Here is a 57,671-nt window from a genome sequence, read left to right as displayed (position 1 = left end):
CAGGGTGATTAAAAGTCGGCAGCGGATGAGTGCCGGTGACGCTATGCGTTGGGGGAGCGGTCGTTCGGAGTGGCGGCCAATCACCTGTACAGGGACTGTACGGTTTTCGGCCTGTCCCGCAACCGGTGTCGGCGCTAATTGATCTTCAAGGCGGCGGGACGCGATGGCGCAGGAGTTTCGCAAGTGCATGACCCACAGCGCCTGTATGGGCAGCTCGCGCGGCCTTGCCGGGGAGAACGGCGCGTAGATCGCCCTCGGCCAAGGCGTACCCGTCAGCGGCCATAAGCGTTCACATGTCTCAACACCGATAGGGAATGTAGCGCGAACGGGATATGACAGATCGATTAAATCGTTAACCTAAGCATGCACTGGATGTTTTGCGTTACATACGGCGTCTTAGGTGCCGAACGTCATGCTCCAGCGCGCCTTTGACCAGATGCCGGCGACGATGCTCCGTCACGACGAATCGACGGCAACGCGGGCATGACGGGCGGAACGTTGACGCGGAACCTTGACATGGAAAGGGACCGCATGCTCGGCCGCGACATCTGCCAGGTCACCTTCCGTCCATGAAGGGCACGGGTAGGACGATCACGCTCGTAGAGGTGGCCACCTCCGGACGGTTCGCCCGTCGGGGACAGATGTTCCATCGCATGGAACGGGTTGTCACGCCATAGGGACAGGCGTGACGACGGCGAGGGGGTCGTAGATGGCCGCGGGAGTGGATGGGGTCGTGGCGTGTACTGGGGACGCCGCGATCGAGGGGGCACACGCGGCGTTTCAGCACCGTGACTGGGCCGCGGTGATCGAGCGGTTCGCGGTGGTGGAGCACGATCGCCTGTCCGCGGACGACTTTCGCGTGCTGGGTGAGGCGGCCTGGTGGACGGGCGCGGGCGATGACTCGTCCCACGCCCTCATCGAGGCCTACCAGCGGTACCGCGACGAAGCACGGCCGCGCCGCGCCGCGATGATGGCGATGTTGCTCGCGGCCCAGCACCGGATACGCGGGGCCGGGGCGGTCGGCTCGGGTTGGCTGAGCCGCGCACGCCACCTGCTGCGCGATGAGCCCGAATGCAAGGAAGCCGGTTACCTCCTCCACCATGAGACGCTCGCCGCGACGGCGCGTGGCGAGTTCGACGACGCGGTCGAGCGTGCCGAGCGGCTTCAGGAGATCGGCCGGCGGTTGGACAGTCCGAATCTGCTCGCACTGGGCTTGGCCGCCGAGGGACGAGCACTGGTCAAGCGCGGGGACGCGGAAACCGGGCTGCCTTTGCTGGATGAGGCGATGCTCACCGCGATTTTCGACGATCTCCATCTCATCTGGATGGGCGAGGTCTACCGGCAGTTGATGGATACCTGTCATGAGCTTTTTGATCTGGGTCGGGCGGCCGAATGGACGCGGGTGGTCTGCCGGCGGTTCGCGAACAGCCTTGACGCGGTCTCGGGCCGGGGGATCTGTGGCGTGCGCCGGGCGCACCTGTTGCGGATGCAGGGCCGGTGGCAGGAGGCCGAGGACCAGGCAGCCCTGGTGGTCGGGGAATCCGCCCATCTCTCGTCGGACGTGGTCGGCGAGGCGTACTACGAGCTCGGCGAGATCCGCCGGCTCCGCGGCGACCTCGGCGGCGCGGAGGACCTCTTCCGGCGAGCTCGCGCACTCGGCCGGGACGCGCAGCCCGGGCTCGCCCTGCTCCGCCTCGACCAGGGCCGCCCGGGCGCCGCGGTCATGTCGATCCGGTCGGCGCTCGTCGCGAAGGACGGGAACCGGCTCGCCCGCGCACGGCTGTGCGGGGCCCAGATCGAGATCGCGATCGCGGTCGGTGACACGGAGACCATGGGGAAGGCGGGCCAGGAGCTGTGGTCTGCTTCGGAGGTGTACGGGACATCAGGGTTACGGGCCGAGGCCGCGTGCGGGTACGGAGCCATCTCGCTGGCCTCGGGAAAGGCCGAGGAGGCGCTGGGTTTTCTACATGACGCGTGCCGGCTGTGGCAGAAGATCGGCGCGCCGTACCGCGTGGCGCGGACCCGGCTGTTGATCGCTCTGGCGTACCGGGAGCTCGATGACCAGGACGCGGCGGCGCTGGAGTTCGACGCGGCCCGCGACGGGTTCGATCGGCTGGGCGCCGCACTCGATGCTCGCCGGTTGCTCGCGCTCCGGCGAGGGACGCGGCTGCCGGCCGGACTGACCGAACGCGAGGCGGAAGTGCTGCGGTATGTCGCCGCCGGTGACAGCAACCGAAGGATCGCGACCGTCTTGCGGCTGAGCGAGAAGACGGTGGCCCGGCATCTGTCGAACATCTTCACCAAGCTCGGCCTGTCCTCACGCACCGCCGCGGCCGGGTACGCGTTCGAGAACGGCCTGGCGTCCCGACCTTAGGCCGGGCGTGAGTGGTCACGTGCGGCCGAGCTAGGACGGGTGGCCGACGCCGCCCGAGCAGGGGGCGCCGCGTTCCGGGGTCTGCGGGCCTCCCCGGTAGACGCCGATGAACTGTTTCAATCGCGGGTCGAAGGCGCCGCTGAGACGTAGCTGACGTCCCCAGGCGCTGGCCACCACCGGTGCGGGCAGGCCCGGAAAGGGGCTGAGCAGGAGGTGGCTTCTTCCCCGTATCACCGAGCGCAGGGCCGTCACCTGGTCGCCGGGCAGGTCGGGCCGGTAGGTGACCCAGACCGCGCCGTGTTCCATCGAGTGCACGGCGTTCTCCTCGTGGACGGGCGTGGTGTAGATGCCACAGTTGAGCGGCAGCGGGGCGTGGGGACCGCCGACCGGAGGGACCTGGGGGTACACCACGTGCCCGGTCGTGTGCCGGCGGGACAGGTCGTGATACTTGACCACGCCGGGGATGTGCCGCTCGTGGTCGCGGGTGACGGCGGCGTACGCGGCGGCGTTGCCGCCGAGGATCACGACACCGCCGGCGGCGAGTGCCGAGATCCTAAGTGACCGTTTCGACATGGGAACCCTTCCAGTGGCCGGCGAGCTCGCGGTAGCGCGGGCTGGTACTGAGCAGTTCGTCGTGGGTGCCGGTGGCGACACGACCGCCGTCAACGAGGAGTACCCGGTCGGCGCGCATGGCACTGCTGATCCGGTGCGCGATCACGATGAGGGTGCCTGGCCGCCGGGCGAACATCAGCTCCGCGTCGCGTTCGGCGGGCGGGTCCAGGTGGCAGGTGGCCTCGTCCAGGACGATGATCGGGCCGGGGGACAGGTACGTACGGACGAGCGCGACGAGCTGTCGTTCTCCAGCGGACAGGCCGGCGCCCCCGGGCGGCAGGACCGCGTCGAGGCCGCCGAGCCGGGAGACGATGGCGTCCAGGCCGAACGCCGCGGCGGTGTCGAGGAGTACGTGGTCCGTCGTCTCCGGTGCCAGGTAGGCGAGGTTCTCCCGCAGCGTCCCGGCGAAGACGTAGGCCTCCTGCGGGATGAGCGACACGAGCCGGTGCCGCTGTCTCTCCAGGACGCCGGCGATGTCGAAGCCCGCCACCTCCACGCGGCCGTGGCCCGGGGGGCGCAGGCCGCACAGGAGGGTGGCGAGCGTCGACTTGCCGGATCCGCTCGGACCGACCACGGCCAGGTGGAGACCGTACGGGATCTCGGCGCTCACACCCTCGAGCACCGGCGCGGCCTCGGGGGAGTAGGCGAAAGTGACATCGTCGACCGTCACATCGGGTCGTGGTGGCGGTGCGGGCGTGCCTGACGGCTTCGAGCCCGGGTCGTACGTGTCCGGCAGGACCTCCTCGAGCCGGCCGAACAGTCCTAGCAGGGAGACGAACCAGCCGCCGCCGCCGATGACGAAGAACCGCAGCGCCGGGCCGAGAGCCATCGTCACGTAGAACGCCGCGCCGACGATCTCGCCGCCGGAGAGCCGGCCGGTGGCGATGAGCCATGGGGCCAGGAAGAGCAGCGACAGCAGGCCCGCCTCGACGCCGATGCTGATCGTGAGCGATCGCAGGATTCCCATCCGGGCGTTGACGACGCTCGTGTCGCTCGCCGTACGCACGGCGGCGGCGACCGTGTCGATGGCGGCCTCCTCGGCGGTGCAGGCGAGGATGTCGCGCCGCGCGCCGAATACCAGGGAGACGCGTTCGGCGAGTTCCTCCTCGGCGAGGATCTGCCGGCGTTGCCGGTCGAGGGCCGGGCGGACCAATGCCCAGTTGGCGGCGAGAGCGGCGAGCATGCACGGCGCGACGATCAGGGCGGCGAGGGGATCGAGCGTGGCCAGGCCGGCGAGCGCGCCGATCGCCATCGAGACCGTCAGGTGGAGGTTGCGCAAGATCGCCCCGACCGTACGGCGGATCGTCTCGGCCCATTCGGTCGCGTGGAGGGTGTCGGTGGCGGGGGTCGCGGAGTCCTCATCCAGGCCGCGGCCGAGTCCCGCGGTGACCGTCGCCGTGACGAGCTGGTCGCGTAGTGGCTCCACGATTCGCGTGAGCGGGCGGAACAGTGCCCTGGACAGGATCGCCGAGACGAGGCCGACCTCGGCGAGAACGGTGAGCCAGAACATGCCCGCGTCCGGCCGGTGGGTGAGGAAGCCGTCGTCGAGGGCACGGCCGATGAGGTAGCCGGACGAGGCGGTGGGCACGGCCAGCAGCAGCGACAGCCCGCACAGCGCGGCGAACGGCCGGCGATGGGGACGCAGCTGCGCTACGAGCAGGCGCAGGCCCGGCCGGGTCACCGGCCTTCTCCTTGCCCTTGGAAGATCGCGCGGTACTGCGGGTCCTGCCAGAGTTCGGCGTGGGGGCGCAGGGCGCGGAGCCGTCCCTCATAGAGCCAGGCGACGAGGTCGGCCGCGTCCGCGGTGCCGGGCCGGTGCGCCACGATGAGGGCGGTCCGGCCGTCCCACGCGTGCCGGATCGCGTGCCTGATCTCGGCCTCGGTGGCGGTGTCGAGGCTGCTGGTCGCGTCGTCGAGTACGAGGACGCGGGCGGGCCGGGCCAGGGCGCGGGCCAGACCGAGCCGTTGGAGCTCCCCGCCGGACAACGGTGCGCGGGCGAGCGGCGTGTCGTACCCGCCCGGAAGCATCCGGATGAAGCCGTCGGCCCGCGCCTGCCGTGCGGCGGCCTCCGCGTCCGCGTCCGTGCCCGACGAGATCGCCGCCCGGACGCTGTCACCGAACAGCCGGGGTAGCTCGAAGGCGTAGGTGACCTCCCGGCGCAGCAGCCGCGGTGCGACGTCGGCCACATCGACGCCGTCGAGCAGAACCCGCCCGGTCTCGGCCTCCGCCAGCCGCCCGACGAGGCCGGCCAGCAGCGATTTTCCAGCGCCCGAGCGGCCGACGACCGCGACGTGGGACCCGGCGGCGACGGTGAGGTTCACCCCACTCAGGACGCCCTCGAAACGGATCTCGCCCCGGCCGTCCGGCGGAAGCGGGCGCGGCGGATGCGCGGCGGGCTCCGGTACGGGCCGGGTGAGCACCGCGGCCAGCCGGCGGACGTTCTCGGCGTACCGCGTCATCATCACCAGCGTGTCGGTGTAGTCCAGCATGCCGAGCACGTAGGCGCTGTACGTCAGCGCGGCGACCGCCTGGCCCAGCTCCATCCGCCAGGCGAGCAGGCTGACCCCAAGCACGATGAGCAGGACGATCTGCTGGGCGGGTACGAGAAGGCCGAGATGCCAGGTGACCTGGCGCTGTGATGTCCAGCTCGCCTTCCCCGCGGCGCGCAACTCGGCGAGCGGAGCGAGGATCCGGCGGCTCTCCCGGTCGCGGGTGCCGCAGGCGCGGATCGTCCGGATGCCCTGGTGCGCGTCGACCAGGCGCGTCGCCAGATCGCCGCGCGCCGCCTGGTAGCGGCGTTCGGCCGCACCCGAATGACGGACGAAGACACGGACGAAGATGAGGCTCGTCGCCATCTCGGCGAGGAGGAGAACCGTGAGCCACCAGCCGATCAACGACAGAGCGACCAGCCCGCCGATGCCCGCACTGAGGCCGATCAGGAGGCTGACACCGACATCGATGAACTGTCCCGGCGCTTCGGCGTCGGCGGAGAAGCGCGTGAGCAGCTCGCCGTCGCTGAACTCTGCGTCACGTGGGGACAGCTGGAGCGCATGTCGGAGCAGCGCCGTACGGTGCCGGCGGGTAGCCGCCGCCGAGATCAGGGCCGCGGCCTGGTCGGCCAGCGCCGTGGCGACCGGGGCGGTGAACAGGACGACGGCAAGGACGATGACCGGGTGGGTGATGGGCAGCCGCCCGGAGAGCGCCTCGGCGACGGCGCCGAGCGCGGACGGCATGATGAGCTGGCAGACGACGGTGACGACGCTCGCCACGACGGCCACCGCGGCGAGCACGGGGTTGCCACGGAAGAGGTCCCGGCGGACCATTGCGAAGAGCGTCACGATCGGCCTTTCTCGCGATGGGCGCGGCCGCCCGGGGCGGGTCGGTGCCGTCCCGGGCGTCCGCGTTCACTCAGTTGGTCTTGCAGGTCCCGCCACAGCTGTTGCTGGTGCAGGTGTAGCTGCAGCACTCGAGGTTGGCCTCGCTGTGGAAGAGAGTCGGCAGGTCCTCAGGGAGGGCCTGCAGCTCAATGACGCTCATCGACATTCGTCTCACCTCCTCGCAGTGGTCGGATCTCGTGCGGAGCGGACCTCAGTTGGTCTTGCAGGTCCCGCCGCAGCTCTTGCTGCCGCACGTGAAGCTGCAGCACTCGAGGTTGGCCTCGCTGTGGAGCAGGGTCGGCAGGTCCTCGGGGAGGGCCTGCAGCTCGATAACGCTCATCGACATCTCGTTTCACCTCCTCTCCTTGGTCAGGAAGCCGCGTACCGTGGCGAGGACCGATTCGGCGGCGACGCCGCTGAACAGGTCGTGGCCCTCGCCCGGGACTTCCAGGTAGGTCACGTCCGCCCGGCGCAGGGCGAGAAATCGGGTGTGCAGCGCCCGGCTCTCCTCCACCGGGATCACCTCGTCGCGGTCACCGTGGACGAGCAGGGTGCGGGCGGTGAGGCGGTCCGCCAGGCGGAACACATCGCGCGGGCCGAGTGTGTCGGTGATCTCCCGCCGGCCGTCCAGCCGGTCGATGAGGCGGCGGACCGCGACGGCGCCGTGGGCGTACAGGCGGGCGGCGGACCGGAACGGTGCGACCGCGACGCAACCGCTCACCTGCTCGGGGACCGCGCAGGCGGCGAGGAGCGCCAGGTACGCGCCGTAGCTCTGGCCGAGCACGGCCGGACCACCGAGGTCGCCGCGGCCGGCGGCCAGGGCGCGGATCACTGTGGTCACGTCGTCCAGGTCCGGGCCGCCCCACCCACCGCGGATGTGCCGGACGTGGCCGGATCCGTAGCCGGTGCTCCCACGCTGGTTGAGGGCCAGCACGCTTAGGCCGGCGCCGGCCAGGTCGGAGAGCAGCGGGTCGTACTCGAAATGCCACGCGCTGAGCGGGCCGCCGTGCAGGGCGATGACCAGGCCCGGTGCCCGCGTCCAGTCGCGCTCGCCGTACACGATCGCCTCCAGCGGTCCGGCCGCGCCGTCGACCGTCACCACACGCGCCGGGTGGGCACCGGAAGCGGGGGTGAGGCGAGGAGGCGGCGTGCCGGGACGCAGCCGGAGCATCGCGTGCGGCACGTCGGGCGCGGACCAGGGGACCTCGATTCCGCTTCGGGTCCAGGCCGCAGGTCCGCGCAGGCAGCCCGGTGGCGTCGCGAGCGCGGTGCGTGTACGACGGCCGACGTCGTAGACGGCCAGCCGGGAGTGCACGCCGCACTGCTCGTGGAGCAGCACCTGGTGCCCGTCGGGGTCCAGGGTCAGCGGCGCGATCCCGCCTTCGGCGGTGGTCTCGTCGGGGAACCAGAACGTCTCGTCGGCGCGCGCGAAGCCGACGCGCTCGGCACCGCCCGCGTCGGTGCGGACCACCAGCAGGCCGGAGCGGGGGGAGTAGAGCTCGGCCCGGTCCTCGGTGGCGGCGCCGACATCCAGCAGCGGCCGTACCTCACCGGAGGAGGTGTCCAGGACGACGGCGCTGCTGGCGTGGCCGGCGACCTGGGTCATGGCCAGGCGCCGGCCGCCGAGCCACACGACACCGTGGGCGTAGCCGGGTAGTTCCCCCGGACAGCGGATCAGGCGGTGCGCCGAAGTCAACCGGAACAGGCGCGTGACCTGGCCGTCGTAGGCGGTCAGCAGACATCGGGTGCGCCGGTCGCCCGGTGCGGCATGGAGCAGGTGGACCACCGGCTGGGGCGGGCGGGCGACCGTGACGACGGCGTGCCTTCGCGGGTCGATGAGTCTCAGTTCGTGGCCCGTTCCGGCGCCGGTCCGCAGCAGGACCTGTCCGCCCGGAAGCACCAGCAACTGGTCGTCCACACTCGCGCGGACGGTCGTGCTCGCGGCCGACCAGGCTCCGGCCTGCCGCCGCCAGACCTCGACCCGCTGGCCGGAGCGGGGGTTCCGGCGTAGCGCCGCGCCCCATCGGCCGTCCGGCGCGAGCCGGACGTTGTGCCGGGGGTGGTTCCAGGGCTCCGTGCTCTGGAACCTCATCGGGTCTGGCCCTGGTCGAGGTGGAACAGCCGGGAGCCGCCGTGGCGGAGCCGGAGCAGGAAGGACAGGTGCCCGAAGAGCCCGGCGCCGTACCCGCCGGACACCTTCATGCCGGTCTCGTCGCCCAGGACCGGGCGGCCCGCTCGGTCGAGGCGGCGGGCCCACAGAAGCCCGGCCAGGCTCTCGGCCCACTCGCGGCCGGTGCCCGTGGCCAACTCCAGGTCGAGCAGGAAGTCGGCGTTGCCGGCGAGCCCGTGACAGTACGCGGTGCCGGTACGCCGGCGGCTCCGCATCACCGCGCGTCCGGCGGCGACGGACGCGTCCCGATAGCGGGGGTCACCGCTGTGGGAATGGAGCCGGGTCAGGAAGGTGCCCACCCCGGACGATCCGTTGCACCAGAAGACCATGCGCCGGTCCGAGCCCGGAGTGTCCGGCCAGTAGGCGGCGTTCTCGATCTGGACCGCCGCGTCGAGCAGGCTTTCCCCACATCGGCCGGCGGCCGTAAGGAGTTCCGTACGGCCCGTCGCCTGGCCTGCGGCGAGCAGGAACGCTCCGATGCCCGCGGTGCCGTGCGCGAAGCCGTACGAGCGGTAGCCGGCGAGTTCGGAGTCGAACGACTCCGGCGTGGCCCAGCCGATATGCCTACCGGGCGCCGCGGCGGTGAGGACTCCGTCGGCGCAGGCGTTCACCCGGTCGAGAAGGCGGGCGTCTCCTGTCTCCCGCCACAGGTGGATGAGGCAGGTGCCGAGCCCGGACATGCCGTGGGTGATGTCGGCGTTGGGCCAGGAGGTGGGCAGGTTCGCGGCCAGCTCCAGGGCTCTGGTCGACAGGTCCGTACGGTCCAGGGCGCGTCCCGCGTCGAACAGCGCCCAGGCGGTTCCGGCGAAACCGAAGTACAGACCCGGCAGCCGATGCCCCGCGCGGTCGAGATGCCCGGTCATCCGGGACAGCACCGCGTTGAGGAGCTCGGGGGCGTGCCGATCGTGTTCGGCGAGCCGGGCCAGCACGGCGAGTGCCCCGGCGAGGCCGTGCTGGACCGTACACGGATCGGCCGCGGTGCCGAACCCGGTCTCGGGCCAGGGCCGGTCCTCCGTGTCCGCGGGCAGGTTCGCCGTCAGGTGCCCGAGGATGCCGGTGACCAGGGTCTCCCATCGCTCCTCGTCCAGCACCTCTTCTTCGTGCGGACCCGGTTCGAGTGCGGCGGAGCGCGGCGGCGAGGAGACGATCAGCCGGAGGACCTCCTCCAGCGGCATCCGCGACGTGGGATCCGACCGCATCAGCCCGGTGATGATCGAGCGGATCACCTCGCCGGGCATCCGGGCCGCCCGTGCCGGCCCCACGAGGTACGCGAGGCGTTCCTCCAGCGGGCACCCGGCGGGCCGGTCGTCCACGAACGCCGGATCGACCTGCGTGACCAGGTAGTACACCATGGCCCCGAGGGAGAACAGGTCCGCGGTCACGTCAGGGGCGGCCCCGTCGATCTGCTCAGGCGCGCTGAATCCCGGCGTGCCGCCCCCGCCCGCGACGGTCCATCCGTCGTCCGTCCGGAGCGCGGCCAGCTCCAAGTCGATGAGCTTCAGTTCGCCGTCCGGGGTGAGAAGGACGTTGCTCGGGGAGAAGTCGCGAATCACCACACCGGCGGCATGCACCGCGCTCACCAGGCGAGTCAGCTCGCGGACCAGGTCGGGAACGTCCGCGGGCGATGGCCAGACCGAGTCCTCCTCCGAGGCGCCCTCGATCCTCTGCAAGAGGCTCTTGCCGGCGAGGAACTGCTCGACGAGAAAGCAGTGGCCGTCCTGGACGAACTCGTCGACGACCCGCGGGACGATCCCGAGCGGTTGCAGATGCCGCAGCACCTTTCCTTCGTGCCGCAGCAGATCGATCACGTCCCGGTTCCACCGGTCGGTGGCGACGAAGGGCCGCGCCTCCTTGATGATCACCTCGGCGCCGGTCCGCCGGTCGGTCGCTCGATAGACGCCGCCCTTGTTCGCGTGCCGTAGCGCAGCGCGGACCTCGAACCGGTCGTTCAGCAGGACACCGGAGCCGCTCACCGCCTCCGCGGGAGTACGGACGGGATCGACAGCCCAGGACGGAGGACTGAACACGGGCAGGCGCTGGTCCTCCACCGGATCGCCGTCCGGGTCGAGTATGCATTCGCGGTACATGCCGTCGTTGGACAGGATCCGCAGTCCGGTGAAGGCGCCGTAGCGATAGTGGACGAGGCTGCCTTCCCGGTAAGGGGCGTCAGAGAGGATCACCGGGCCGGCCATGCCGTCGGTGGCCTCATGGAGGCGCTGCGCCAGGCGGCGGAACTCCTCGTCGTCGGCCGGATAGACGGTGATGAACTTTCCGGAGTTACCGCGCGGTGTACGGAAGCCGTTGAGCTCGTCGAGGTTGTGCACGGTCGCGGCGAACTTGAAGGACGTCTTGGACTCGACGAAAATCGGCAGGCATACGCGAAGGACCTCCGGGGCCGACAGGATCGTCGCGGAAACATGGAGTTTCCATCCCTGAACGCGTCTGCCGGTCACGGCGGGACGCACATAGGTCCAGAACTCGCCTGTCTCCACGGACCAGCCATTCAGCGTTATCCGCGCCAGTTCCGATGTGACGAGAGACGACGGCTCGGCCAGCGATTCTTCCCCGAATATCGCGGCTCGCTCGTCGAGTAGGAATTTCTCCATCGCGCACCCCCAGCGTTCTGACCATCTGGCCAAGAACCTAGGAGAAGTGCGAAATGCCGTACATCGGCAAATTTACCCATCGGCAGGTGAACCTCGGATGGGTTGTTCTACCCACTGGTAGAGTGCGCATGATGCTTGATTACATGATTACATGGAGGTCGTGCGATGATCGTTGAGTACATCCGTTACCGCGTGCCCGACCCCGAAGAGTTCGAAGCCGCCTACCGCCGCGCCGTGGTCCCGCTGGGAAGGGCATCCCAGTGTCTCGACTACGAGCTGTCCCGGTGCGTGGACGAACCCGGATGCCACGTCCTGCGCATCACCTGGAAGTCCGTACAGGACCACCTCGAAGGCTTCCGGAACAGTGAGCACTTCCAGGAGTTCTTCGCTGAGATCAAGCCCTATGTGTCGAACATCGAGGAGATGCGGCATTACGAAAAGGTGATCACGAAGACCGAGCCGACGCTGTTCGAATGGGCCGGCGGCGCAGAGGCGTTCGAGCGGCTGACAGAGACGTTCTACGGCAAGGTGGCGAACGACGAGCTGATCGGGCCGTTGTTCGCGCATATGGATCCTGGCCACCCACGATACGTGGCGATATGGCTGAGCGAAGTCTTCGGCGGACCCACCACCTACAGTCAGGAGCGCGGCGGCCACGCGCACATGGTCTCCAAGCATCTCGGAAAGGGAATCACCGAGCAGCAGCGCCGGAGGTGGGTGAACCTGCTCATGGACTCCGCCGACGAGGTGAGCCTGCCCTCTGACCCCGAGTTCAGAGCGGCGTTCGCGAGCTACATCGAGTGGGGCACCCGGCTGGCCCTCTACTTCTCCAAGCCCGACGCCACCCCTCCAGGCGAGGGGCCGATGCCACGCTGGGGCTGGGGCGTCGCCCCGCCGTACCGGCCCTGACTCTGGTCGGAGCCGGCACGCCCTGTCCCCGCGGGCTTGGCATCAGCCCACGCAGCCGGCGACGGTGTTCACCGGTGCGCAGTTGCCGGGACTGTTCTTCTGTACGGTCGACTGCCTCAGGGTGACGGTGCCGCCGGCCACGACGAAGACGCCGCCGCCGCTCGTCTGTGCCTTGTTGAGGGTGACCCGCGTGCGGACGAGCGAGGTCGTGCCCGCGCTGGCGAGGCCGGCGCCGGACCCGACGGCGGTCAGGTTGCTGGCGATCGTGCTCTGGGTGACCCGCGTCGTGCCCCCCACGGCGGTGAAGAGCCCTGCGCCGTTATTGTTCACGACATTTCCGTTGATAAAGCTCGTGAGGACCGTCAGGGTGCCGCTGTTGTAGATTCCGCCGCCGTTGCCGGTGGCGCTGAGATTCCCGGACACCGAGTCGAGGTTCATCAGCAGGGTTCCGGCGTTCTGGATCCCGCCGCCATTGGCCCCTCCGGCGGATCCGTTGAGGATGAAGAGCCCGCGAACCACCTCCGGTCCGGCGGGGCGTCACCTACCAAAGTCGGATGCCGCCCCGACTCGGGCAGTAGAAGTTCCGACCGTACGCCCGATGTGGCGGCCCGCCTCGCCGGGCCAGGCTTTGCGGCATGAACATCTCACGCAAAAGAGTCCTGACGGTGATCGGCGCCCCGGCGGCGGCCCTGGCGGTCTGGGCGGTGGCGGTGCCGCTGGCCGGAGCCACCCTGACCATGAGGGCGGGCGACGACACGCAGACGGTCGGACCGGCGTCGATCGTGGCGGCGAGCCTGCTGGCCGCGGTCGTGAGCTGGGTCCTCCTGACCCTCCTGGAACGCTGGGTGGTCCGGCCGGGCCAGATCCTGGCGATCGTCACGGTGCCTGTGCTCGCCGCCTCCCTCTCGGGCCCGCTCGGCGACGCGGTCGGGACGACGGCGAAGCTGGTGCTGGTCGCGCTGCACGTGGCGGTCGTGGCCGTCATAGCCGTCGGACTGGTCCTGGATGCCGGCCAGAAGTGCGGCCCGACCCGGACTCCAGGATGGCGCCGCCATCGCGACGCCGGCGCTTGTGGCTGACCCCACGCGAAGTCCCCGCCCGGCAACCGCCGGTCGGGGACTTCGTTCTTGGTGGCGGTGCGAGGCATGAGGCGCATCCCACCCGTTTGCCGCAACGGCATGAGCGGGCCCTGGTGGGGCGCGGTATCGGGGAACGACGGTGCGATCCGTAGCGTGAGCGAGGCCTGCTGCCTCGTTACTCCGTTCGCCCCAGTGGGTGGTACGAGGTGGTGCCCGCCTCTAGTACATTGCGGCCGATCGCGGAGGTCCTAGCCAGTGGGCATTGTCGTCTGGTCTGCCAGCCCGGACTCGCGCAGTACCCGCAGGGCGGTCGCCTGCAGCGGGCTGTCTTCGGGGATCACCGTCTCGTACGCCCCGGGGAGCAGGTCCAGGTGCCGGTACCACTCCCGCATCTGCCCGCTACTGACCTGCGCGAGATCGACGACGTGCGGTGGCCGCTCTTCTTTTCGTTGAGGGCGGGCCCGGGTGGCACCGTCAGCCGTGGAGAGTCAGCGGCATGGGAACACGTGCAAGGATGATGTTCGGGTGGTTTCGCAACTCCGTCGTGATGACAAGGTCGAGATGATTATGCAGAGCGCTGTAGCGTAGCTTTTCGGGGCGTAGGACCGGGATCAGCACGATGATCTGTTCATCGCGGCTGTCATAAAGTTCGTTGACGAACTTCACGATGGGTCGTGCGGCTGAGGCGAATTCGGTCTGCAGTACGCGCAGCGGGGCTCCGGGATTCCAATGCCTCCACTCATCCTGCAACTCATGTGCCCGTCTCGGGTCATTGATAACAACCGTGACGGCGATGACCTGGGGGCTGATGGACAGCGCTTGCGCGATTGCGTGTTCGGTCAGCCGGGAGATACCGGTGACGGGCACGACCACCACAGTGGGCCTGCTTTGCGGCCGGCCTGGAACCGCGCCCAGGCCGAGCGCGCGCCCCGCCCGCTGGTAATAGCGGTGAATACGCACGAAGAGCGTGATGAGACTCGGGATCGCCAGCACGACGATCCAGGCGCCGGCGGTGAACTTCGTGATCAGGAAGATGATCGTGGCGACCGCCGTCGCACACGCGCCGACGCCGTTGATGATCGCTCTGTGTCGCCAGCGGGTGGGCCGGGTCCGCCACCAGTGCACCACCATCCCGGCCTGGGACAGCGTGAAGCCGGTGAACACACCGATCGCGTACAGCGGTATCAGCGAGAGGGTGTTGCCCTGTACGGCGACGAGCAGCGCCGCGGCCATGATGGCCAGCGTCACGATGCCCGAGGCGAAGACCTGCCGGTCGTCGCGCAGGGAGAACAGGCGCGGCAGGTAGCTGTCGCGCGCGAGCAGGCTGGCAAGCACGGGCATCCCGCCGAATGAGGTGTTGGCGGCCAGGGCCAGCACGAGAGTGATCGTGATCGACATCGCGTAGAAGGCCCAGTTCTGTCCGATCGCCGCGGCCATGACCTGGCTGAGGACGGTCTGATGTGAACGAGGGGCGATGCGCCAGCGGTCGGCCAGGACGGCCAGCCCCAGCAGCATCACGCCGAGGATCACCCCGAGCAGCATCTCGGTCCGTTTGGCCTGGACGGTCCGCGGCGGCCGGAACAGCGGTACACCGTTGGCGATGGCCTCGACGCCGGTCAACGCGCTGCACCCGGCCGAGAAGGCCTTCAGCACCAGCAGCGCGCCCACGGTCAGCGTCCCGTGCGGCGGCGGGCCGCGCCGCGCCAGGCCGGGCGCCAGTGGATGGAGCAGACCGATGGCGAGGATCGCGAGCAGCCCGGCGATGAACACCATGGTGGGCAGTAGGAACGCCCGGGCCGCCTCGCCCAGACCTCGCAGGTTGAGCAGCGTGATGACGGCGAGGATGCCCAGGCAGATCGGAACGGTGAAGGAGCCGAGGGCCGGGAACGCCGAGGTCAGTGCGCCTACTCCAGCGGCGATGGAGACCGCGACGGTCAGCGTGTAGTCCACGATCAGCGACGCCCCAGCGACCCGGCTGGCCGCAGGACCGAGGTTGGCCCTGGACACGGCGTAGGCGCCGCCGCCGCCCGGATAGGCGTCGATGACCTGCCGGTAGGAGAACACCAACAGGCCCAGGAGGACCACGATCGCGACCGTGACCGGCAGGACAAGGTGCAGCGCTCCGGCGCCGGCCACCACGAGGACGGCGAGGATCGCCTCAGGGCCGTACGCCACTGATGTCAGAGCATCCAGCGACAGCGCGGACAGCCCCTCCGGTGGGTTGATCTGCTCCTTGGCGACCTCACGCGCCCGCAGCGGCGGCCCGATCAGGAAGCGCCATATCGACGTCATCGCACCCGCCAGACCGTCGGTCGCCGGTGCCGGCAACGGCCTCGAGACCGATCCGAATCAGTGCACCATCAGGTGATTCCCTTCGCTGACGTTGATCATCTGCGTCAAGTCGCGCCGCCTGCGTGTTTGCGCTCGTGGGGAGCCGGATACACGTCTTGGACAGCGACGCCGCGGCCAGGGCGAGGTGGAAGGGCGCGGGTCGCTCACCGCGAGCCCTGTCAAGTCTCACGCGGGAGGCCGTCATGTCCGGCAGCGTCGCCGAACCGCCGGCGCCGCGGCCGGCGGGCCGCCGGGCGATGTTCGCTGCCCTCGCGGTGCCGAACTTCCGCCGTTACGTTTCCGGGCAGGCGCTCAGCCTGATCGGCACCTGGGTGGAGACGGTCGCTCAGGCGCTGCTCGTGCTGCGCCTGACGCACTCGGGCGTCGTCCTCGGGCTGACCACCGCTGCCAGGTACGCGCCGGTCCTGCTGCTGTCGCCGTACGCGGGGCTGCTCGTCGACCGTTATCCCAAACGGCACCTGCTGCTCGGCACGCAGGCAGGCCTGGCCCTTGTCTCGGCCCTTCTCGGCGTGAGCGTCCTGACCCGGGACATCCGGCTGTGGCAGGTGGTGGTCCTCGCGGTGGCGTTCGGCACTCTGAGCGCGGTGGACAACCCGGCGCGGCAGGCGTTCGTCCAGGAGGTCGTCGGCCGCGACCTGGTCCGTAACGCCGTGACACTGAACAGCACCTCGGTGAATGTCGCCCGGGTCATCGGCCCCACCATCGCAGCGGTCCTGGTCAGCACCGTCGGACTCGGCTGGTGCTTCGTGGTGAACGCCGCGAGCTTCGTCTGCGTCATCGTGTCGCTACTCAGCCTCGATGCCGGCAGCCTGCGCCCGGTCCCGCCCGTGTCACGCGGCCGTGGGCAGCTGCGCGCGGGCCTGCGCTACGCCGCCGGCGTCCCCGCGATCATTCGTCCGCTACTGATGATCGCGCTCGTCGGCACCTTCACCTTCGAGTTCGAGGTGAGCCTGCCGTTGCTGGCCCGTGTGACGTTCCATGGCACCGAGACCACCTACAGTTGGCTGCTCGGCGCCCTGGGCGCCGGCGCCGTCGCAGGGGGCCTTTCCGCCGCCCGGTCATCCCGGACGGGCGTACGGCGGCTCACCAGGACCTCCTTCTGCTACGCGATCGCCATGGGCCTCCTCGCGGCGGCGCCCACCCTGGCGACCGCAGTCGCGGCGTGCGTCCTGGTCGGCGCGGCCAGCGTCATCTTCCTCACCACGGGGAACTCCACCATTCAGCTCGAATCCGATCCCGCCTACCGTGGCCGGGTCATCGCACTGTGGTCCATGGCGCTCGTAGGCAGCACGCCGATCGGCTCACCGATCATCGGCGCGACTTCCGACGTCGCCGGGCCCCGGTACGCCCTCGCCCTCGGCGCCGCTGCCTGCCTCGCCGCCACGATCGTCGGCCGTTGGGCAGGTGGTGGCCGTCCCGTTCGTTGAGCGCGAATGGCTGGACCGGCAGGCATTGAATGCAAGATCGCCAAGGCGGCCCGCACTTATGAGGCAAGTTGACTCACAAATCTCATCGTGGGAACATTCATTTCTGAGACACAATGTCTCGCATCGATGACGTTCCTGCGAGGAGAGCCGTGCGTATCGTCGTTCTGGGGTCTACCGGACCCACTGGCCGTCAGGTGCTGAACACCGCGCTCCATCGCGGTCATGAAGTCGTCGCACTCGCCCGGCGGCCCGATGCGTTTTCCGACGTGGCGCACGGCAGCCTGGAGATCAGGCAGGCGGACGTGCGTGTTCCCGACACGATCACCTCGGCCTGCCGCGAGGCCGACGCCGTCATCAGTGCCCTGGGCGTCAGGAGGGGAGCACCGGCCGGCACTCTGTCGGCCGGTGCCCACGCTGTCGTCGTTGCCAAACCGCCCCGCGTCGCCTGGACGGGCACGTTCGGGGCCGGGGCTTCCGGCCGCCGCGCGGGTCTGTTGTACGACGTCATCCTGCGCCTCGTGCTCGGCGGCGGCTTTGGCGACAAGGCGATCGCGGACGAGGTGGTCACCGGTTCACAGGGCACGGTGTTTCATCCGGTAATGCTCACCGACGGGCCGGAGACGGGTAAGGCCACGGTCGTTCCGCTGGACGTCCTTGACCGGTCCTGGCGGCTCATGCCACCGAAGGTCTCCCGCGCCGATGTCGCCGCAGCGATGGTCACCGAGGTCGAGACCCCGGCGTACGCCGGGCGAGCCGTTGCCGTGTACTAGGTGTGCCAGGTCCCCACGCCGTCGATGAGCCGGTCGATGAGGTCGTCGGAGACCACCCCCATCTGCGAAGTAGTCCGGTAGACGATCGGCCCTACCAGCATCGCCGTCAGATCCGCCGGAGCGGCATCGGTCTCGACCTCCCCTGTCTCGGCGGCCGACCGGACGGCGACGGAGATCCGTTCGGTGATCGTCTTGAGGGACTCATCGCGCCGGTGTGCGATGTCCGGGTCCCAGATCGCGGATTGCATCAGCGCGAGCGACATGGCGGCAATGGCCGGTACGGCAAGCTCGTCGGCCATCTGCCGAAGCTCCCGATGCAGCCACCGGCGGACCGGCGCCTCGGGATTCTTGAAAAGCGGGAGGTCGGCATCGCTCATGACCTCGAGCAGCAACTGTTCGGGCTGCGGCCAGTGCCGGTAGACGGTGGCCCGCCCGACACCCGCCTGCTGAGCCACTCGCTGATGCGTGACCGCGCCAGGGCCCTCGGCCACCAGCAGCTCCCGGGCGGCGACGACCATCGCCTCACGGCTGCGCGCCGCACGCGGATCCGTCGAGTAACTCACCGGCACAGCGTACGAGACACCTTGGCTCATTGGCGTCGACCGGCACCGTCCAGGCGGCCAGGGCCGTCCCGCCGCCCGGCCATGATCTCGCAGGTCAGCCATGCCACCCTGCGAAATGGTGGACGGGAGGTCGGGTTCGCCGCCGAGGCGGGTGAAGGGGCCGGCGACGCCGGCGGGGAAGAAGCTCGTGATCCTCGGCGTTGAGCGCTCGGTCCTTCCAGGGCCCGGCCGGGTCGGCCGTTCGAGCCCGGTCTAGCGATGGCGTGGCCGTCGTGCTCGCCCACCGGTGTCGGGTTCCTCGTGCGAGCTTGCCTGCGGCCGGGGTGAGCGGCCGATCACCCGGTCGGAGTGATCAGAGCGGATTCATCCCGCTCGCGGCGGAGGGCGCGAGCAGGCCCAGAGCGCGGGCCCGCGTGACGGCTTCGGCCCGGGTGTGCGTGCCGAGCTTGGCGTAGATCTTGCGCATGTGAGTTTTGACGGTGTTCCGCGAGACGGACAACTCGCGCGCGATTTCCGGTCCCGTCAGGTTCGTGGGCAGGTAACGCATTACGCGGATCTCGGTGCTGCTGAGCGGTTCTGGCGATGCCGGGGGCCCGGCGGGCGGTGATGCGGAGTTCCTTGCGGCCAGCACGCTGTCGATCTCGGTGATCAGCGAGGCATGGCTGGTGCGGTGCCCGGCTTGGTGCGCGAGCAGGCCCGGCGCCGGCTGCAGCAGGAACCACAAGAGCGTGCTGTCGGGTTCGGCCAGATCGAGTGCGCGTTCCAGGGCGCGCTCCGCAGCACCGCGGTCGCCGAGTGCGTCCCGCGCGATCGCTTCTAGCAGGAAAGCCCCCGCCAGCCAGCTCCGGCGGAAGAGGGAAGCGGAGCCGTCCAGGACCGGCGCGAGCGCGGCGACGGCCGCGTGCGGGTTGTTTTTGGCGAGCTGCAGTGCCGCCAGGGCGATGCGTATCTCCCCGCGGTCGCGGTCCTGTTCGCCGAGTTCGGCAAGACCGTGCTCGGCGCGCGTGATCTCACCGAGACGCACCAGGGTGTGCAGCAGCAATGCCCGCGCCTGCGTGACGAGCAGGTGCGGCACGGCGAGGTGGCGGGCCAGCCGCTCGGTGGCCTGAAACGCCGCCACCGCGTGAAGATCACGGCCGCGCGCCAGCTCCAGCACCCCGCGGAGGTGCAGGACTCCGAGCGCCGCCGCAGGATCGGCTTCGGCTCTGACGGTGCGCTCGGCCCGCTGGACCCAGGGCTCTGCCTCCCCGGGGCGCCCCTGCCAGGCCAGCACGGCTCCCAGCATCATGTAGGCGGGACCGGCGGCCGGCTCATCTGTCCAGCCGTGCCGTTCGGCCAGCTTCACAGCCTGCCAGCTGTGCTCCGCTGACCGCGTCAGTGACCGGTTGAACTCGGTCGCCGCCTGGTATGCCAGGCCGGTGACCTCGAGGAACGGCCGGCCGATCTGTTGCGCCAGCGCGGCACCCCGCGCCAGGTGCGGCTCCGCATCTTCGAACCGGGCCGCCCAGTACTCGGCGCTGCCGAGGCTGATCAGCGCCAGCGCGCGCAGTTCCTTCCCCAGGGCAGGCGGCGCCGCGTCCGGGGTGTCGGCCAGGGCCTGCAGCCGCTCCGCCTCCTCGGCGACCGCGGGCAGGTCTCCGCGTTGGCGGGCCAGCAGCAGGCGGACGACCCCGAGCAGCAGCCGCAGCTGCCCGCGCCGTTCCTCCGGCGCCGGCGCCGATGCCTGCCCGGCCAGGCCCAGGTACCGTTCCGCGGCCGCCAGTGATCCGCGGGCCAGCTCATCAGCCGCAGCCACAGCGGCAAGCTCGGCGTTTGCCGCCGCCATACCGGCCGGGAACCCGGCCATGAGCTCATGGACCGTAGCGGTCTGCCCGTCAAGATGGAGGGCGGGCCAGTGATCGGCGAGCAGCCGGACGGCCAGGCCCCAGTCCTGGGCGGCCTGGGCGTGCCGGATGGCCTCTACCGGGTACCCGTGCCCGGCGAACCATCCCGCGGCGGCCAGATGCAGCCCAGCGATCTCACCAGGGGCGGTCCGCCGCAGCCCCAGCTGCAGCAGCTCTGCGAACATCTGGTGGTAACGGAACCAGCTGCGCGCCGTGTCCAGCGCGACCACGAACGCGTTGGCCTGCTCCAGGTCCTGCAGGACCCGCTCCCCGCCCTCGTCTCCGGTCAGCAGGCCGGCCAGTTCGCCGTTGACCCGCTCCAGCACGCTGGTCCGCAGCAGCAGCCGCCGTACCTGCTCGCTCTGCCGGTCCAGCACCTCGGCCAGCAGGTACTCGGCGACTGTCCGCTCGCTGCCGGAGAACTCGGCGGCGAACCGCTCCGGATCCGGGTGCCCGGCCAGCGACAAAGCGGCCAGCCGCAGTCCGGCCGCCCATCCCTCGGTCCGTTCATGCAGCTTCGCCAGCGCCGGCCCGGGCAGCTGCACTCCGGCCATCTCCAGCAGCTCTTCCGCCTCGGCCAGGGTGAACTTCAGATCGGTCGCGCGGACCTCGGTCAGCTCTTCTTCCAGCCGCAGCCGATGCAGGCCCAGCTGGACACCATGCCGGGTGGCGAGCACGAAGCGCAGCTCCGCCGGGGCGCGCATCACCAGCAGCTCCAGTTGGCGCAACACCTCCGGGCCCAGCTCGTGCACGTCGTCGATCACGAGCCACAGCCGGCCTTGCAGCGGCGCCAGGTCCGTCAGCAGTCGTTCCACGATCGCCCAGCCGTTCAGGTCCGGCGCCGCAGACAACGCCTGCACCAACCCCGCCCCTGAGCCCGTCTGCCGCAACGCCCTCAGCACCGACAGCCAGAATCGCTGCGGGTCACGTTTCTCCCGCTCCGACGGCACCCACCCGACCCGTCCCGCCAGATACTCCAGGCCGATCCACGACCGCAGCAGGACCGTCTTCCCACTGCCCGCCGGCGCCGAGATCACCGTCACCCGCGTCGCCAAGAGCCGCTCGAACAATACGGGGCGGGACAACACCCCGCCTGTACGACGTCGGCCGGCCTCGCTCGCGACCATCTTGGCTGGCCCGTAGGCATCTCCCACAGTCCTAATCGTTCCACAATGTCCCTATAACCCAGGCCGCCGTACGGCTCAGCCTGGATCCGGGATGGTGCACCGCCCCGTCTGGATCCTCGCGGGCCAGGGAGGCGCATACCGCTCACAGTCTCAGGCGGCCGGCCGAATCACCCTAACGGTGCGATTGCCGGCTCACCCCGGCCGGCCCAAGGCTGAGCCCCGGCCGCCGCGATGTGGCCGGCCGATGGATCACGCGCTTCAACGCCGACGCCCCGGTGACTAAGGAGAGATCGTGAAGGCAGTGCGTTACCACACCTACGGCGACAGCGACGTCCTGGTCTACGAGGATGCCGACCGCCCGATGGCGGGCCCGGGGCAGGTGGTGGTGAAGATGGCCGGCGCCGCGTTCAACCCAGCGGACGCCGGCATCCGGGGCGGCTACCTGCAGCAGGTGTTTCCGGTGGCTTTCCCGCACATCCCAGGCTACGACCTGAGCGGGGTCATCACCGAGGTCGGCGAGGGAGTGAGCGGCTGGAGCGCCGGGGAGGCGGTTGTGGCGTTCTTGCCCATCGGCGTCGATGGCGCGGCCGCCGAGTACGCCGCCGCGCCCGCCGAGACGTTGGCCGCCGCGCCCCGCACCGGCGAGCTGGCCGATGCCGCGGCGCTGCCCTCGACCGGCCTGACGGCCTGGCAGGCGCTGTTCGATGAGGCCGGTCTGACGGCCGGGCAAAGCATCCTGGTCAACGGCGCGAGCGGCGCGGTCGGCGGGTACGCCGTCCAACTGGCCAGGCAGACCGGCGCCACCGTGACCGCGACCGGCGGCCCGCGCAGCGCCGACCGCCTGCGCTCCTACGGCGCGGACCGGATCATCGACCACACCGCCGCCCCGCTGCTGCAGGCGGTGGCCGGGCAGCGATTCGACGTGGTGCTCAGCCTGGTCCGCACCACGCCAGAAGAGACCACGCAGCTCACCGGCCTGGCCGCCGACGGCGGGACCTTCCTCAGCACCATCCCCGGGCCGGTAACCGCTAGAGACAGCGTGCGGACCGTGCAGGTGTTCGTGCGCAGCGACGCCGCCGCACTCGCCGGCCTGGTCGCCCGCGTCGACGCCGGCGACCTGAAGATCCACGTCGCCCAGCGCCGGCCGCTGGCCGACCTGGCCGCCGTCCACCACGAAGCCGACGCCGGGCGGCTGGCCGGCAAGACCATCCTGACCCCGTGACCCCGCCGCTGGACACATCCAGCGCTGGTCGCGATCAAACAACCGGTCCTGCCGCCCCGCGGCAGAAGATTCGCCGTGCGCACCCACCGAGTGGGGCGGCCTCAAGACCGATAGGCGAGACGCGCCGCCCCGAGCACCCGGGCGGCGCATCCCGCCCGCGGCATGACTCGCTCGGTCAGCCCTGGAGCATGCCATGCTCCGCGATCTCCCAAGGAAGATGACATGACCCAAGCCGATGGCGTCCAAGCGCGTAACGCACGCGTCATCGCGGAGTTCCGCGCCAACCGCGGCCAGGTCGGCGGCGATTTCGCCGGGGCACCGTTGCTACTGCTGCACACCGTAGGCGCCCGGACCGGCAAGCCGCGCGTCAACCCGGCGATGTACCTGCCTGATGACGGCCGATACCTCATCTTCGCGACGAACGGCGGAGCCGACGAACACCCCGCCTGGTACCGCAACCTGATGACCCACCCCAGCGCGCAGATCGAGGTCGGCGATCGAGTCATCGGCGTGCACGCCACAGAACTGCGAGGTCACGAGCGCGACGACAGGTACGCCGCGCAGGCCCGGCTCTACCCCGGCTTCGCCGCATACGAGCAGAACACCGCGCGGACCATCCCCGTCATCGCGCTCACCCCGACCAGCCGGTGATGCGGCACGACGAGACGAACAGCACGCAGGAGACCACCCGATGAACACCAGCGCCCCGATCCCACAGCCCGAGCCCATCCCCCCAGATGACCTCCGCCGCGAGCCCATCCCCCCAGATGACCTCCGCCGCGAGCTCATCGTCGCCAGGCCCGACGACCCGGACCTGCCCCACCTGTCCGTGGTGGGCGACACCTACACCATCCTGCTCTCCGGCGACGATACCGGCGGCCGGTTCACCCTGATCGACATGTACGTCCCGCCGGGCGGCGGGCCGCCCCTGCACCGGCACGACTACGAGGAAACGTTCATCGTCTTGGACGGCCACCTGGACCTCACCTTCCGCGGCACGATCCAGACCGCCGATGCCGGTACCACCATCAACGTTCCCGCCAACGCCCCGCACCGGTTCCACAACTCCTCAGACGCACCCGCGCGGCTGCTGTGCATCACCGCGCCGCCGGGCCAGGACGAGTTCTTCACCGTCATCGGAGACCAGGTCCCCGGACGCACCTCACCGCCCCCCCGACTCGACCAAGCGGCCAAAGCCGCCCGCATCGCGAAAGCCATAGAACTGGCTCCGCGTTACCGCGGCGAACTACTGCTGCCCGCCTCAGGCCGCCGCGACAGCGACCCCGGACAAGCCGAAAGACCCAAATGAGCCCCGGCCCCTCCGTGGATGTCCGCGTCGGCCGATGAGAAGCCCGGAGTCCGACGAGAAGCCCGGAGTCCGATCAGAGCAAGGAGCAACCATGTCTTTCACCTACGATCCAGAGTTCGCTGCGGCGATCGCCCCGATGGCCGGCGCGATGGCGGACGCCACACCGCCGGCGGTCGGCGACGTCGAGGCGCGCCGCGCCCTCTGGGAGCCGATCATCGCCGCCTCTGGAACAGCCCAGCCGATCCCGGCCGACGTGAAGATGAGTGACCAGTACGCCACCGCGGAAGACGGCGCACAGATCCAGATGCGCTGGTACGTCAAGGACGGCGCGGCACCGGGCCCGGCCGTACTGTTCTTCCACGGCGGCGGGTACATCTTCGGCCACATCGATCACTTCGACGGCCCCGTCGCCCGCTACGTGTCCGCCAGCGGCGTGCCCATGCTGTCGGTCGAGTACCGGCGTGCGCCCGAGCACCCCTTCCCGACGCCGATCGAGGACGCCTACGCCGCGCTGCGCTGGCTGCACGAGCATGCCCCTGAACGCGGTGTCGACCCCGGCCGGATCGGGGTGATGGGCGACAGCGCCGGCGGCGGCATGGCCGCAGCAGTGTCGATCCTCGCACGCGAGCGCGGCGGCCCGAAGATCACCCGGCAAATCCTGATCATGCCGATGCTCGACGACCGCACCACGACGCCCGACCCGCACATCGCGCCTTACGCGCTGTGGTCCAACGACGACAGCGCCACCGCATGGCCGGCGCTGCTCGGCGACGCGGCCGGCGGCCCCGATGTTCCGGCCACGGCGGCCCCAGCCCGGCTCGAGGACGCGACCGGCCTGCCCCCGGCCTACATCGAGGTCGGCCAACTGGACGTCTTTCGTGACGAGGACACCGCCTACGCGACCAAGCTCAGTCGTGCCGGCGTGCCGGTGGAGTTCCACCTTCACCCCGGCGTACCGCACGAGTTCGACTCCATCGCTTTCAACTCCGACGTGGCACGGCGTGCCATCGCCGATCGGGTCAGGGTCCTGAAGTCGATCTGACTCCGGTGCGGAGCGCCTCTGTAGCGTGGTGCCCGACATCACCGGCCGTGTCGCCGCATCGCCGCGCTGGCGACCGCTGGCGAGTAGCGGGAACGGGCCGATCGACACCAACGACTTCGGACGAGCCCAGAGCCTCATCGCGAAGGTCTCCTCGACGCGCCGCGAAGCCTGCCCGGGCGTGTGACCGAGCTGGAGCGGGCCGAAGGCGACCTCTTCGCGGACGGTGGGGGAGAACACCTGGGCGTCGGAGTTCTGCAAGACGAACCCAACGCGAGAACGGAACGCCTCGGAGAACTGCTCGTCCTCGAGGGTGTCCTCGGTGACGGGATGGTCGAAGGCGGTGAACTCTCCCGAGGTGGGGAAGAAGTTGTACTGACCGAGTGGGACGAGCCTCTACGCTTCTGGTCGATCATCGACGAGGCGGTCCTCAACCGCGAGATCGGTGGGAAGAAGGGTCATGCGGGCTCAGTACGAGCGGCTGCTCGAACTGGCCGAGCTGCCCAACGTCACGCTCCAGGTGATGCCGGCTGCTGCCGGTGCTCATCCCGGGCGTGACCGGGCCGTTTCGATCCCGAACTTCCCCGACGCAGAGCAGTACTTTCCTGACGTGGTCTACGTGGAGAGCATGACCGGCGCTTTGTACATTGAGGACGAAAGCCAGGTCCACACGCACACCCTCGCGTTCGAGTAGATGCAGACCACCGCGCTGAACACTGGTGAGTCCGCGAAGCTGATCGGGCGACGGATGGAGCGTTGACCGTGGGAAGGGACCGTATGCCCGGCCGTGACACTCCTCGGGCCGGCTTTCGCAAGAGCACCTACGGCGACGGCGGCGAAGGCTGTGTCGAGGCGGCGACGCTGAGCGCCGCACGCCTCGTACGCGATTCCAAGGACCCGGACGGCCCGACGCCGGCGTTCACACCTGCCGCGTGGGCGAGCTTCCTCGATGAGGTCAAGCGAGGACGTTTCGACCTGGCGTAGCCATCGAGAAGGCTTCCGGGCGTGGTCGGCTTGAGATGGGCAGTGATTAAGTCGCCGACCTCCTTGTAGGCGGCGATCTCGTTGACGCGTTCGGTGAAGCCGTGGCCTTCGTCCTGGTTGACGACGTCGACGCCGCAGCTGCCGATTAATGGTCTGAGTGCAAGAACCACCGGATTCCTCGCCGGTGTCCGATCAGAGCCTGCAGTGTGGTGGCGGCATCTATCTGCGTGCTGTGCAGGCGTGCGGCCGTGGACGGTGACCCCAACCCATGAGGGGGCGTGGGGGGCGGAGGCCCCTCACATCGGGGGTTCCAGGGGGTCGCCCCCCTGGGCCGGTAAGAGTGTCCGAGGGGGGACACGAACCAAACGCACATACCTTCGTCCTCAGTAAGTCGTTCCTGCTAGGAGGCAGGTGATCGACGATGGCAGAACAACGAGACCTCGCGCGTTCACATGACCGCTGTATCCGCTTCGCGACCGATGATCAGTGTCGTACTGCCTATCGTGATCACGGCTGTCGTGAGCTTGGGTCATATGCGTGAGCTTGCGCCCCGGCACGGCGAAGCGCAGTGGAGCGCGACGCTCACTCCGCTCAGCGTGGATGGGAGGTTGTGGCGGCATCCACGGCTGTCTGCTGACCAGCAAGACAGGCGGGCGCGGCGCTCGGCGAACGTCCGGACCGCTATCAGATACAGAAGGTGAGATGCCACAGCCCGACGATCCTGCCCCAATCCGGGTATACACCCATGCCATAGGCCTGCACCGTCGCGAGGCATTCTGAATTCGATTCTGCTGACCTGGCATGCTTGCTATTGAGCTACTACGGCGCCCGTATTGCCTTTTCACCGGCGTTGTTCCCCTAATCCGATTCCTCGAGCACGGAGGTTGTTGGCGGCCCGGCCGAGCTCCTCAAGAAATGGCATCACCGTCGTCTCGGCGGCAGTAGTCCGCCGGACTGTAAGGATTCTGCGGGCTCCAGCGTTTTCCAGCAGCCGTACCCGCACTCCTGATGGCACGGACGAGGCTACGAGCGACCACGGCATTACGGTGGCACCCGCGCCCGCCACAACGAGCGCCATGGCTACCGCGTAGTCGCGGATTTCGAACTCCACCTGTGGAGGCCTCTCCGATATTGAAAGCGTTCGTTCGAGTGCGGTCCGATTGGCGTGGCCGAGGCTTCCGGAGATCAACGGCAGCCCTGCGAGGCGTTCGGCGGGCAAGGGCTCGTCGTCGTTTCCGTCCGTCCAGCTTTCGGGCAGGACAGCGACTAGAGGATCGGCGAATACCTCTTCAACGACAACTCCTTCGGTATCGGGTGGCGTCACCCCTGGGTAGACGTGCGACAGGAGCAGGTCGATTTCGCCGGTGCGCACGTCGTCATACCCGCCCGGCGGCTCGATCTCGACGAGAGAGAGTCGGACCGCCGGATAGGCCGCCTTGAAGGTCGCGATGGCCGGGACCAGCAGTGTCAGGGCGCCGGAAGCGAAACTGCCCAGCCGCACCTCTGTGTTCCTGATTTTGGCAAGGTCACGGACGGCCTGTTCCGCCTCCTTCAGGTTGTCCAACACAGTGTTCGCGTGAGCGAGCAGGACACGTCCTTCCGCGGTGAGCTGTATGCCCATGTAGGTGCGTGTCGCGAGTACTGCCCCTACCTCTCGCTCCAGCTTACTCAGCTGCTGGGAGACCGCTGAGGCGGTGTAGGTCAGTTCCTTCGCGGCGCCGGCGATGGATCCGGTCCGGGCCACCTGGACGAAAACGTTCAACCGCACTACGTCAAGCATAAGTAGAGGTTAACCTCATTCGCCAAAAAAGGTTGCTTGCTTATGACTTGCTGCTCACACTTGTACTCATGGCACCTCCAGCTGATGACAGACCAGAATCGTGACGAAGGTCCCCGATGCTCACCCGGCGCTCTACTTCGATGATTCTCGGGATCACCGAGACCGACGTCACCGTCCTCCAGGACTACAAAGATCACACTGGGGATTGCGTGGCCATTCTCGACCAGACGGTTTTCTATCCTCAGGGCAGAGGCCAGCCGACGGACCTGGGAGGCCTGATCACGGTCACGGGGCGGAGCAACGTACGAAGGATCTCGTTTTTGGACGACGAGGTCATCTACACGGGGGCCGCCGATAGCACGCTGCCCATAGGCGACTCCGCGTATGTGACGGCCAATGGTGTGCTGAGACGTCGCCATACCTTGTTGCACAGTGGAGGACACCTAGTACCAACCGGCCACCGCTGTATCACATGGATGTTTTGGAACTATCGGTGGCCGTGCCGTCCAATGTAACGGAGATCGACCCGTCGGTTTGGGTGGACGGGCTGGAGGAGCTATTCGCGCAGGTGTGGCCTCGTATTTCGGGCGGCGTGAGCCGTGGGTGCGGGCGCAAGGCTATCTGTCCGGTTTATTGAGCTCGCTGGAGCGCAAGAACGGCTGGTCACTAGCGGAGCTCGCCGGTGAAGCGCGGCCGGGTGGGATGCAACGGCTGCTCAACCACCGCTGGGACGCTACGGTCCGTGACGCGCTACGGGCTCAGGTCGGCGAGCGGATCGGTTCGCCTGCCAGGGCGCTGGCGGTCGATGACACCGGGTTTGAGAAGAAGGGCCGGCGTTCGGCCGGAGTGCAACGCCAGTACACCGGCACCGCAGGCAAGATCACGAACTGTCAGATCCGGGTGTTCTGTTCCTATGTGAACCCCGACCGGCAGCGGGTGCTGATCGACCGGGAGCTGTATCTCCCCGAATCGTGGTTCGCCAACTCTGCCCGTCTGGCCGACGCCGGCGTGGCGGCCGGGATGGTCTTTTCGATCAAACCCGAGCCGGCATGGTGGATGATCGAACGCGCATGTGATGATCCGCTGCTGGTATTCGGATGGGTCACCGGCGATGAGGCCTACGGCGACAACATCGAACTGCGGTAGCGCTGCCAGGACCGGGGCGCGAACTACGTGTTCGCGATCCCCGGCGATCACCATCCTCAGCTTGGGCGGCGTCAAGACGCGGGCCGACCATGCCTTCGCCGCCCTGGACGACGATGCCTGGCAGCGGTACTCCGCCGTGCGGGCGCCACGACAGACGCTGGACGACTGGGCGTGGATCCGGCTCGGCGAACAGGAGCGGATGCTGCCCGCGGATCCATCAGCGACCTCACTGAACTGGCCTTCTACCGCTGCCATGCCACACCCTCGGTCGGCCTGCCCGAATTGGTCCGCGTCGCGGGATCCCGATGGAGCATCGAGGAGGTGTTCCAGACGACCAAGAACGAGGTCGGCCTCGACCACCACCAGGTCCGCAAGCAAACCGCCCGGTACCGCCACATCACCCTCGCGATGGTCGCCCGCGCCCACCCGATGGGGAATTCGCAGAACTCGTACGGTGGCTGGCCCGATTCATCACCGTTAACGACGACGCGTTCACTCTTTGCAGGACCGCCCTCCTACCTGGCAGGTGGGCCTCTGCCCGCCTTCGAATGCCGCGGTTGTGTTCAGGTGACATCCGACGATGGCGGCACGGAGTCCCCTCGCCCACGACTCTCGTCCAACTGGATGCCCGCGCCCCAATTACCATCGAGACGGCGGCAGTCAGTCCAGGCGCAGTGAGGCCCTGATGGAAGACGTTAAGGAGTTCGGCACAGAGCTTCGGAGGCTTCGTGAGGCCGCATGCTTGTCTCTCGCACAGTTGGCCCGGCGTACGAACTACAGCAAGGGTCATCTCAGTAAGATCGAGAATGGGCGTGCGAGGCCCAACCGGCTATTGGCGCGACGTTGTGATGAGGTGCTGGAGGCCAGCGGCGTACTTAGTGAACTTGCAGAGGTGATTTCGGCCGGCCGGAAGTCATCCACGGCCGTCCCAGGAGCGTCGCCTCAGCCCTCAGCACTGCCCCGTGACACGGTCAACTTCTATGGTCGCCAAGCCGAACTCGCCGAGATTCTGGACGCCCTGTCACAAGCGGGAAAGGACGGCCCAGGAATCGTGGCGACATGCGCGGTCGTAGGCATGGGGGGCGTCGGCAAGACCGCGTTGGCCGTACGAGCTGCCCACCGACTGCGCCCGTTGTTCCCCGATGGCTGTCTATTCCTCGATCTGCACGGCTATGCCGGGAATGCAGCGGTCACCTCGGCTGACGCACTCGACCGACTCCTCCGCCGACTTGGCATCAGTGGCGACCGCATCCCCCGCCACATTGAAGATCGCTCCGCACTGTTCAGCGACAGCCTGACCGGCCGGAGCGTGCTCCTAGTTTTGGACAACGCGTTCGACGTAGCGCAGATTCTCCCGCTCCTGCCGGGAGTCGGTACCTGTGGCGTACTCATCACTAGCCGAAATGAGCTGAAGGCGCTGGAGGACGCACACCACGTTCGGCTGGGCTCGCTCCCGCGCGCTGACGTTCGAGAGCTGTTGCGCGCGCTCGGCACGACGGACTCTGCAGTCGAGGAAATCGTAGAGTGGTGCGGAGGGCTTCCTCTAGCGCTCAGAATCGCATCGGCACGGCACCGCGAGGAACTGGACGGTGACCTGCTCCGCTCGTCCGGCGATAGCGTCCACCGGTTACGTGAGCTGGAGGATGGCGAACGAAGCCTCACCTCGGTTTTCGACGCCTCATTGCGTACTCTGCCACCAGAGCTTGTGCGTACCTATCTACTGCTTGGCTTGCATCCAGGGCCGGACTTTGGGCTAGAAGCGGCCGCGGCACTCGCCGGAATCGAAGCGAGAACCGCCTCTACACGATTGCGCCGGCTGCTCGACGCGAGCCTGCTGACCGGAAGTAGCGCTGGCCGGTTGAGCTTTCACGATCTTTTACGGCTGTTCGCGGATGAGCGCGCTTCCGCTCTGCTATCGGAGGCAGAGCGGATCTCCGCACTGCGTCGTGGGATCGATTACTACCTGCGGACGCTGGAGTTAGCCGACCGGCACGTCACCCCAAACCGCCACCGCATGCCGTCAGTGAGCGATCAGGGGCCTAGGCGCGAGATTGATGACTATGCCGAGGCGATCGGCTGGATCGCCGCTGAACAGGACAATCTCGTTACAGTCGGACGAGCGGCGTACGCTGCTGGCCTGGACAGCCACTGCTGGCGTCTCGCCTATGCTCTCCGGGGGTTTCTGTTCCTGGCCAGAGCTTGGGACGTCTGGTTCGAGACACATGAACTGGCTTTACGAGCGGCACGGCGCGCCGGTGAGCTGGACGCTGAGGCGAAGACACGTAATAACCTGGGGTTGGCGTTTCTAGAGCATGGCGACCACATGGCCGCCGCGGCGCAGTACGATCAAGCCCTGCGCATTTTCCAGCGACTCGGTAACGTGCATGGTGAGCACACGACAATCGCGCACCGCGCATGGGTGTACTTCCGTCAGGGAGACCCGCACCGAGCTTTGGAAGACAGTCTTAAGGCGCTGGCCTTTGTCGAACGCCACGGCCTGTATCGGAACCAAGCAATACTCGCGCGCGACATCGCGCTGATCGAGATCGAGCTCGGTCGCAATACCGAAGCCGTCGCGCACTTGTCCGCAGCTCTGGAAGTTTTCAACACACTCGGCCTCCGGCTCGATGCTGCAATGGCGCTTAACTGCCTTGGAGAGCTCTATCATCGAGTCGGACAACTGGCAGATGCCGAGGAGACGCTGCTGCGAGCTGCGGAACTTGCCCGCTCATGTGGCAGTTCCTTTGAAGAGGCGCGTGCGCACGAAGACCTCGGGGCGGTCGCGGCTGACACCTTTGACTGGGACCGTGTCCGCTGGCATTGGAATGCGGCCATGGCCCGATATGTGGACCTCCATGACACGAGCCGTGCGGAATTGTTGCGTGCCCGCCTCGAGGCGCTTCCGTCCGCGCCAACAGACCCTGATAGCGCGGTAGCGGGACCGTGGCGATCGATGCGCTACGGCGAGGAATACCACAGGCCGGAGGGCGATTGACCCTGATCAGAAGGCGTTTTGCAGTTGCCTGTTCACTTTGGAAACCCGGCAACTCTTCAACGCAGAAATATTCTGGCGGCATCATCGCCATTGCGGGGGTCGCACCTATCGGATTCCAATGCGGGGGTTCTAGCGGCTCTAGGGGTTATAGTGGCGGCAACGGATAGTTCGATATCGACTCCACCAAACGTTGCAGATCCTCTTTTCAAGACTCGCACTATTCCGGCCAATGCAGTATCGCGGGAGGACATCGCACAGATCATCTGTGGCCGTGTAGCCGCCTTGCTCATCGAGAGGTTTTTGCCCGAGAGTATTTGCCGCAGTACGATGGAGATAATCGGGGACCCGGGATTTCCAATGGAGCGTTATGAGAGTGCAAGGGTAAACCCACCGATCGCCCGTTTCGGCCCCGTAGTAAACGATTACCTGGACGGGCAGGGGTTGCGCTCGGAGTACTGGGAAGATGTGCTGCATGCACGTCGTTGCTGGAGCACCTGGATGGGCGATACAGACCCGCTCGCCTATTCAATCGACCACCTCTCTGAGGCCTGGGGGACTCCACTCCGTCCGGCACGAGTTTCCGGTCGTGACCTGTTTCTCGGCGCTGTCCGTGAGATCAACAATGGGGCGCTCATCCACTTCGACGATGTTCGTCGGGAATTCGGATCAGAGCTCTTCGACGACGGTACCCCAGCGGTCCAGCTTGCGTTCAATGCCTGGACCTCAGTACCCACTCAAGGAGGAACTACTCGGATCTGGCGGCACAAATGGAATCCGGCCGACGTAACTTCGCGAAACGGATACGGCTATCACCCGGTAGTGGTGGACGGAGAACAGACGATCTCATTATCCGCAGGGCTCGGTGACGCCCTTCTGTTCGATCCTCGCTATTTCCACGCGGTCGACCCCGGTTTGAACGGCCGCCGGGTCGCCATCACCTTCTTCCTCGGGTTCACCAGCCGCGGCGAGCTCATCGCATGGTCCTGAGTTTCGGGTCGGTCGATAAAGCAGTGATAACAGCAACGCCCTCGGCCAAGCTTCGCCGCGTTCTCGGGCCTTAAGGAGAACTAACGGAGGCGGTAGGAAACGTACATGGGCCGAGCAGTGAAATTCTTGTGTGCGGGAGGGAACAACGCGACACTTGGGACTGAGGCATGGAGCCATCCGCTTCTCCACTGCGGCGGGATTCTTGTGATCCCATCTTGTTTACGCCCCAGACAGCCCCTGTGCGCGGTGGCTGACGTGGCGGTGTGCGGATCGACGATCAATGACGAGTTTGCGAAGGGAATCTTGTGTTCAGGATCGGAATGCTCTCCGCGACTGGGACGGGTAAGAAGAGGACCATCCCAGCACTGCTCGACTCTCCGATCTGCCGGGTGACAGTCGCCCAGGGCAGGGACACCACAAAGCTCACGGAGATCAGTCGACTCGCCCCGCAGGTCCGGGTGACAACTGATCTCCAGGAGTTCGCTCTCTGGAAGGACGACTACGACATCGTTTACGTCGCGTCGCCGCCGTTCCTACACACCGAGCAGGTTCGCTTCGCGTTGTCTCTCGAGAAGCCGATAGTCTGCGAAAAACCGCTTGTGGCGAACCGTGATGACCTCGGTGAGATGACCGCTCTCCTGAGGGACAGCGTCAAGCCGGTAATGGTCGCTCATCACCTACGGCACCAACCAGTGGTGGGAAAGCTGCAGGAGATCCTTAAAGAGGAACAGCTTGGACCGGTTTCATCCGCTGCCCTGCAGTGGTCCTTCTGGCTGAACCACGAGGCTCCAAGCGCGACCTGGAAACTCGATCCGCGACGAGGTGGGTCGAACGCGATGTTCGACGCCGGCGTACACGCCTTGGACCTCGCCCTGTGTCTCTTCGGAGTGCCTGGCCGTATCAGTGCTCTCGGCGCACGGCGGCGGGAGGTCGAGCGGCTCGACACCGTGAGCGCACACCTTGGCTACGACCACTCGATCGTGACCATCATGGCGTCTCAAGCAGGCAGTACTGACGCCAACGACCTGGTGATCAACTTTGCTGAGGGGGCCGTTAAGGTGCCCGCGATGTTCGGTGAGCGGAGTGCGCGCACGCTGGAAATCCACAGCAACGACGGACGTCTGGAAGAGACCTTCTCCCCAGTGAACCTGTACGGGGCGGAGGTAGAGGACTTCTGCCGGCATCTGCAAGGTGAGTCGTTGATCGGTACATCGATACGGGACGGCCTGGAAAGCGCCCGGATCCTGTTCGCCATAGAGGACGCGCTCAGTGACTCGGCGGGTGACACCTGACCTCGCTCTAGCGGACGGCTCCTGCCCCCCACCTCGTGCGCTGCGGCGGTCTCAGTCGCGGCGCAGAACTACGGAGTCCATCAATGGCACAACCGTCAAAGACCACGATACGAACGATCGCGGGCGAGCTCATCTCGGCCAAGAAGAGCAGTGGTCTTGGAGCCACGGTCATCCTCGGCGCGGGCGCTTCGATCAACAGTGGGGTGCCGTCATGGCCCGCCCTCGCAAGGAGGATCTGCGAGGACCAGGATCTCGACCTGGCCCCATTCGAAGGTCCGATCGAGTGCCTGGTTGACTACTTTGGGACCGAAAGTGCGGTAGGCAGCAATCGTTATCATCTGCTGGAGCCGTATCTCGTTGGTAAGCGGCCTTCGACGGGCTACATGCATCTGGCCGAGCTCGCCAAGCAGGGTCTAATCCGCGTCGTACTGACGACCAACTGGGACTCACTGCTGGAGACAGCTTTCTACCGCTTGATGCCGGCCGAGCGCATCAAAGTCCTGGTCAGAGGCGAAGTGTCGGACGAGCTCATCGCCCGTGTCCTCGACACCAACACCCGCGGACCTGTGATCATCAAATTGCACGGCGATGTGGCAACACGACTTTTCCTCATGACGCCCTCCGAGACCGGTGCCTTCGATCCCGGCATCTTGTCGGCGCTCCATCGTCTGCTCGACGGCTTCACCATCATGGTCGGGCAGTCAGCCCAAGACGTGGACCTCCTAGGTACGCTGCTGACCCGGCCCGGCTCCGCGCAGGGAAACGCTGGTCACCTGTTCCACGTCCGATATGAGTCCGGCGCCGAGACGGAACGGGTCATCGATCGGGCCGGTGTCCGAGTCGTCGAGGGTGAGCGTGCGCACGTGCTCAATCCGGGCGTCACAGTTAACATCGGTGACTTCGATGGCTTCTTCACTCAGCTCAGTCTCGCTGTGCAGCTTAAGGAACTTAACGATCCGGCAGCGCAAAAACAACGCGCAAAGGTACAGCAGGCGATTCTCGATAAAGAGCGCAAGGGGCTTGGATATATCAACTATACAACCATTACGCGGCTGGTTCAGAACTTTACCCACAAGGTCCTTGAGTTCGAGCCCGATCTTGTTTTTTTTATAAATGATCCATCTGCTCCCGGTGGTCCTGAGCTCAAGAGGCACATGCAATCGGGACTTGAGGACGACCACATAGAAATTGCCGAAATAGTCGTGGAGGGTGAAGAGAACTCGCGAACGTTCAACCGTCGCGTAAAGAGCGATACTCCTGACACGCTGTCGCATCCGGATAAAACCATGCGCCGTATTCTCATCCTCGACTCGATCACCTTCTCTGGCAACACACTCGCGCTCGCTCGTGAGCGTGCACGTGAGTGGTATCCGAAGGCTGATGTGCGCACAGGTGTACTCGTGATCTCGCAACAACTGGTGGAAAGAGAAGAGGAACTCACCGAGCACGTCCGCACGATTCACGAAACCATTACCGATCGATACGAGATCTTTTTCCCTTGGGGTGTTACCCAGACGACATCTGCCTTCAACAGGGAGTTTGTCGGTCTTCTCGAGTCGGAGCGAAGGATGGTGAAGATCGACAAGCGGCCCTGGGGAGCGATCGAGATCCTGGCCGATCAGGAGACCGCATCGGTACGGCTGCTCACGATCGAGGCCCATGGCAAGCTCAGCTTTCAGCGGCACCTTTGCAGGGACGAACTTTTCGTCGCACTTGATGACAATATCGGTCTAGAAATCTGCTCTGAGGACTTGAATAGGGATGCGGATCAGTACGATCCAAGAATCGCATCCCTTATTCTTGAGAAAGGTGACTATATCCTCATCCCAAGAGGGATCTGGCATCGAACAAAGGCATCGATGGACCGTGTGCGACTGCTGGAGGTTGCATTCGGCGTCTATGATCAGACTTACGACATCGAACGACTCTGGGACGACTATCGACGAGAAGGCATGGACGGTGGAAGATAATCCGATCTCCAACGCCACGATGCTCTTCGTCGGTGTTTCCACGGGTGGCTCGGCCGCGCTATCGCTGTTCCCAACCTGGACGACGAAACTGGGCCTCGCGGCATCACTCGTTGGGGTCGACCTCCCGCTCGACGCATCACCTAATGAGTACCGGGCGGTCGTGGACCGGGTGGCCGGAGACCGGCACGTAAGTGGTGCACTTGTTACCAGCCATAAAGTCGCGATGTACGAGGCGTGTGGGCACGAAATCAAGACATGGATGCCGGCGGCGCGCCGTCTCAAGGAGGTTGGGGTCCTCTTCAGGGACAGCGACGGAGCCATCGGGGCCGACGCCAACGATTTCTTTTCGACCCGCGAAGTGAGTTCAGCGCTGCTAAGTGAGCGTGAAAGATTCGCGGCCGACGGCATCGCGCTGATCCTTGGGGCTGGGGGGGCCGGGACCGCTCTTGCGCACACCCTTTCGGCGGACCCGAGTCTTGGCTGTCGCCAGATCAGAGTGCTGGACATCGACGAGGAACGGGTCGCCGTGCTGCGCGACAAGGTCATCGGATGGGACAACCCAGTGCCGGTTCAGGTCGAAGCCTGTGGACGAGTGTCTGATGCCCTCGTTTCGTCGCTTCCTGAAGGATCGTTGATAGTCAATGCGACTGGACTCGGGAAGGACCGGCCAGGTTCTCCTGTGACGCCGAGTGTAATCCTCCCTCTGCATTCTGTGGTCTGGGACTTCAACTATCGCTTCGTGATGCAGGGAGAGCCGAACTTCTTTCAGATCGCCAATGACCAGGCGTCCGACCGGCATCTCGAGGTGGAGGACGGGTGGCGTTACTTCCTTTGGGGTTGGGCGTTTGCCGTGAGCCGGATATTTGAAATTCCTGACGCAAATACGGTATTCGCTGCTATCGCCGCAACGTCGCCGAGAGGGGACGAGTCGTGAGAATTGCTATCGGTTCCGACCATGCCGGTATAGACCTAAAAACATACCTGTTCGAGCATCTAAATGGTGAGGTTAACACAGAGATTATCGATGTCGGTACCACCTCACGGGAGTCCGTCGACTATCCGCCGTTCTGCTTCGCGGTCGCCGAACTTGTCGCTCGCGAAGAGGCGGACTGGGGAATCGTTCTTGGTGGGAGTGGTCAAGGTGAGATGATTGCTGCCAACAAAGTTTGTGGCATCCGCGCGGCTCTCTGTAATAGTCCTTACTTTGCCAAACTCGCACGTCGGGACAATGACGCAAATGTCCTGGCTATCGGCGCCAGAGTTGTTGCTCCGGAGCTCGCTGTCGAAATAGTCGACTGCTGGAGGGAGACAGGCTTCTCTGGAGAGCGCCATGCGCGGCGTATCGGCCTCATCTCGGCCTACGAAAATAGAGGCCGAGTCGAAAAGGGCTCGTTGTCGGCTACTAATGAGCGTAATAATTGAGCACTCAGGTGCTGATCTTTTGCAGCGCTTCAATGGCTCTAATTTGTGGATTAACCCTCAGATACCTTACCCCCTCCTGGCGGGGTGGAGGGCAGGCCGCACGATGGTTAGTAGAATGGTTGCTTTTTGCGCTATTTCCGGTGTTACTCATTTTCTCGTTGTTCCCCGAAAGTGCCACCGGGGGACAGCTCTTTGGTTTCAAGTTTACAGGCGCCTTTGCTGCTTTTGTATTCGTTTGGTGGTACGGCGTACGATCCTCGCGCATCGCCGCGCGCGTCGACCGGCAAGAGGCGCAAACCGCGTCGTTGGTCGCTGAACTGGAAGCGCTCAGGTGGGCTGCTGACCGGCTAGTGTTGCCGTACTCTAAGAGCGCTTGGTCTGCGCGTTATCAGATCTCGACCCGGTTCTGCCTGGTGACGGGGTCGATTGAGACGCTCAAGGCATATGATGTTTGGCTTGCATCCGAAAACACTGCGCTAGAACTCTCACGTTTCAATGATGCCTCCATTTCCAGTGCGATCCGATTCCGGGCGGCTTTGCGGGACCAGGATGGGGCCGTCATATGCGACCAAATTGCCGACGAGCTAAGGAAACAGGTGCCGGAGTTCGGCGCCGTTGAACCGGGTCGTGTACTTGTCACCAGGCCTTTTGGCCTGTCCAGACGTAACAACGTCAAACGGGTCCTCGTGGTAGCTGCGGTTGAGGGTATGCCGGGTGTTGGATACCGACAGGTTCAGGACATCCGTGCATGCGTTCGCAACGCCCTGGACATTGTCGATCAACTGAACGCGCGTGGTGAGGCACTCCGTTCGCTTGTTCTGCCTTTGCTGGGCTCCGGTTCTGGGTGCGGTGACCCCGCGACCACTGCGGAGCACATCGTGGATGCGTTGGTCACGCATCTCTTGGCGCCAGGCCATTCTTGCGGGCTGTCGGAGGTGGCGGTAATCGCCCGGTATGGCGTGGAGCGAGATGCAGTGCAATCCGCGCTAGATGAACGAATCGAGCTTGCGAAATCCGAAAAACCCGGTCGTGCTTAATGGCTTGCGGAGTCGATGCCTGATCACGGCACCCAGTGCGAGGAGATCTCCTCGCCCGGAGTCTTCGTAATGCCAGGAATCCCGTTGGTGCTGGCTATACGCGGGGCAGCCCAGCCAGGACCGGCACCGGGCCATGTATGGCTCTTAGGTCAGCGGCAGGTCGACCGCGATCAGGGCGCCGTGCAGCGCCCACTGCTCCCGGCACCGTCGGCAAAGCCGGGCGCACCCTCGACCTATCCTGGGTACCAGCGCCGGCCGGTCAAATCACGCCGCAGAGGCGGCCCTGAATCCCGTTGGCGCGGTCGCGGATGCGCAGCGCGAACTCCCGAGTCGATCGAGGTTCAGCCGGGGCAGCCGCGAACCGGGCATCGAGCAGTTTGGCTGGCTGGATGTGGCCGATCTCCCGCCCCGGGTTGATGAAATCAGCTGGCGGTTCGGTCGCGCTCCCGCTGGTCAGCGAGGAATGCCGGCGTCAGCTCGAACTGGCAGGCCGGGCGGCTCGGATAACCTGCGGAATAATAAACAACTATCAACCGGCACGGACGAACGCGTTCTCGATTCCGGAGATGATGCCCTCGAAGAAACCGATCGAATCTTCGTCGACGAACACGGTCACGTCGAGCTCGCGCAGGACCCGGACCAGGCGGCGGACGACCGTACGGTCGCAGCCCCCAAGAGACAGAAAGACGTCCGCTACGCCGGACATGACCGGGGCATATGTTGTCGTACGCTGGCGCCGGTCTCTTCCGGTGAAATCTCCTCGTTCTCCAGCGGGAAAGTGTTCCGCGGCATGTCGCACGCTCCCTGACGACCCGACGGATCATTGGTTGTCACGATCTCACCGATGTCCTAGGCCGGGGAAGATGTTCCTCGTTTCCTACCTGCGGGAGAGGGTCAGTCCGTCTCCTCGATCCAGGCGCGCAGGACTCCCGCGGCCACCGTCGCCCCGTCGCGGCCACCGAGGTCCTCCCGCAGCCCGCTCTCAAGTTCGACGATCATCTCCGCCGCTTCCGTACGAGCCCCTTCAAGCGCGAGGCCGTGGGCCAGGTGGCAGCCGGCGACCATCGTTCGTGGATCGTCAGGGCCGTACCGTTCGACGGCCTCGTCATACGCCTCTATCGCCAGGAGCACCGCGGGCTCCGCCGGGCTCTCGGGGTCGTCGGCGCCAGACCGTTCGCGTGCCGCCGCAACCTTCTCCCTGGGCAGCATCCATGTCAGGACGGTACGTAGCACGCGGACCGTTTCGGGATGCTCGGGACCTAGGACGTTCAGCCGGCGTCGGTACACGTCTTCGAGGACGAGTACGGCCTCGGCCCGCGTAGCGGCGGTGACGGCCGCGTTCTCCCCTGCAGTCAGCGTGTCCGCGTGGTCGGCCCCGAGGATCCGGCGACGCGCCTCATGGACATCGACGAGCAGGCGGTGCGCCTCGGATCGGTCGCCCAGAGCGAAAACGCTCGCCGCGAGATTGTTCAGCGTGTCGAGCGTCATGGGGTGCTCGGCTCCGAGCGCGGCCGTACAGCTCCGCAGAAGTCCCCTCTTCAGACGTAGCGCCAGCTCGTGACGCCCGCCCGCGCCGACCGCGATCGCGTAATTGGACAGCGCGCTCAGAGTGTCGGTGTGCTGCGATCCCAGTACCCGGCGGCGGGTCCTGTAGACCCGCGCGTAGATGGCACGGGCCGCTTCGTGGTCGCCTCGATCGTGGTGGGTTACCGCGACGTTGTTGTACGCAGTCAGGACCTCGGGGTCGTCCGTGCCAAGCATGGCGGCGAGGCCCTCGTACGCGCGTGTCTTGTGATCGAGGGCCGTTTCGTGGTCGCCCATAAGGCCGTACGCGGTGCCGAGGCCGGCGAGCACGGTCAGGGTCGTCTCATGCCCGGCGCCGAGGACGTCGCCGCACGCTTCGTATAGGCGCCGGTACCAGACGAGCGCGGACCTGACGTCACTCAGCTCGACGTGGACTCGTCCCGCCTCGTTGACCAGATGCCACTCGTCCTCGGTCGCCAGCGCGCTCGCCACCTCGTGGACGTGCGGGAGGAAGCCAGAGAGTGCGGGCGTGGTGAATCCGCCGGGGGTACGGTCGAGCGCGGCGGTGAGTTCTTCCACCGCGCCGATCCGCAGCCGGTCCCAGGCCGGGTCGTCGGGATCCGCGTGCCGCATCGTGCGGATGACCATGGTGTGCACGATCCAGTGATCCTGGTCTCCGACGCGCAGATCGTCAATCAACGACAGGGCGGACGCCTCCCGGAATCCCTCGGCGGCCTTCCGCTTGCTGGCCGCCGGATCCGTCCCGTCGCCGTACGCGAGGATCCCCTCGGCCAGCGAGCGCGGGACCGGCGCGGACGCCAGCGTGCTCGCGACCCGGAGCAGGTCCCGGCCGGCCCGTCCCAGGTGGTCGACGCTGCGCAGCATCGTGGCCGCGATGCCGGCCCGGTGCCCGGTCGGGAGGTCGCCCCACAGCCGTTCGCCGAGTTCCAGGACGTCGGGCCCGGCGGCGTCGACGGCTGCGGCCAGTCCGGCGAACCCGTCCTGGTCGGGGCGGGCGAGCAGGCCGGCGGCGACCGCGAGCGCGAGCGGATGGCAGCCTAGCCGGGCGGTCAGCTCCAGGGCGATGGCGCGTTCGGTCCGGTCGGCGGCGGGTCGGCGGCTGGTGAGCAGGCCCAGCGCGGAGCCCGTGTCGAGCCCCTCCAGCACGACCTCGGATCCCCAGACGTCGCCGTACCCGTCCGGTCGGTGACGCGTCGTGATCAATGTGTGGCCGTCCCGGGTGGGGGCCAGCAGGCTCGTGAAGGTGTCCCGGTCGATCCCTGAGGGCAGGTCGTCGATGATCCAGAGATAGGGCTGTGCGGTCTCCTCAAGATGGTCGCTGAGGGCCTGCGCGGTCGCTGCCCGGTCGAGGTGGCGCACGTCGAGCCTGAGCCGCCGTGCGAAGTCGGCCAGCAGGTCCGCGTGGCGGAGGCGCACGTGGTGGGGTTCGGCGCGGTCGGCGAGATGGCTGCCGAAACCGCGCAGGACGAAGACCCCGCCCGGGTAGTCGGCGGCGAACGCCCGCGCGTACTGCTCGGCCAGCGCGGTCTTTCCCTGGCCGCCGAGACCAACGATCCGGGCGACCGATACGCCGCCGAAGGAGGGGTCCTGGTGCTCGTGCAGCGCGTCGTAGACATCCCACACCTCGAGGTCGCGCCCGTGGAACGACCGGGTCCCGGCCAGCGGGCCCGGGAACCACCTGGGCGGGGGCGCTTCGCCCGCGTCGCCGAGGACCCGCCGGTCCGTACGGGCGACGCGCGCCCCGATCGAGGCCACGAGGTGGTCGCGGGTCGCGGTACGCGGGTCCGGCAGCCGGAGGGCGCCGAGGCTTCCCGGCCGTACGTCCTCGTAGGCCACGTTCCGTAGGATCGCCATGACGCGCTGCGGGGTGCCGTCGAGGCAGTGGGCGGCGGACAGGGCGTACCTGAGCTCGAAGCGGCAGTACGCGCTGGCTGGAAGGTTCTCGGAGTAGAGCACCACGAGGCAGCGGGACCTGGCCAGGGCGGCGTTGACCGCGGGGGTGATCAGGTCGTAGTCCTTCATCTCCTTGTCGTCCTGGAAGACGCGCAGAGCCCGGCCGTTCACGCGGTGCGCGCGGAGCGCCGCGACCATGGCGTCGGCCTCCCTCTTGTCCTTCCATGAGTAACAGAAGAAGACGTCATACCGGCGCTCGGGGCGGAAGCGACGCGAGATTCCGGCGAACATGCTGCCCGGCATTCGTGTCATGAAGGACTCCATAGAGGTCGAGCGCAGTGATCCAAATCGAGCGCGGCCGCGAGCGCGTCCCGGCTCGTGATGAGCGTCGAGCAGCCGACGGACGAGGGGATGAGCGGGTTGACCTGCTCGAGCGTTGTCGAGAATGAGCAGGAACCTCTTGCCTTCGAGCTGCCCCCGGTACAGCGCGGAGCGGCCCCGACCTGCGCGGGATGTCGCCGTGCCGTACGCCGAGCCGGATCAGCAGCCGGTAGAGCGCGTCGACCGGGTCCACCGCGGTGCGCCCGTCGAACCCGTGCAGGTCGATGAAGGTGCAACCGTCGGGAAAGTCGGCCTCGACGATATGCGCCCGCGCGTACGGCCAACGTTTTTTTCCGGTGCCGCACACGTCGGTCACGGAGCAGAGCCTCATGATGCGGGGGCTCCTCTCGTCATCCGCTGAGAGGACACCGACGACCTGCCCGAGATCGCCGGCCCGCTCCGCGAAGTCGCCGTGACCGGTGGCAGCCGGTCCCGCTTCGCCGTATGGTCTGGTCGTTTTTTCCACCAGCGGGCCGAGGTCGCTGCCCAGTTTTCGGTCATAGGCCGCAGCCATCGCGGTCGTCAGGGGTTTGGTGTCCTGCTCCACCCCGCACACGTAGCTATGGCTGAGGTTGATCCTCTCCGTGAGCTTGGACTGGCTCAATACGTGAGGCTTGCGCAGGTGCCGGAGCTCGGCTCCGGGATTCAAAGTACGGGCTGATGACATCAAACCCTCGCTGTGAACGCTGGAACCCTCGGAGAGTCACTCCTGATTCTAGGATCGTCTGCGAAAAGGTCTCCCGAGTTTAAGGCGATCCCCTCTCGGGAGCTTGTCATGATGCGTCCGAGGGGGCGGACGACCGTGGTGAGCTTCGCGCTGGTGGCGGCTATTGTGGCGGTCATCAGCTTTGGTCACCTGCGCGAGCTCGCGTTTCGATGGGGGTGGGCGTTCGTTCAGAGGATGGCCGGTTGCCCGCAGGGACGGTCTTCGCGAGGCGCTTTGACACAGTCCTCGATGGGGACGCTTGGTCAAGAACGTCGGCGATGTCGGCCCATAGAACTGTTGCGTTACGAAGGCGCCTATTGAGCCCTCACCCGCATGACACACGGGGTGAACGTCCGGTCCAGACCATGGCTCAGTCGTCGCCGTTCTCGGTCTCGTTGCCGACGAGGAAGTAGAAGAGCGCGAAGCCGAACAGTACGGTGGCCGCGAACATCCCGTGCCCGTCGGCGGCCGATCCGGAGCGCAACGCGCACCGGTCCGGGCGGGGATGGACGCTGGCCACCGTACGGTCGATTCTGGCTAACCCTCGCTACACCGGCCGGCAAGTGTGGAACCGATAGCCCACAGCCCGTGACTTGATCGATCCGGCGAACACCGGGCTTGGGCATCGGCAGGTGCAGCGGCGGAACCTGCCCGATGGCTGGGCCATCTCCGCCCGGCCCGCGCATCCGGGGTTGGTCAGCGAGGCCGACTTCATCGCGGTTCAACACATCCACGCTCCACGCGGTAGCCCCGATCCGAATCGGTCATACCTACTGGCCGGCCTGCTGCGCTGCGGAGTCTGCGGGCGGCGGATGGAATCGTGCTGGGCGAATAACCGGGCCGCGTACCGATGCCGCCACGGCCACACCAGTGCGGCCAAGACGGATCCGGACCGGCCTAAGAACCTCTACATCCGCGAGGACAGTGTCCTGCGACACCTGAAATCCCTCTGGGTTCGCCTGTTCGAGCCGGAGCCCGCACCAAGCACCGCTGAGGTCGTCAACCATCTGCGAGCCCAAGAGATCACCCTGACGTATGACCGCCAGAGTCGCACCCTGTGACCAGACACTCCGCAGGAGGTGAAGATCGCCCTCGATCATACGCGCTGACGAACACCCATCCCAGGGCGCCGCTTCAGCGACGTCCGAGGTAGATCGAACAGATTGGTACCGCAGCGGAAGCGGCACCAAAGGGCGCCTCGCCATGTCCTGAAATACCGGAACATGTACAAATTATGTGTCCGAGGCTGGAGTCGAACCAATTTCCCACCATCAGTATACCTTTGGGCTCCATTCCGCTCGATGTTTCTTCACTGGTCGAGAAGGCGGAGGACTGATCGGCCATGGCGGAAGCACAGTCCGGTAGTACGGATCGGGCGATCAGGTGGATGACGACACTCAGTGTGATCGTGCTGGCAGTCATTGCGGCGATTGTGTCGTACAAACACATGTATCTACTGGTCAGGCGGTACGGAGAAACCTCGTGGACCGCTACGCTGTTCCCGATCTCGGTCGATGGAATGATCGCCGTTTCATCGATGACGCTGCTGTTGGACTCCCGCCACGGCAGGCACAGTGGCCTGCTTCCCTGGACGCTGCTCATCATCGGCAGTGCCGCCAGCCTGGCCGCCAACGTCGCCGTCGCCGAGCCCTCGGCCATCGGCCGGCTGATCGCCGGATGGCCAAGCTGCGCTCTCATCGGCTCCTATGAACTGCTGATGAGGCAGATTAGGCACACCAGCACGCGGGAAACCAAAGCCGAGAGCATCGGCTCATACGTGCCTCAGACGACGTCGGAGGTGGCTCATGCGGACTCTGAGGAATCTCATACGTCTGCAGGCCCGACGATGGCACCGTCATATGAACCTCTTACCAGACCGCCATGCTCGCCAGACAACCCAGAGAAATCTCACACGGACGGCGTCTTCAACCTCATAGGTTCTTCAGACGGATCCCGTCGCCGTGCAGTTGATGGAGCCCTGATACGGCATTCGCTGCCGAGAAGAGGCGGCCGGGGAGATCCGAGAATCCAGCAGCAGGCATGGCAATGGGCTACGGCCAACCGCACACCCGAAGGGAACCTTCCGCCAGGAAAGGCGATAGCCAGCCAGTTCGGGCGCAGTGAACGTTGGGGACGGCTGGTCAAGCAAGCCGGCCTCGCAGGAGGGCTCTAGCGGAAAGCCGCTGCGCAGGTCCGAATCCCCTGCAGGACGCGCAGAACATGGGAACGCCGTCCTCTCGTCTCCTGATCGTCGAAGAACGAGTGCTCCCTCCAGGGAATCCCCGGAAGGAAGGCGGTCATGGCTGAGAGATGATCCAACGCCCCCAAGGCACCCAGGCTGGCTGACGGGGAGGTAGAGCCGTAGGACTTGGACGAGGTCCGGCGTCTACTTCCACCCATCCGTTCGAATGGGGAGAAAACCGCGGCGAGGTCCGGTACGTCTGTTCCTGTAGCAACGGAGGGAGCGGCATGTTGCAGGAGCTCGTGGTCGCCGGTGGGAGCGCGGTCGTGGGAGCCATGGCCACCGAGTCGTGGACGGCTGTCCGAGAAGGGGTCGTGCGGCTCTTCCGGCACCGCGGTGAAGAGGAACTGGCTGCGATCGAGGCACAGCTGGACGGGAACGCCGCCTTGATGGCGCAGTCGGCAGACGTGGAGCGCGCGCGGCAGAGCCTCGCCGAGCTCTGGGCCTTGGAGTTCGAGCGGCTGCTCGACGAGCGCCCCGAAGCCGCCGACGAGCTCGGTGCGCTGGTCGAGCGGCTCGGCGTGCAGGGCGGGTCGCGGGTCCAGACCAACATCGCGCGGGACAACGGACGCGTCTTCGCCTCGCTCGGTGGCAATGTGATCATCCATGAGGCGCCGGTTCCTGCCGCTCGTGAAGAGAGCGGTGAGGGCGGAACCGAGGGGTGATGGGAGCCGATCGCCAGACTGTCATAGTCGAGAGCGGGTTTGGGTACGGCGTCGTCGGGGCCGATCTCCATGTCTTTCCGGATAGGGGTCCGGTCTACCTCCTCGCCGCCCACTGTCCGCCAGCGGAGCCCGACCGGTCCTGGCTGCTTGAGCAGCCGAGTCGCATGCTGAACGCCCAGTTCCAGGTTGTCGACTATCGGGGACGGACTGCGGAGCGGGCCGAACTCACGGACTGGCGCGAAAGTGGCCCGAGGCTGTCGGCGGTCTGGCTGCACGGACCCGGCGGTCAGGGCAAGACGCGGCTGGCCGCCGAGTTCGCGGCCGAGAGCGCCACGGCGGGATGGAAGGTCATCACTGCGGTCCACGACGGGATCATGCGTCCGCAGGGCACCCAGGATCTGCGCGCCGATAGCGCGAAGGGCGTCCTGCTCATCGTCGACTACGCCGACCGACGGCCGTTGTCCCATCTGACCTGGCTGTTCAGCAACGCCCTCCTGCACGGGCCGCGCCCCACGCGGCTTGTGCTGCTGGCCCGTTCGGCCGTCCCCTGGCCCGCAGTCCGGGCAGTGTTGGAAGGCCACTTGGCGGGCACCCGGGACCTTGAACTGACCGCGCCGGCGACCGTCGGAGAGCGGAAGGCCATGTTCGGCACGGCGCGGGACTGCTTCGCAGCTGTTTATGGGATCGAGTGCTCGGGCATCGCTCCGCCGGACGGCCTGGAGATGCCCGAGTTCGGGCTCGTCCTCGCGCTGCACATGGCGGCGCTCGTCGCGGTCGACACGCACGCGCGGGGCGTCCGGTCGCCGCGCGAGATGGACGGGATCACCAGCTATCTGCTGGGCCGCGAGCGCATCCACTGGACGAGCCTCTGGGAGAACCGCCTGGAAGGAGTGAACCACCAGACGCCACCGGGCATCATGGGACAAGCGGTCTTTGCCGCCGCCCTGACCGGCGCCGTCAACCACGAAGACGGCATCGCCGCCCTCGACCGGATCGGGCTCGAAGCACCAGCGAGCGTGCTCGCCGACCACGGCGTCTGCTACCCGCCGCAGAGCCCCGGCGACGTCCTCGAACCGCTCTACCCCGACCGGCTCGCCGAGGACTTCCTCGCGCTGAGCCTGCCAGGGCACTCCATTAGCGGCAGTCCGGCCGCATCCTGGGCACCCAAGACCGTACGAAAGCTCGGCTCCCGTTCTCCGCACGGCCGGGTGCCCGTCCGGTCCCTGGTCTTCCTCGCCTCCGCCGGGGCATCGAACCGGTGGCCGCACGTCGCCCCGTTCGTGGAGCACCTCATCCAGGCCGACCCGTCCTTGGCGGTAGCCGCCGGCAGCCCCGTGCTTAGCCTTCTTGCCGAGCTTGACATTGACGATGGAGTGCTGGAGCGGGTCGCGGCCGAGCTGCCCAGACACGGGGATGTCAACGTGGACGTCGGTGCCGCCACGCTCATCGAACGCCTGACGCCTTCGCGGGTCGGAGCTGACCGCGATCCGGCCGTCCGGTCCGGCCAATACCAGGAACTCGCGTTCCGGCTGTCGCGCGCTGGACGGGAGAGGGAGGCCACCGACGCGGCCGAGCGCGCCGTGGAGTGCGCCCGCTCGGCCGACGATGACTCCTCACTGGCCATCGCGCTGGTCTATCTCAGTGAGTACGCCGACCGCGCCGAGCAAGGCCTGCGCAGCCGTGCCGCGGCGAAGGAGGCCACGGAACTCTTTCGGGGCCTGGCGGCTGCGGCCCCTGCCGACTACGAGGTCGGCCTCGCCTTGTCGCTCAGCAACCGGGCGATGAGCGAATCAAGAGTGGTCTTGACCGCAGACGCGCTCGCCGATGCCGAGCAGGCTGTCCGAATTTTCGCTCGCCTGGCGCAAAAGGACCCCACCGCGTACTCCTCCGGCTTCGCCATGGCGATTACCAGCCTCGCTGGCTTCTATCAGCGCGTACTCCAGCCGGCCAAGAGTCTCCGCGGAGCGGAGAAAGCAGTCGGGCTCCTCCGCGAGCGGCTCGCAGCAGGTCCAGCCACGGCGGAATCCGATTTCGCACGATCGCTCGCGGCCGACGAATCGAACCTCGCCTGGAGCCTGGCCGTACTAGCGGAGAGCCGTTGGGGGGCGCGCTGCAAGGAGCAGTCGATCGAGGCGCTCGATGAGGCGCTGGAAATCTCCCGGAAGCTGGCTGAGGCCATCCCCGAGGCTTACGAGACCGATCTGGCACGGATCGCGGAGCGGCTCGCCATCTACCTATGGAACCTCGACCGGCCCCGCGACGCGTTCGCCGTCGCGCAGGAGGCAACCGCGATCTTTACGAAGCTTGCAGCCGCCGATCCTGGACGGCACGAGGAGGAACTCGCGGGCGCGTTCGTCGTCTATGTCCGGGCGGGCGTGGACGGCCGGTGCGATCTCACGGGCCCGCAGCAGGCGGCCGAGCAGGCCCTAGCGATCTACCAGCGGCTCAACTTGGCGCATCCGGGGGCGCACCGAAAGAACGTCGAAACCGCCCGTGACCTGGTCTTCGAAGTCCGGGAGGCGGCCCGGGGCTTCCCGCCCGAGCGGCGGCAGAGCTGGACCTACGAAGCTCACTGGTCGACGCTGATCAATCAGGACGAGGAGTGGCAGGACGCCTCGGACCGGCGGCTCCGCATCGCGGAGATGGACCCGAAGTACTGTGCCAACGTCCGCTCGTTCATCCTCAGACAGGCTGACGATCTCCTGGCGGAGGTCCTAGCCGCGTTCTCCGTCACACCGGAAGCCCTCGGTCTCCGGGAAGGAGACACCGCGCGCTCGTGGCTGGAGAGCCGTCCGCTCCTCATCGCGCTGAAAAACAGGGCGGCGCTCGCCCGAAGGTGATCGACGTCCGCATGGCTGGTCGTGCTTACTTCCATGGCCTCGCCACGTCGGCTCGACGCTGTGGCGGCGGTTGGCGCCGGCCTGTGGCCCGCCTACGCCTGGTCTTTGCGCGCCGGAGGCTGGATCATGAGCACGTTCGAGATGCCGCCTTGGTTCACGCAGTCCTGGGCAAGGTCGTGGACGTGCCAGTAGTAGTCCAGGTCGGGCTCGATGGCGTTCACGGTGGTCCCGACGGGCGTGTAGCGGTGCAGAGGGGTCGAAACACCGTCGTAGGCGTGGCCGAAATTGTCCTTCGTCAGGATCATGAGCGGCTGTTCGCCGATTCAGGCGATCCCGACCCGCACGGCGTACTCGTCGTTGTCGGTCGCTTCTGCGGTGGCCCGGACGAGCGCCATGAGGTCAGCGACGGCGCACTCGATGGCAGAGGACTCGATCTGCCAGCCCTCGAAATAACCATCGCTGCTCATTCGGTGTCCGCCAACTGCGGCCGCGAGGGTGACCGACCCGTCGTGGTGGATACTCGCCCACGACTCCTTCCACACCGAGCGCCCGCCTGTTGCCGTGTTCACGGCGACCCAACGACGCAGCCCAGGCCGGGGGTTCAGCCGATCCACGCTCTCCAGCGGATGAACGCCGCCGCGTCCTGCGTACACCAGCGCCAGTTCCCCGGCCTTTGACAACACGGCCCGGGCGCCGTCGCGGGTCAGGCGATCCCGGAAGCGAGGGATGCGAGGGTGGGCGACCGCGATTACCCATGCCCGCTTGTCGGTGTCGCGGCCGGTGGAGGCCTCGGTGAACAGCGCGTCTAGAGCCTCAGTCGCGTGGCGGCGCTCATCGAATCGCACACGGTACACGGCCTCGATCTGCCGCTCCCTCATCCACACCGTGTCCGAGTCGTTGCGCACCGGCGCGCCGAAATACTCATTTTTGTAGATGAGATGCGGCCCATCAAGGCTGGCGGGAACCTCGACTACGACGGCCCGGTTGCCCTCGGCGCCGAGACGGTGCACGTTCAGACCGAACACGGGAGGGGAAATGGCGGCGATTGCCGCGCTGCGCAGGGAACGCTCGTGGGCCTCATCGACCTCGCCCACGTCGACGCGCTCGGTGGCCGCCTTCTGGGACTCGCACACGCCGAAGACGATCACGCCACCGCCGCTGTTCGCCATCGCCGCTGCGTCCTTGGGGAAGTCCGTCTGCGGCAGGCCCTTCGCGGGAGGCAGTTCGGACTTCCAATCCAGATCGTTCGTCTCCGTCACACCGGCAGCCACCGCGGCGTCAAGGAGTTCGTCGGTCAACGACCCCGGCCCGACCCCGAGGGCGCGGTGTAGCGCTGTGAAGCTCATGCTCCCAGCGTAGGGACGACCCATGACATCGAACCGCGGAGGGATCTCACCCGGCAGCACATGGCTCTATTGGAGTTGATCGGCAAAACGCATCGGATCCTAATCGGTCCGTAATGCGCGAGCTTCGCGCGGGCCGGGTCGAGGCGGAGTCGATGGAAATGTTAGGACCACCCGTACGTTCCCTTTGTGCGGCGCCCGCTGCGGGGTCCGCGAGGTGCGCGATCGCGACTAGGCAGCGGGTCATGCAGGCCTCGGCGAGCTCTTGGGGTTAGCTCGCTGGGGGCCATGCCGCGGGCTGAATGTAGAGCGGGCGCATGTGAAGCGAACCTTCGGGATGCTCGTGACGACGCCAGCCCAGTGTGTCCCAGAACTGATCCGCTTCCTCACTGAAGGCGACCAGTCGGCGGGTTGGATGAGTGCGGGCAAGCAGCCGGACGACCTCTGTGGCGATGCCTTGGCGCCGCTGCTCCTTATGGATCTCAATCAGCTGGACCTCCAACGCTGTGTCGCCAAGCGGTGGGACATCGAGGTAGTGCTCAATGTAGACGTGCTCGTCCAGTTCGACTCGAGCGACCTCGGTTCCTGCCCTGTGCACCTCCAAATACGTCGCCGTGTCACCGAACAATTTGATGTTGTTCCACCAGCGGTCGTTGAACTCCTCGCTGCTGGCAAACGGTTGCCATGAGTACCGGTCGTCGTCTGGTCCACGGCGCTTCTCGATGAGGATGAGATCCATGAGGCTCATTCTCAAGGATCTGCCGAGGGTCTGTTGTCACGTGCTGCCGCCATGGCGAATTATGTGATCTGCTGGTCACTTATGTCGCGTTCCAGCAGCTTGACACCGAGGGCATCGAGAGTCCCGAGGCGGACTGAGAGATCTTAACTGATGATCGTTTGAGGCGCCGCCAGCAGATGATGGCGCTGGCGAGGGTAATGAAGGCTTCGTGGATGTCATCGCGGATCTCCCAGCGGATCCGCAGTCGCCGGAACCAGTGCAGGAGCGCGATGGTCTGCTCAACCACCCAGTGGTGGACGCCGAGGCCTGAGCCGTGGGGTGTTCGGCGTCGGGCGAGCGGGCCGGATGGCGTTGATTAGTGGCATCAGCCGGGTGACGTCGTAGCGGTTCCCGCCCGTCAAACACAACGCGAGGGGGATGCCGTCCCCATCGCGATCAGGTGGTGTTTGGAGCCCGCCCGTGCGCGGTCCGACCGGGCTCGGCCCTGTTTTGGGCCGCCCTTCAACGCCCGCACATGCGTGTCATCGATCACCGCCTTGGACCAACCCAGCTGATCAGCGGCATGCAGCTCGGCCAGCAGCAATGCGTGCAGCTCATCCCACACCCCAGCGTGCTGCCGGTCCCGCAGCCGCCGCCAGCATGTCATCCCTGAGCCGAACCCCAGTTCTTGCGGCAAGAACTCCCACGGGATCCCGGTTTAGAGCACGAACAAGATCCCGCACAACGCCGCCCGATCATCCAACCGGTTGCGGCCCGGATACCGGAACCGGCGCTCGACCTTGGGCAGCAACGGTTCGATCCGCCCCTCTCGGACGAGAGCGACCACTCGGAGATGATCATGTTAGTGTAGAGGAGTTGCTTTCGTCTATTGGGGTCCTCCGGTGGTGGGACCGGTCCCCAGCATTCGTCGAGGTCGGGATCGTCCATCGCCATCTTGCGCAGGTCGCTGACTGCTTGGCGGCGCGTCTCTTCCCGGGCGAGTTGGGCTTCTCGTACCTGGTAGCTCAGTGTCAAGACGATGCCGACCAGTGCCGGCACTGAGATGGTCGCGGATGCCGCGCCGTAGGTCTGGCCGATGAAGCTCAGCCGCTCCCATTTCCCGGTGGCACCGTGGAAGATCCCAGCGCGATCGTTCTCGGGTGAGCAGTTTGTTGCGGCACTCCGGCGGCGTAGCGGCCGATGCGGAGTCTGCAGTTACCGTCCTGACGGTGGTGTTCGGCTCCCGACGGAAGTCGGCCGGATCGGTGCGGTTCGAGTCCTCTGCGCACCATCGATCCGCGCAGCGCACGAACCGTTGTTTGCTTGCTCGGATGGGAAATTTCTCCGAGCCTAATGGTGCCCGGAATGTGGATTTAGTGTTCGTGTCTTAGGGCCTTTGCATAAGCCGCAGGGTCAGTACGCCGACATCTGCCTTGACTCGCGGATACTACTGCGCCTAGTCGGCGACGCTTTTGTCCATGGTGCGGTTTAGCTGATCGAGGACGAATGGTGACGGGAGGCGTTCTTGCTCTAGGCGTAGGTAGGTGCCGTGTTCTGTAGATAGTGCGGTCAGGGCGGCGGCTTCGATGTCGGTGAGGTTCGGAACTGGCCTGTCGGTTTGTGTCTTGTCCTCGACGGCAAGAGCTCTGTGCTTTTCGAGGGTGACCTGGTCCATGAGGACGGAGCGGAGGTGTGGCAGCCGGGCACGAGCACGTGATAGCAAGGTGAACCCGGCGCGGTCGAGGTCTCCCCAGTACATGTGCCGCGCACCGTCCAGCCAGCCGATCTCGTCTAGGACGTTGAGGTGGTTGCCAAGCGAGTGGACGATCACGGTCCGGGGTCGATCGGGGACCAGGTAAGCGGACTCCTTGTTCTCGACGATCACGATCGTCTCGGGGTGGACGGGCAGCGCGTCAATTTCCGGCAGGGGTGCGCTCAGATGCCGCAAGCCGCCCACGAGCGAGCGATCGGCGGGGTCGGCCAGGATCACATCGACATGAACCGGCAATGCCTTTAGCCCGAGCGGGTCCAGGTCGTCTTGTTCTAGTTCTTCGCCTGGCTCGTCGGCGTGTGGTTGCTCGGTGATGTGGAGGCAGGCCAGGACGAGCCGGCGGTTCCGGGCAAGCCACTTGGTGTGCATGCCCGGGACGGGCACCTGCCGGATCGTCAGTCCGGAATGCGGGTTCTTGGTGAACCATTTGGCGGCCTGGAGCAGAATCTCGAAGTCGGCATCGTCCAGGTTGACGATCTGCTGCAACCAAGGGCGCAACCGTTCTTCGACCACACCGCCCGGTAGAGCGCGGATCCGTGACCACCTGAAGTTCGCCCGCCGCCAGTGGCTGGCGAGACCGTCGTCGAGGACGACGAGGTCGTCGACCGTGGGAAGGTCCAGGTGGGTGAATACCTCCTGGGCGCCCACGGAGGTGCGGCGCGTGACGCTGCGTAGCCGGGCGTGCGGGTGCGCCTGCGCCCAGTTTCGCCAGACCCGCATCCACCGGCCGACAGTGTCGGACTCGCGGGCGATTGCTTGCGCTGACGGTGTGGCAAGGGGAAACGAGAACTGAGCGTCGGTTCCGTCCAGCAGCCAGTCGCGCCAGTTCTTGCGATACCGGACGCGAACCTGGTCCATGACATGATCGGGATCGCGCATCAGTTTTGTTCGTCCTCCAGTTGCAGCGCCTCCGTCATCGTCATCGGGTAGATGCGCACGCGGGTGGGGTCGTCCGCATCGATGTTGATGTAGGCGACGGACTCTACGTAGTCCTCGAAGGCGGTCGCCTTCTCGCGAGGCGCACCCACGATCAGCTGGAAGCCGAGGGCCCTCAGCGCGGACAGGGACCGGCCGGTGTAGTCGCTGTCGGCCTTGACGAACCCTTCATCCAGGATAATTGACGCGTAGCTGGGCGGACCTTCGTGGCCGTCTCCGAGGCGGAACCGCAGGGCGGCGCCGAGGATGAACGCGATCAGCTCCTGTCCTTCGCCGCCGCTCATGCCAGAGACACCGTCATGGACGACCTTGACCCCGTCAGGCCGGGTCTCGATGGCTTGGAACTCGACGTGTTCGCGGGCGTCGAACACGCGCCGCCGCCATGCGTCCCCGACTCGCGATTGGTCGTCGAGTTTGGCCAGGTGCTTGCGTAGCCGGGTGAAGGACTTCTCCACTTGGTTGGCGTCCCGTTTGGTGTCCATGCCGACGGTGTTGCTGGTGTACCGGATGATGATCTGGCGGAAGTCCTTCAGATCGCTGCTTGGTCGCTCGACTGATTCCATGCTCAACGTGGCGTCCTGCCGGAACCGTACGTGGCGCAGCACGTCGTTGATCGGGGCCAGCCCTCGCTTGATGCTCCGCGCGTCGTCGTCGATCTGGACGAGCACCCCGCGCAGTTGCCGGTTCATGTCCTCATCGACCTTCGCAAGCCAAGCGTCCTTCGCGCGGGGCAGGTCGTCGGTCACCAGTTGCTGGTAGATCGCCAGCAACGCGGGCAGGGAGTCGATCGTGCCGTCCGTCTCGCGTGCGGTTCGTTCGTCCAGGTTCCGGTAGGCCGCGATGTGGCCCACCACGGCAACCTCAAGTTTCTCCCGGTCCCCTTTGTGTCGTTCGACCTGCTGGCGCAGGTTGGCGATTGCGGCCGTCAAGCTCGCCGCGACCCCGGTGGTGCCTGTCGGCGCGGTGAAAGGGGTGGCGGCGAGCGCGGCACGCTCGTCGTCGGTCAGCGGCGGCTCTGCGCCGACGCAGTCCTTCGCGTCATCCACGACCGAGGCGAGCTCGCCCCATTCCCTGTTAAGTCTCTTCTGTTCCTCCTCAAGTCGTTTCACTTGGCCGCTCGCCGCGACCGCCTCGTTGCGCTGTTTCTGCAACAGCTTCGTCAGGTGCGCGACCTGAGGAGAGTTTGCCTGCGCGAACTGGGTTTCGAGCTCGCCCATCCGATCCTTCGCGACTGACGTGTCGATCCGGTCCCAAGTAAGGTCAATGCGGAGCGCCCGCAGCTCCTCCAGCCGGGCGCGAGCCGACTCGCGTCGCACGTCGGCCTCATTCGCCGACGCGTCGGCGACCCGGAGCTCGCGTTGGATCGACTCGAGCTCGTCGTCTAGCTCCTGCAGCAGCCGGCGGGTGTCCCACCCGACCCAGGGGTAACGCAGGCGACGATCGTCCTTCGTGAACCGATGCCGGGCGCCGGTGCGCATACCGGCCGGGCTGATCGCGCCCCGAGCCCATACGGGACGCTCGTCGTCCAGCTCGGCCTCGGTCTCCACGCAGAAGTAGTTCGCGGTCTCGTTCAGCTCGCCTGCGAGCCACCCCTGGAACGGGTGGTCGGCGATATCGAGCAGTGCTGGGACCCCACCGTCCATCGGGGCGGGTCTCGATGCGCCGGAGACGGCGGGGGCAATGGTGACCGAACCTCGCATGTCGTGGTCGTGCACGTACCGCCGCACACGCCCGAACTCGCCGCTGTCGACCAGGAGGGTGCTCGACAACGGCAGAAGCAGGCCGACGACGGCCTTCTCCCACCCACGATGCTCGGGTTTGAGCTGTAGCAGCTCGCCGGCGTACCGGAGCCGACCGATCTCGATGTCAAGGTCGGACGCGATCCGGTTGCGGCGCGCATCGGCGTCCTCGGGGATGAGGCTACGTCGTGTCCGCAGCCCGGCGATCTCGCGCTCCTTCGCCTCGACGTCGCTGCGGACCTGCCAGAGCCGACCAGCGGCCTTGCTGACAGCCTCGGAGGCTTCTTTCAGCGTCTTCGCTTCCTGGGTGACAAGGTCATCGAGGCTGGCGTGCGTGAGCGTAACGTCGCCTGGTGAGACGGGCAGGGACAATCCGAACACGGACAGGCCACTCTCGAACCGCCGCCGTTCCGCCTCGACCTGCCCCAACGTTTCCTTCGCACGCTCGAGCTGTAGCTGGATAAGCCCCGAACGGTCGCCCCCGGCCGCGGTGAGCTGGTCGATCGTGTCCTTCTCCCGCCGGTCGGAGACTTCAGCCGCTTTCACCGCGGCCCCGTGCTGATCGTCGACCTCCGCCTTGGCGAGACGGTTGTCGTCGACGGCGATTTCGGCCCACTCGGCGACCCTCTCTGCGTGCCACACATGAATCCGAGTTGGGCCATCGCCGTCACCGATCAGCAACCCGTTCTTGGCCACGTAGTCGGCGCCCGCCGCGTGGTATTTCTCGGCGATTGCTGGAAGGGGCGCGAGCGTTTCGGTACGGCGGCGTGCCGTCTCGAACTCCTCATACAGTCGTGATGCCTCCCGGTATGCCTCGAGTGCGACGTCCCATCGGCTCAGTGCGAGTGGCTGCATGAGCACGAAGTCCTTGAACAGGGCGTTGATTGAGAAGATTCCCTTGGATGCCTGGGCGCGCCGCAGCAGCTGCATGGCCAGGCGCTGTGACTCGTCGGTGGAGCCCATGCCCATGACGGTCCGCATCTTCGCGTGCACACGTGCCTGCGAGGAGTCCACCGCATCGCCCCGGGCCGGGTCGACGAGACGTTCCAGGGACGTCTTCGACAGCGGGGAGGCGCCCTGGCGGACCGCGGTGATCCCGTTGAGCTGCGCCAGGTCGAAGTGGTCGTTGACGAATCCATACACGGTGGCGGTATTGATCGCCTCCGGCCCGTCGGCGTCCGGGCCGACCCACGCCAGTCGGAAAGCAGTGGCGCGACGCCCGTCACGGGTTTCCCACGTGATCGCGGCACCGCTGGGGAAGCCGGGCCCGCCGGGCGGTCGCAGGTAGTTCGTCGTCGCGGAGCGCCGGTTCTCATCCTGCCTCTGGTCAGTGTGACCGCGCGCGTACGAATAGACGGTCCGTTCGCGCTTCTTGCCGCGGTCGTCGCGGGCAGCCTGATTGAACTCCTGTGGATTAGGCAAGATCACCGAGGCCATCGCGTCCAGCAAAGTGGACTTGCCGCGCCCGGATGGGCCGACGATCGCGGTGCCCGACCGCGCCACGGTCATGGTCTGCAGCCCCGAGTACGCACCCCAATTGAGGACCTGCACCTGGCATATGCGGAACTGGGCCGGGCCTTGCCCGTCGGCGACGAGCAGAGGCAGGACATTCTGCTCGATCGGTCCCGCAGCCGCGTCGGTCGAGGTCACGCGAGGCCCTCCCCAGTCTCGTCGCCCGCTGACTCGTCAGTCGCGCCGGCTGCTTCGGCGGCCCGGATGAAGTATTGCTCGAAGCGCATCATCTCGTCGGCGCCGATCAAGGGCACGACGGCGGGCGAAACCGTGAACAGGTAGTCGGCGTCCGGATCCTGCATCAGCAGCTTCAACTCGGCCACAGCGCGGATAGCGGCGTCCACGCGGCCCTCAAACTTGGCCTCGTCGCCATCGCCGTCCTCCCGGAACGGGCGCAGGAACTCGGCCACCTGAGCCCGGGTGATCACGACGGGGTCATCGGTCGCATCCGTGTACGTGTGCTCCTTGCGAAGGTGTATCAGCAGCAGGGACGCATCACGTTGCAGCGGTCTGTCGCGACGCAGCAACCTCGGCGCGTCCTCGGCCGGGTCCTGCCGCTTGAACGCCACTTCGTAATCCCTATCGACGATAAGGAGCAGGAACATATCCGCGAGGCGCTCACGGATCTCGTTCTCGTGCGCCAGCAGCGCGTCCCACGCGGATCGGTTACCAGATCGGGTAATGAATCGCCTGGTCAGCAGCGTCGCCAGCGCCCGACGCGCGGCAGTCGGCAGATGAGACCCGCCGGGGCTGTCCGCTTCGTCGTCTTCGATGCCGGACTCATCCAGCTCGTCAAGGTCGTCGTTAGACGAGGAGTCGTCTTCGATGCGCGCGCTCACTGGCGGACCTCCTTGACAGGCACTGGGGCGTCAAAGACGAGGTGAGGCAGCGTGGCCATCAGGGCGGTAGCCCGGTCTCCGGACAGTCGCACGGTCTCGTCGAGGTCG

50 protein-coding genes and 2 pseudogenes (1 of these 52 cut by a window edge) are annotated in these 57,671 nt (G+C 66.7%); 26 read left to right on the top strand and 26 right to left on the bottom strand.

What is annotated here, in order from left to right; all coding sequences use genetic code 11:
* The first annotated feature begins 733 nt into the window (after nucleotides 1-733).
* Nucleotides 734-2,374, top strand: coding sequence for a helix-turn-helix transcriptional regulator (locus FB559_RS45490; protein WP_141955817.1), 1,641 nt, complete (start codon nucleotides 734-736; stop codon nucleotides 2,372-2,374).
* Between the two features lie 30 nt (nucleotides 2,375-2,404).
* On the opposite strand, the gene FB559_RS12820 is transcribed toward FB559_RS45490, so the two are convergent.
* From FB559_RS12820 to lanL, 7 genes are all read right to left on the bottom strand, one after another.
* Nucleotides 2,405-2,947: a thioredoxin-like domain-containing protein gene (locus FB559_RS12820; protein ID WP_141955816.1), complete on the bottom strand. Its 543-nt coding sequence runs from the start codon at nucleotides 2,945-2,947 to the stop codon at nucleotides 2,405-2,407.
* Nucleotides 2,928-4,667 (bottom strand): ABC transporter ATP-binding protein, encoded by a 1,740-nt coding sequence (locus FB559_RS12815; protein ID WP_141955815.1) that lies wholly within the window; start codon nucleotides 4,665-4,667, stop codon nucleotides 2,928-2,930. Before FB559_RS12815 ends, FB559_RS12820 begins: the two co-directional genes overlap by 20 nt.
* Nucleotides 4,664-6,325, bottom strand: a complete 1,662-nt coding sequence (locus tag FB559_RS12810) for an ABC transporter ATP-binding protein (RefSeq protein WP_246121555.1) — start codon at nucleotides 6,323-6,325, stop codon at nucleotides 4,664-4,666. Before FB559_RS12810 ends, FB559_RS12815 begins: the two co-directional genes overlap by 4 nt.
* Before the next feature lie 70 nt (nucleotides 6,326-6,395).
* Nucleotides 6,396-6,524 (bottom strand): listeriolysin S family toxin, encoded by a 129-nt coding sequence (locus FB559_RS46185; protein ID WP_141955813.1) that lies wholly within the window; start codon nucleotides 6,522-6,524, stop codon nucleotides 6,396-6,398.
* A gap of 51 nt (nucleotides 6,525-6,575) precedes the next feature.
* Nucleotides 6,576-6,704, bottom strand: a complete 129-nt coding sequence (locus FB559_RS46180) for a hypothetical protein (protein ID WP_281286262.1) — start codon at nucleotides 6,702-6,704, stop codon at nucleotides 6,576-6,578.
* A gap of 12 nt (nucleotides 6,705-6,716) precedes the next feature.
* Nucleotides 6,717-8,456 (bottom strand): alpha/beta hydrolase family protein, encoded by a 1,740-nt coding sequence (locus tag FB559_RS12795; RefSeq protein ID WP_141955811.1) that lies wholly within the window; start codon nucleotides 8,454-8,456, stop codon nucleotides 6,717-6,719.
* Nucleotides 8,453-11,140, bottom strand: coding sequence for a class IV lanthionine synthetase LanL (gene lanL, locus FB559_RS12790; protein ID WP_141955810.1), 2,688 nt, complete (start codon nucleotides 11,138-11,140; stop codon nucleotides 8,453-8,455). Before lanL ends, FB559_RS12795 begins: the two co-directional genes overlap by 4 nt.
* A gap of 165 nt (nucleotides 11,141-11,305) precedes the next feature.
* On the opposite strand from lanL, the gene FB559_RS12785 reads away from it, so the two are divergent.
* Nucleotides 11,306-12,049 carry a group II truncated hemoglobin gene (locus FB559_RS12785; RefSeq protein ID WP_141955809.1) on the top strand — a complete coding sequence of 248 codons (744 nt, stop codon included), beginning with the start codon at nucleotides 11,306-11,308 and terminating at the stop codon, nucleotides 12,047-12,049.
* A gap of 42 nt (nucleotides 12,050-12,091) precedes the next feature.
* Here FB559_RS12785 and FB559_RS12780 read toward each other — a convergent pair whose 3' ends face one another.
* Nucleotides 12,092-12,568: a hypothetical protein gene (locus tag FB559_RS12780; protein WP_141955808.1), complete on the bottom strand. Its 477-nt coding sequence runs from the start codon at nucleotides 12,566-12,568 to the stop codon at nucleotides 12,092-12,094.
* Between the two features lie 116 nt (nucleotides 12,569-12,684).
* On the opposite strand from FB559_RS12780, the gene FB559_RS12775 reads away from it, so the two are divergent.
* Nucleotides 12,685-13,128 (top strand): DUF6069 family protein, encoded by a 444-nt coding sequence (locus FB559_RS12775; RefSeq protein ID WP_185792173.1) that lies wholly within the window; start codon nucleotides 12,685-12,687, stop codon nucleotides 13,126-13,128.
* A gap of 248 nt (nucleotides 13,129-13,376) precedes the next feature.
* Here the strand turns inward: FB559_RS12775 and FB559_RS43820 are convergent, their stop codons facing one another.
* Together FB559_RS43820 and FB559_RS12770 are read right to left on the bottom strand one after the other, a co-directional pair.
* On the bottom strand, nucleotides 13,377-13,520 hold the full coding sequence (locus FB559_RS43820) for a hypothetical protein (protein WP_185792172.1): 144 nt from the start codon (nucleotides 13,518-13,520) through the stop codon (nucleotides 13,377-13,379).
* 82 nt (nucleotides 13,521-13,602) lie between these two features.
* A complete protein-coding gene (locus tag FB559_RS12770; RefSeq protein ID WP_141955807.1) occupies nucleotides 13,603-15,420 on the bottom strand; it encodes an APC family permease in 1,818 nt (605 codons plus the stop codon).
* Nucleotides 15,421-15,662: 242 nt separating this feature from the next.
* On the opposite strand from FB559_RS12770, the gene FB559_RS12765 reads away from it, so the two are divergent.
* Nucleotides 15,663-16,907, top strand: coding sequence for an MFS transporter (locus tag FB559_RS12765; protein WP_141955806.1), 1,245 nt, complete (start codon nucleotides 15,663-15,665; stop codon nucleotides 16,905-16,907).
* A 149-nt stretch (nucleotides 16,908-17,056) separates the two neighbouring features.
* The gene (locus FB559_RS12760; protein WP_185792171.1) at nucleotides 17,057-17,677 is read left to right on the top strand and encodes an NAD(P)-dependent oxidoreductase; all 621 of its coding nucleotides are present in this window, start codon (nucleotides 17,057-17,059) and stop codon (nucleotides 17,675-17,677) included.
* On the opposite strand, the gene FB559_RS12755 is transcribed toward FB559_RS12760, so the two are convergent.
* The gene (locus FB559_RS12755; protein ID WP_221639998.1) at nucleotides 17,674-18,240 is read right to left on the bottom strand and encodes a TetR/AcrR family transcriptional regulator; all 567 of its coding nucleotides are present in this window, start codon (nucleotides 18,238-18,240) and stop codon (nucleotides 17,674-17,676) included. The genes FB559_RS12760 and FB559_RS12755 overlap by 4 nt on opposite strands.
* A 352-nt stretch (nucleotides 18,241-18,592) precedes the next feature.
* Nucleotides 18,593-21,208 (bottom strand): winged helix-turn-helix domain-containing protein, encoded by a 2,616-nt coding sequence (locus tag FB559_RS12750; RefSeq protein WP_141955804.1) that lies wholly within the window; start codon nucleotides 21,206-21,208, stop codon nucleotides 18,593-18,595.
* Between the two features lie 334 nt (nucleotides 21,209-21,542).
* Here FB559_RS12750 and FB559_RS12745 point away from each other — a divergent pair, with 334 nt between their 5' ends.
* From FB559_RS12745 to FB559_RS12710, 8 genes are all read left to right on the top strand, one after another.
* Nucleotides 21,543-22,472: an NADP-dependent oxidoreductase gene (locus FB559_RS12745; protein WP_141955803.1), complete on the top strand. Its 930-nt coding sequence runs from the start codon at nucleotides 21,543-21,545 to the stop codon at nucleotides 22,470-22,472.
* 222 nt (nucleotides 22,473-22,694) lie between these two features.
* Nucleotides 22,695-23,123 (top strand): nitroreductase/quinone reductase family protein, encoded by a 429-nt coding sequence (locus FB559_RS12740; RefSeq protein WP_141955802.1) that lies wholly within the window; start codon nucleotides 22,695-22,697, stop codon nucleotides 23,121-23,123.
* Between the two features lie 40 nt (nucleotides 23,124-23,163).
* Entirely contained in the window at nucleotides 23,164-23,781 is a 618-nt protein-coding gene (locus FB559_RS12735; protein WP_141955801.1) for a cupin domain-containing protein, read from the top strand.
* 91 nt (nucleotides 23,782-23,872) lie between these two features.
* The gene (locus FB559_RS12730) at nucleotides 23,873-24,823 is read left to right on the top strand and encodes an alpha/beta hydrolase (protein ID WP_141955800.1); all 951 of its coding nucleotides are present in this window, start codon (nucleotides 23,873-23,875) and stop codon (nucleotides 24,821-24,823) included.
* A 25-nt stretch (nucleotides 24,824-24,848) separates the two neighbouring features.
* Nucleotides 24,849-25,007 carry a hypothetical protein gene (locus FB559_RS43815; protein WP_185792169.1) on the top strand — a complete coding sequence of 53 codons (159 nt, stop codon included), beginning with the start codon at nucleotides 24,849-24,851 and terminating at the stop codon, nucleotides 25,005-25,007.
* Nucleotides 25,008-25,265: 258 nt separating this feature from the next.
* Complete coding sequence (locus tag FB559_RS12720; RefSeq protein ID WP_281286260.1) at nucleotides 25,266-25,514, top strand: Scr1 family TA system antitoxin-like transcriptional regulator; 249 nt, start codon at nucleotides 25,266-25,268, stop codon at nucleotides 25,512-25,514.
* A gap of 68 nt (nucleotides 25,515-25,582) precedes the next feature.
* Nucleotides 25,583-25,804: a DUF397 domain-containing protein gene (locus tag FB559_RS12715; RefSeq protein ID WP_246121553.1), complete on the top strand. Its 222-nt coding sequence runs from the start codon at nucleotides 25,583-25,585 to the stop codon at nucleotides 25,802-25,804.
* 452 nt (nucleotides 25,805-26,256) lie between these two features.
* Nucleotides 26,257-26,505, top strand: a complete 249-nt coding sequence (locus tag FB559_RS12710) for a DUF2637 domain-containing protein (RefSeq protein WP_141955798.1) — start codon at nucleotides 26,257-26,259, stop codon at nucleotides 26,503-26,505.
* 140 nt (nucleotides 26,506-26,645) lie between these two features.
* Here FB559_RS12710 and FB559_RS12705 read toward each other — a convergent pair whose 3' ends face one another.
* Complete coding sequence (locus FB559_RS12705) at nucleotides 26,646-27,584, bottom strand: LysR family transcriptional regulator (RefSeq protein WP_141955797.1); 939 nt, start codon at nucleotides 27,582-27,584, stop codon at nucleotides 26,646-26,648.
* Between the two features lie 570 nt (nucleotides 27,585-28,154).
* Between FB559_RS12705 and FB559_RS43810 the strand changes: the two genes are divergently transcribed.
* From FB559_RS43810 to FB559_RS12660, 8 genes are all read left to right on the top strand, one after another.
* Nucleotides 28,155-28,730 carry an IS701 family transposase gene (locus tag FB559_RS43810; RefSeq protein WP_185792168.1) on the top strand — a complete coding sequence of 192 codons (576 nt, stop codon included), beginning with the start codon at nucleotides 28,155-28,157 and terminating at the stop codon, nucleotides 28,728-28,730.
* A gap of 580 nt (nucleotides 28,731-29,310) precedes the next feature.
* Nucleotides 29,311-31,725 carry a helix-turn-helix domain-containing protein gene (locus FB559_RS12690; protein ID WP_141955795.1) on the top strand — a complete coding sequence of 805 codons (2,415 nt, stop codon included), beginning with the start codon at nucleotides 29,311-29,313 and terminating at the stop codon, nucleotides 31,723-31,725.
* A 357-nt stretch (nucleotides 31,726-32,082) separates the two neighbouring features.
* Nucleotides 32,083-32,712, top strand: coding sequence for a proline hydroxylase (locus FB559_RS12685; protein ID WP_141955794.1), 630 nt, complete (start codon nucleotides 32,083-32,085; stop codon nucleotides 32,710-32,712).
* A gap of 305 nt (nucleotides 32,713-33,017) precedes the next feature.
* Nucleotides 33,018-34,004: a Gfo/Idh/MocA family protein gene (locus FB559_RS12680; protein WP_141955793.1), complete on the top strand. Its 987-nt coding sequence runs from the start codon at nucleotides 33,018-33,020 to the stop codon at nucleotides 34,002-34,004.
* Between the two features lie 83 nt (nucleotides 34,005-34,087).
* Nucleotides 34,088-35,974 carry an SIR2 family protein gene (locus tag FB559_RS12675; protein WP_141955792.1) on the top strand — a complete coding sequence of 629 codons (1,887 nt, stop codon included), beginning with the start codon at nucleotides 34,088-34,090 and terminating at the stop codon, nucleotides 35,972-35,974.
* Nucleotides 35,964-36,908, top strand: coding sequence for a shikimate dehydrogenase (locus FB559_RS12670; protein ID WP_185792166.1), 945 nt, complete (start codon nucleotides 35,964-35,966; stop codon nucleotides 36,906-36,908). The genes FB559_RS12675 and FB559_RS12670 overlap by 11 nt, the downstream gene beginning before the upstream one ends.
* Complete coding sequence (gene rpiB, locus FB559_RS12665) at nucleotides 36,905-37,396, top strand: ribose 5-phosphate isomerase B (protein WP_141955790.1); 492 nt, start codon at nucleotides 36,905-36,907, stop codon at nucleotides 37,394-37,396. Before FB559_RS12670 ends, rpiB begins: the two co-directional genes overlap by 4 nt.
* The gene (locus FB559_RS12660; RefSeq protein ID WP_141955789.1) at nucleotides 37,393-38,433 is read left to right on the top strand and encodes a macro domain-containing protein; all 1,041 of its coding nucleotides are present in this window, start codon (nucleotides 37,393-37,395) and stop codon (nucleotides 38,431-38,433) included. The genes rpiB and FB559_RS12660 overlap by 4 nt, the downstream gene beginning before the upstream one ends.
* A gap of 529 nt (nucleotides 38,434-38,962) precedes the next feature.
* On the opposite strand, the gene FB559_RS43805 is transcribed toward FB559_RS12660, so the two are convergent.
* From FB559_RS43805 to FB559_RS45485, 4 genes are all read right to left on the bottom strand, one after another.
* The gene (locus FB559_RS43805; RefSeq protein ID WP_185792165.1) at nucleotides 38,963-39,139 is read right to left on the bottom strand and encodes a hypothetical protein; all 177 of its coding nucleotides are present in this window, start codon (nucleotides 39,137-39,139) and stop codon (nucleotides 38,963-38,965) included.
* A gap of 188 nt (nucleotides 39,140-39,327) precedes the next feature.
* On the bottom strand, nucleotides 39,328-42,183 hold the full coding sequence (locus tag FB559_RS12655) for a tetratricopeptide repeat protein (RefSeq protein WP_185792164.1): 2,856 nt from the start codon (nucleotides 42,181-42,183) through the stop codon (nucleotides 39,328-39,330).
* On the bottom strand, nucleotides 42,116-42,856 hold the full coding sequence (locus FB559_RS12650) for a hypothetical protein (RefSeq protein WP_141955787.1): 741 nt from the start codon (nucleotides 42,854-42,856) through the stop codon (nucleotides 42,116-42,118). The genes FB559_RS12655 and FB559_RS12650 overlap by 68 nt, the downstream gene beginning before the upstream one ends.
* Before the next feature lie 472 nt (nucleotides 42,857-43,328).
* On the bottom strand, nucleotides 43,329-43,478 hold the full coding sequence (locus FB559_RS45485) for a hypothetical protein (protein WP_246121549.1): 150 nt from the start codon (nucleotides 43,476-43,478) through the stop codon (nucleotides 43,329-43,331).
* Here FB559_RS45485 and FB559_RS46675 point away from each other — a divergent pair.
* From FB559_RS46675 to FB559_RS12630, 5 genes are all read left to right on the top strand, one after another.
* Complete coding sequence (locus FB559_RS46675) at nucleotides 43,471-43,536, top strand: recombinase family protein (protein WP_425455112.1); 66 nt, start codon at nucleotides 43,471-43,473, stop codon at nucleotides 43,534-43,536. The genes FB559_RS45485 and FB559_RS46675 overlap by 8 nt on opposite strands.
* A 15-nt stretch (nucleotides 43,537-43,551) precedes the next feature.
* Nucleotides 43,552-44,019: a recombinase zinc ribbon domain-containing protein gene (locus tag FB559_RS12645; RefSeq protein ID WP_221639996.1), complete on the top strand. Its 468-nt coding sequence runs from the start codon at nucleotides 43,552-43,554 to the stop codon at nucleotides 44,017-44,019.
* 281 nt (nucleotides 44,020-44,300) lie between these two features.
* Entirely contained in the window at nucleotides 44,301-45,131 is an 831-nt protein-coding gene (locus tag FB559_RS12640) for a DUF2637 domain-containing protein (protein ID WP_342780929.1), read from the top strand.
* Nucleotides 45,132-45,427: 296 nt separating this feature from the next.
* Nucleotides 45,428-45,865 carry a hypothetical protein gene (locus FB559_RS12635; protein WP_141955785.1) on the top strand — a complete coding sequence of 146 codons (438 nt, stop codon included), beginning with the start codon at nucleotides 45,428-45,430 and terminating at the stop codon, nucleotides 45,863-45,865.
* 164 nt (nucleotides 45,866-46,029) lie between these two features.
* On the top strand, nucleotides 46,030-48,705 hold the full coding sequence (locus FB559_RS12630) for a P-loop NTPase family protein (RefSeq protein WP_141955784.1): 2,676 nt from the start codon (nucleotides 46,030-46,032) through the stop codon (nucleotides 48,703-48,705).
* Between the two features lie 92 nt (nucleotides 48,706-48,797).
* On the opposite strand, the gene FB559_RS44595 is transcribed toward FB559_RS12630, so the two are convergent.
* The 9 genes and pseudogenes from FB559_RS44595 to FB559_RS12595 form a co-directional block, all read right to left on the bottom strand.
* Complete coding sequence (locus tag FB559_RS44595; RefSeq protein WP_221639994.1) at nucleotides 48,798-49,010, bottom strand: hypothetical protein; 213 nt, start codon at nucleotides 49,008-49,010, stop codon at nucleotides 48,798-48,800.
* An 18-nt stretch (nucleotides 49,011-49,028) separates the two neighbouring features.
* The gene (locus tag FB559_RS12625) at nucleotides 49,029-50,051 is read right to left on the bottom strand and encodes an AlbA family DNA-binding domain-containing protein (RefSeq protein WP_221639993.1); all 1,023 of its coding nucleotides are present in this window, start codon (nucleotides 50,049-50,051) and stop codon (nucleotides 49,029-49,031) included.
* Between the two features lie 268 nt (nucleotides 50,052-50,319).
* On the bottom strand, nucleotides 50,320-50,787 hold the full coding sequence (locus FB559_RS12620; protein WP_141955783.1) for a GNAT family N-acetyltransferase: 468 nt from the start codon (nucleotides 50,785-50,787) through the stop codon (nucleotides 50,320-50,322).
* Nucleotides 50,788-50,938: 151 nt separating this feature from the next.
* Nucleotides 50,939-51,613 (bottom strand): annotated as a pseudogene (locus FB559_RS12615) (IS5 family transposase); the annotation flags it as partial.
* A gap of 50 nt (nucleotides 51,614-51,663) precedes the next feature.
* Nucleotides 51,664-51,825: pseudogene (locus FB559_RS45480) on the bottom strand (DUF6082 family protein); the annotation flags it as partial.
* Nucleotides 51,826-52,222: 397 nt separating this feature from the next.
* Entirely contained in the window at nucleotides 52,223-53,416 is a 1,194-nt protein-coding gene (locus tag FB559_RS12610) for a Wadjet anti-phage system protein JetD domain-containing protein (protein WP_141955782.1), read from the bottom strand.
* A complete protein-coding gene (locus FB559_RS12605; RefSeq protein WP_141955781.1) occupies nucleotides 53,416-56,862 on the bottom strand; it encodes an ATP-binding protein in 3,447 nt (1,148 codons plus the stop codon). The genes FB559_RS12610 and FB559_RS12605 overlap by 1 nt, the downstream gene beginning before the upstream one ends.
* On the bottom strand, nucleotides 56,859-57,563 hold the full coding sequence (locus tag FB559_RS12600; protein ID WP_141955780.1) for a DUF4194 domain-containing protein: 705 nt from the start codon (nucleotides 57,561-57,563) through the stop codon (nucleotides 56,859-56,861). Before FB559_RS12600 ends, FB559_RS12605 begins: the two co-directional genes overlap by 4 nt.
* Nucleotides 57,560-57,671, bottom strand: the 3' portion of a protein-coding gene (locus tag FB559_RS12595; protein ID WP_141955779.1) for a DUF3375 family protein. The gene runs 1,349 nt beyond the window's last position; 112 of the gene's 1,461 nt are visible here — the last part of the coding sequence; its start codon lies beyond the right edge, outside the window; the stop codon is at nucleotides 57,560-57,562. Before FB559_RS12595 ends, FB559_RS12600 begins: the two co-directional genes overlap by 4 nt.

Origin of the sequence: Actinoallomurus bryophytorum (assembly GCF_006716425.1) — a bacterium.
GTDB classification, from domain to species: Bacteria; Actinomycetota; Actinomycetes; order Streptosporangiales; family Streptosporangiaceae; genus Actinoallomurus; species Actinoallomurus bryophytorum.
This window is presented reverse-complemented; position numbering and strand designations above follow the sequence as displayed.

What these genes read in the sequence shown, in the direction of transcription:
- FB559_RS12820 (WP_141955816.1), bottom strand. Translation starts at nt 2,947, where the DNA reads ATGTCGAAACGGTCACTTAGGATCTCGGCACTCGCCGCCGGCGGTGTC.
- FB559_RS46185 (WP_141955813.1), bottom strand. Translation starts at nt 6,524, where the DNA reads ATGAGCGTCATTGAGCTGCAGGCCCTCCCTGAGGACCTGCCGACTCTC.
- FB559_RS46180 (WP_281286262.1), bottom strand. Translation starts at nt 6,704, where the DNA reads ATGAGCGTTATCGAGCTGCAGGCCCTCCCCGAGGACCTGCCGACCCTG.
- FB559_RS12795 (WP_141955811.1), bottom strand. Translation starts at nt 8,456, where the DNA reads ATGAGGTTCCAGAGCACGGAGCCCTGGAACCACCCCCGGCACAACGTC.
- lanL (WP_141955810.1), bottom strand. Translation starts at nt 11,140, where the DNA reads ATGGAGAAATTCCTACTCGACGAGCGAGCCGCGATATTCGGGGAAGAA.
- FB559_RS12785 (WP_141955809.1), top strand. Translation starts at nt 11,306, where the DNA reads ATGATCGTTGAGTACATCCGTTACCGCGTGCCCGACCCCGAAGAGTTC.
- FB559_RS12775 (WP_185792173.1), top strand. Translation starts at nt 12,685, where the DNA reads ATGAACATCTCACGCAAAAGAGTCCTGACGGTGATCGGCGCCCCGGCG.
- FB559_RS43820 (WP_185792172.1), bottom strand. Translation starts at nt 13,520, where the DNA reads ATGCGGGAGTGGTACCGGCACCTGGACCTGCTCCCCGGGGCGTACGAG.
- FB559_RS12770 (WP_141955807.1), bottom strand. Translation starts at nt 15,420, where the DNA reads ATGACGTCGATATGGCGCTTCCTGATCGGGCCGCCGCTGCGGGCGCGT.
- FB559_RS12765 (WP_141955806.1), top strand. Translation starts at nt 15,663, where the DNA reads ATGTCCGGCAGCGTCGCCGAACCGCCGGCGCCGCGGCCGGCGGGCCGC.
- FB559_RS12740 (WP_141955802.1), top strand. Translation starts at nt 22,695, where the DNA reads ATGACCCAAGCCGATGGCGTCCAAGCGCGTAACGCACGCGTCATCGCG.
- FB559_RS12735 (WP_141955801.1), top strand. Translation starts at nt 23,164, where the DNA reads ATGAACACCAGCGCCCCGATCCCACAGCCCGAGCCCATCCCCCCAGAT.
- FB559_RS12730 (WP_141955800.1), top strand. Translation starts at nt 23,873, where the DNA reads ATGTCTTTCACCTACGATCCAGAGTTCGCTGCGGCGATCGCCCCGATG.
- FB559_RS12710 (WP_141955798.1), top strand. Translation starts at nt 26,257, where the DNA reads ATGACCGCTGTATCCGCTTCGCGACCGATGATCAGTGTCGTACTGCCT.
- FB559_RS12705 (WP_141955797.1), bottom strand. Translation starts at nt 27,584, where the DNA reads ATGCTTGACGTAGTGCGGTTGAACGTTTTCGTCCAGGTGGCCCGGACC.
- FB559_RS12690 (WP_141955795.1), top strand. Translation starts at nt 29,311, where the DNA reads ATGGCGGCACGGAGTCCCCTCGCCCACGACTCTCGTCCAACTGGATGC.
- FB559_RS12685 (WP_141955794.1), top strand. Translation starts at nt 32,083, where the DNA reads ATGGAGCGTTATGAGAGTGCAAGGGTAAACCCACCGATCGCCCGTTTC.
- FB559_RS12675 (WP_141955792.1), top strand. Translation starts at nt 34,088, where the DNA reads ATGGCACAACCGTCAAAGACCACGATACGAACGATCGCGGGCGAGCTC.
- FB559_RS43805 (WP_185792165.1), bottom strand. Translation starts at nt 39,139, where the DNA reads ATGTCCGGCGTAGCGGACGTCTTTCTGTCTCTTGGGGGCTGCGACCGT.
- FB559_RS12655 (WP_185792164.1), bottom strand. Translation starts at nt 42,183, where the DNA reads ATGACACGAATGCCGGGCAGCATGTTCGCCGGAATCTCGCGTCGCTTC.
- FB559_RS12640 (WP_342780929.1), top strand. Translation starts at nt 44,301, where the DNA reads ATGGCGGAAGCACAGTCCGGTAGTACGGATCGGGCGATCAGGTGGATG.
- FB559_RS12635 (WP_141955785.1), top strand. Translation starts at nt 45,428, where the DNA reads ATGTTGCAGGAGCTCGTGGTCGCCGGTGGGAGCGCGGTCGTGGGAGCC.
- FB559_RS12630 (WP_141955784.1), top strand. Translation starts at nt 46,030, where the DNA reads ATGCTGAACGCCCAGTTCCAGGTTGTCGACTATCGGGGACGGACTGCG.
- FB559_RS44595 (WP_221639994.1), bottom strand. Translation starts at nt 49,010, where the DNA reads ATGATCCTGACGAAGGACAATTTCGGCCACGCCTACGACGGTGTTTCG.
- FB559_RS12625 (WP_221639993.1), bottom strand. Translation starts at nt 50,051, where the DNA reads ATGAGCTTCACAGCGCTACACCGCGCCCTCGGGGTCGGGCCGGGGTCG.
- FB559_RS12620 (WP_141955783.1), bottom strand. Translation starts at nt 50,787, where the DNA reads ATGGATCTCATCCTCATCGAGAAGCGCCGTGGACCAGACGACGACCGG.
- FB559_RS12610 (WP_141955782.1), bottom strand. Translation starts at nt 53,416, where the DNA reads ATGCGCGATCCCGATCATGTCATGGACCAGGTTCGCGTCCGGTATCGC.